This is a genomic window from Streptomyces sp. NPDC001750 (assembly GCF_042892615.1).
GTDB lineage: Bacteria > Actinomycetota > Actinomycetes > Streptomycetales > Streptomycetaceae > Streptomyces.
The window spans coordinates 56511-112729 of record NZ_JBIAUE010000024.1 but is presented as its reverse complement, the minus strand read 5'-3'; the positions used below and the strand labels follow the sequence as shown (position 1 = coordinate 112729).

The 56219-nt window shown below is 71.6% G+C and carries 35 protein-coding genes and 1 pseudogene (1 of these 36 only partly in view); 13 read left to right on the top strand and 23 right to left on the bottom strand.

Features of this window, described 5'->3' with window-relative positions; genetic code table 11:
* The 10 genes from ACFYY6_RS29950 to ACFYY6_RS29905 all read right to left on the bottom strand — a co-directional run.
* Positions 1–6264, bottom strand: a 6264-nt coding sequence (locus ACFYY6_RS29950) for an SDR family NAD(P)-dependent oxidoreductase (RefSeq protein ID WP_389196546.1), incomplete at its 3' end; no start/stop codon positions are given.
* A gap of 390 nt (positions 6265–6654) precedes the next feature.
* Complete coding sequence (locus tag ACFYY6_RS29945; protein ID WP_389196544.1) at positions 6655–17871, bottom strand: type I polyketide synthase; 11217 nt, start codon at positions 17869–17871, stop codon at positions 6655–6657.
* Positions 17872–17959: 88 nt separating this feature from the next.
* Entirely contained in the window at positions 17960–19276 is a 1317-nt protein-coding gene (locus tag ACFYY6_RS29940; RefSeq protein ID WP_351634719.1) for a methylaspartate mutase, read from the bottom strand.
* Entirely contained in the window at positions 19273–19722 is a 450-nt protein-coding gene (locus ACFYY6_RS29935; RefSeq protein WP_351634721.1) for a cobalamin-dependent protein, read from the bottom strand. The genes ACFYY6_RS29940 and ACFYY6_RS29935 overlap by 4 nt, the downstream gene beginning before the upstream one ends.
* Complete coding sequence (locus ACFYY6_RS29930; RefSeq protein WP_351634724.1) at positions 19722–21041, bottom strand: type III PLP-dependent enzyme; 1320 nt, start codon at positions 21039–21041, stop codon at positions 19722–19724. Before ACFYY6_RS29930 ends, ACFYY6_RS29935 begins: the two co-directional genes overlap by 1 nt.
* Positions 21038–22576, bottom strand: coding sequence for an AMP-binding protein (locus tag ACFYY6_RS29925; RefSeq protein WP_351634726.1), 1539 nt, complete (start codon positions 22574–22576; stop codon positions 21038–21040). The genes ACFYY6_RS29930 and ACFYY6_RS29925 overlap by 4 nt, the downstream gene beginning before the upstream one ends.
* Positions 22577–22704: 128 nt before the next feature.
* Entirely contained in the window at positions 22705–24312 is a 1608-nt protein-coding gene (locus ACFYY6_RS29920; protein ID WP_351522958.1) for an AMP-binding protein, read from the bottom strand.
* Positions 24313–24346: 34 nt separating this feature from the next.
* Positions 24347–24598: a phosphopantetheine-binding protein gene (locus tag ACFYY6_RS29915; protein ID WP_351522947.1), complete on the bottom strand. Its 252-nt coding sequence runs from the start codon at positions 24596–24598 to the stop codon at positions 24347–24349.
* Between the two features lie 95 nt (positions 24599–24693).
* Complete coding sequence (locus ACFYY6_RS29910) at positions 24694–25629, bottom strand: ACP S-malonyltransferase (protein ID WP_389196542.1); 936 nt, start codon at positions 25627–25629, stop codon at positions 24694–24696.
* 151 nt (positions 25630–25780) lie between these two features.
* Positions 25781–26698 (bottom strand): proline iminopeptidase-family hydrolase, encoded by a 918-nt coding sequence (locus ACFYY6_RS29905; RefSeq protein WP_351522950.1) that lies wholly within the window; start codon positions 26696–26698, stop codon positions 25781–25783.
* Positions 26699–27174: 476 nt separating this feature from the next.
* On the opposite strand from ACFYY6_RS29905, the gene ACFYY6_RS29900 reads away from it, so the two are divergent.
* The 3 genes from ACFYY6_RS29900 (at position 27175) to ACFYY6_RS29890 (ending at position 30051) form a co-directional block, all read left to right on the top strand.
* Complete coding sequence (locus ACFYY6_RS29900) at positions 27175–28407, top strand: cytochrome P450 (RefSeq protein ID WP_351522952.1); 1233 nt, start codon at positions 27175–27177, stop codon at positions 28405–28407.
* 190 nt (positions 28408–28597) lie between these two features.
* Positions 28598–29833, top strand: coding sequence for a cytochrome P450 (locus tag ACFYY6_RS29895; RefSeq protein WP_389196539.1), 1236 nt, complete (start codon positions 28598–28600; stop codon positions 29831–29833).
* A 26-nt stretch (positions 29834–29859) separates the two neighbouring features.
* Positions 29860–30051: a ferredoxin gene (locus ACFYY6_RS29890; protein ID WP_351634736.1), complete on the top strand. Its 192-nt coding sequence runs from the start codon at positions 29860–29862 to the stop codon at positions 30049–30051.
* Positions 30052–30238: 187 nt separating this feature from the next.
* Here the strand turns inward: ACFYY6_RS29890 and ACFYY6_RS29885 are convergent, their stop codons facing one another.
* Positions 30239–31120: an SDR family oxidoreductase gene (locus tag ACFYY6_RS29885; protein WP_351634738.1), complete on the bottom strand. Its 882-nt coding sequence runs from the start codon at positions 31118–31120 to the stop codon at positions 30239–30241.
* A 209-nt stretch (positions 31121–31329) separates the two neighbouring features.
* On the bottom strand, positions 31330–32490 hold the full coding sequence (locus ACFYY6_RS29880; protein ID WP_389196537.1) for a pyridoxal phosphate-dependent aminotransferase: 1161 nt from the start codon (positions 32488–32490) through the stop codon (positions 31330–31332).
* A 242-nt stretch (positions 32491–32732) separates the two neighbouring features.
* Here ACFYY6_RS29880 and ACFYY6_RS29875 point away from each other — a divergent pair, with 242 nt between their 5' ends.
* From ACFYY6_RS29875 to ACFYY6_RS29865, 3 genes and pseudogenes are all read left to right on the top strand, one after another.
* Positions 32733–33302 carry a helix-turn-helix domain-containing protein gene (locus ACFYY6_RS29875; RefSeq protein WP_388651986.1) on the top strand — a complete coding sequence of 190 codons (570 nt, stop codon included), beginning with the start codon at positions 32733–32735 and terminating at the stop codon, positions 33300–33302.
* A 217-nt stretch (positions 33303–33519) separates the two neighbouring features.
* Positions 33520–34239: an MBL fold metallo-hydrolase gene (locus ACFYY6_RS29870; protein ID WP_388968718.1), complete on the top strand. Its 720-nt coding sequence runs from the start codon at positions 33520–33522 to the stop codon at positions 34237–34239.
* A gap of 247 nt (positions 34240–34486) precedes the next feature.
* Positions 34487–34999 (top strand): annotated as a pseudogene (locus ACFYY6_RS29865) (restriction endonuclease); the annotation flags it as partial.
* Positions 35000–35155: 156 nt separating this feature from the next.
* Here ACFYY6_RS29865 and ACFYY6_RS29860 read toward each other — a convergent pair.
* Positions 35156–35614 carry a hypothetical protein gene (locus tag ACFYY6_RS29860; RefSeq protein WP_073788057.1) on the bottom strand — a complete coding sequence of 153 codons (459 nt, stop codon included), beginning with the start codon at positions 35612–35614 and terminating at the stop codon, positions 35156–35158.
* Between the two features lie 340 nt (positions 35615–35954).
* Here ACFYY6_RS29860 and ACFYY6_RS29855 point away from each other — a divergent pair, with 340 nt between their 5' ends.
* Entirely contained in the window at positions 35955–36380 is a 426-nt protein-coding gene (locus tag ACFYY6_RS29855; RefSeq protein ID WP_351525916.1) for a Rid family hydrolase, read from the top strand.
* 186 nt (positions 36381–36566) lie between these two features.
* Here ACFYY6_RS29855 and ACFYY6_RS29850 read toward each other — a convergent pair whose 3' ends face one another.
* Positions 36567–37034: a hypothetical protein gene (locus ACFYY6_RS29850; protein WP_351631615.1), complete on the bottom strand. Its 468-nt coding sequence runs from the start codon at positions 37032–37034 to the stop codon at positions 36567–36569.
* Positions 37035–37292: 258 nt separating this feature from the next.
* On the opposite strand from ACFYY6_RS29850, the gene ACFYY6_RS29845 reads away from it, so the two are divergent.
* The gene (locus tag ACFYY6_RS29845; protein WP_389196534.1) at positions 37293–37604 is read left to right on the top strand and encodes a hypothetical protein; all 312 of its coding nucleotides are present in this window, start codon (positions 37293–37295) and stop codon (positions 37602–37604) included.
* Between the two features lie 23 nt (positions 37605–37627).
* Here the strand turns inward: ACFYY6_RS29845 and ACFYY6_RS29840 are convergent, their stop codons facing one another.
* Together ACFYY6_RS29840 and ACFYY6_RS29835 are read right to left on the bottom strand one after the other, a co-directional pair.
* Positions 37628–38173: a TetR/AcrR family transcriptional regulator gene (locus ACFYY6_RS29840; protein ID WP_351631611.1), complete on the bottom strand. Its 546-nt coding sequence runs from the start codon at positions 38171–38173 to the stop codon at positions 37628–37630.
* A 177-nt stretch (positions 38174–38350) separates the two neighbouring features.
* A complete protein-coding gene (locus tag ACFYY6_RS29835) occupies positions 38351–39574 on the bottom strand; it encodes an MFS transporter (protein WP_389196532.1) in 1224 nt (407 codons plus the stop codon).
* A gap of 417 nt (positions 39575–39991) precedes the next feature.
* On the opposite strand from ACFYY6_RS29835, the gene ACFYY6_RS29830 reads away from it, so the two are divergent.
* Complete coding sequence (locus ACFYY6_RS29830; RefSeq protein ID WP_389196530.1) at positions 39992–41167, top strand: macrolide family glycosyltransferase; 1176 nt, start codon at positions 39992–39994, stop codon at positions 41165–41167.
* A gap of 84 nt (positions 41168–41251) precedes the next feature.
* Here ACFYY6_RS29830 and ACFYY6_RS29825 read toward each other — a convergent pair whose 3' ends face one another.
* From ACFYY6_RS29825 to ACFYY6_RS29805, 5 genes are all read right to left on the bottom strand, one after another.
* Complete coding sequence (locus ACFYY6_RS29825; protein ID WP_351520723.1) at positions 41252–41638, bottom strand: DUF6009 family protein; 387 nt, start codon at positions 41636–41638, stop codon at positions 41252–41254.
* 208 nt (positions 41639–41846) lie between these two features.
* Positions 41847–43406, bottom strand: coding sequence for a phage/plasmid primase, P4 family (locus tag ACFYY6_RS29820; protein ID WP_351520725.1), 1560 nt, complete (start codon positions 43404–43406; stop codon positions 41847–41849).
* Positions 43403–44455, bottom strand: coding sequence for a bifunctional DNA primase/polymerase (locus ACFYY6_RS29815; protein WP_389196528.1), 1053 nt, complete (start codon positions 44453–44455; stop codon positions 43403–43405). The genes ACFYY6_RS29820 and ACFYY6_RS29815 overlap by 4 nt, the downstream gene beginning before the upstream one ends.
* Positions 44456–45316: 861 nt before the next feature.
* Positions 45317–45733: a VOC family protein gene (locus ACFYY6_RS29810; RefSeq protein ID WP_389196526.1), complete on the bottom strand. Its 417-nt coding sequence runs from the start codon at positions 45731–45733 to the stop codon at positions 45317–45319.
* 10 nt (positions 45734–45743) lie between these two features.
* On the bottom strand, positions 45744–46136 hold the full coding sequence (locus ACFYY6_RS29805) for a helix-turn-helix transcriptional regulator (RefSeq protein ID WP_389196548.1): 393 nt from the start codon (positions 46134–46136) through the stop codon (positions 45744–45746).
* 149 nt (positions 46137–46285) lie between these two features.
* Here ACFYY6_RS29805 and ACFYY6_RS29800 point away from each other — a divergent pair, with 149 nt between their 5' ends.
* Positions 46286–46696, top strand: a complete 411-nt coding sequence (locus tag ACFYY6_RS29800) for a VOC family protein (RefSeq protein WP_388651996.1) — start codon at positions 46286–46288, stop codon at positions 46694–46696.
* 162 nt (positions 46697–46858) lie between these two features.
* Entirely contained in the window at positions 46859–49276 is a 2418-nt protein-coding gene (locus ACFYY6_RS29795) for an excinuclease ABC subunit UvrA (protein WP_351520730.1), read from the top strand.
* A 188-nt stretch (positions 49277–49464) separates the two neighbouring features.
* On the opposite strand, the gene ACFYY6_RS29790 is transcribed toward ACFYY6_RS29795, so the two are convergent.
* Positions 49465–49965, bottom strand: coding sequence for an SDR family oxidoreductase (locus ACFYY6_RS29790; RefSeq protein ID WP_389196524.1), 501 nt, complete (start codon positions 49963–49965; stop codon positions 49465–49467).
* Positions 49966–53532: 3567 nt separating this feature from the next.
* On the opposite strand from ACFYY6_RS29790, the gene ACFYY6_RS29785 reads away from it, so the two are divergent.
* Both ACFYY6_RS29785 and ACFYY6_RS29780 read left to right on the top strand, forming a co-directional pair.
* Positions 53533–54459: a ParA family protein gene (locus ACFYY6_RS29785; RefSeq protein ID WP_351520731.1), complete on the top strand. Its 927-nt coding sequence runs from the start codon at positions 53533–53535 to the stop codon at positions 54457–54459.
* Positions 54456–55079, top strand: coding sequence for a hypothetical protein (locus tag ACFYY6_RS29780; RefSeq protein ID WP_351631594.1), 624 nt, complete (start codon positions 54456–54458; stop codon positions 55077–55079). Before ACFYY6_RS29785 ends, ACFYY6_RS29780 begins: the two co-directional genes overlap by 4 nt.
* 338 nt (positions 55080–55417) lie before the next feature.
* On the opposite strand, the gene ACFYY6_RS29775 is transcribed toward ACFYY6_RS29780, so the two are convergent.
* Positions 55418–56219, bottom strand: partial view of an MFS transporter gene (locus ACFYY6_RS29775; protein WP_351631591.1) — the 3' portion only. It continues 545 nt past the right edge of the window; only the last 802 of its 1347 coding nucleotides appear in the window; the start codon falls outside the window, past its right edge — the gene reads right to left on this strand; the stop codon is at positions 55418–55420.

The following is a 56219-nucleotide window of genomic DNA, read 5'->3' as shown; positions in this document are numbered from 1 at the left end:
ATTCGACGCACCATCCTGATTCACCGCCGAACCCCGCACCACCCCCCACACCCGACGCCCCGACCGCCGCGCATCCGACAACCGCTCCAACACCAACACACCGACGCCCTCGGACAGCGCCGTGCCGTCCGCCGCCTCGGCGAAGGACTTGGCGCGGCCGTCGGCGGCGAGGTTGCGCTGCCTGCTGAAGTCCACGAACGTGTCGACGGTCGACATCACGGACACGCCACCGGCCAGGGCCAGGCCGCACTCCCCCCGCCGCAGTGCCTGCGCCGCCAGGTGCAGCGCCACCAGCGACGAGGAGCAGGCCGTGTCCACGGTGAGCGCCGGGCCCTCCAGACCCAGGGTGTAGGCGATACGGCCGGAGGCGATACTGCCGAGGCTTCCGTTGCCGAGGTAGTCGCGCACGGCCTCGGGGACGTCGCGCAGCCTGCTGCCGTAGTCGTGGTACATGACCCCGGCGAACACGCCGGTGCGGCTGCCGCGCACGGAGTGCGGATCGATGCCGGCCCGTTCCAGCGCCTCCCAGGAGGTCTCCAGCAGCAACCGCTGCTGCGGGTCCATGGCGAGGGCCTCGCGGGGGCCGATGCCGAAGAAGTCGTGGTCGAAGTCGGCGGCGTCGTAGAGGAATCCGCCCGCGCGGGTGGAGCAGTGGCCGGGCTTGCCGGGCTCCGGGTCGTACAGGGTGTCGAGGTTCCAGCCCCGGTCGTCGGGGAACGCGCCGATGCCGTCCACGCCGTCCGCGACGAGCCGCCACAGCTCCTCGGGCGTGGTGACGCCGCCGGGGTAGCGGCACGCCATCCCGACGATCGCCACCGGCTCGTCCGGTTCGTACCCCGCTCCGGGGACGACGGCCCCGATCCCGGTGGAGGCCTCGGCGTCCTCGGGGTCCGCGCCGAAGAGTTCCGTCTTCAGGTACCTGACCAGGGCCTCGGCGTCGGGGTGGTCGAAGACGAGGGTGGCGGGCAGCCGGAGGCCGACGGCGTTGCCGAGGCGGTTGCGCAGCTCGACCGCGGTCAGCGAGTCGAAACCGGCCTCGCGGAAGGAGCGGCGCGGGTCGAGCACCATGTCCGCGCCGTGCCCGAGAACGGCCGCGACATGGGTGCGGACCAGCTCCGTGAGCGCCGCCTCGCGTTCGGCGGCGCCGAGGGCGGCCAGCCGTTCGGCGGCGGAGACGGCGGTGGCGCGGGAGGCCGCCGTACGACGGACGGGCGCGGGCGCCAGAGCGCGCAGCACGGCCGGGACGTCGTCGGCACCGCGCAGGGCGCGCGGGTCCAGGCCGACGGGCAGCAGCAGCGGTACGTCGGCGGCGAGCGCCGCGTCCAGCAGCCTCAGCCCCTCCTCGGTGGGCAGGGGCCGGACCCCGGCACGTGCCATGCGCTCCACGTCGGCTTCGGTGAGGTGGGCGGTCATCCCGGTGCGCTGCTCCCAGAAGCCCCAGGCGAGGGAGAGCGCGGGCAGGCCCTGGGCGGCGCGGTGGGCGGCCAGGCCGTCGAGGAAGGCGTTGGCGGCGGCGTACCCGGACTGGCCCGCGCCGTCGATCGTGCCCGCGGCCGAGGAGAAGAGGACGAACGCCGACAGGTCCAGGTCACGGGTCAGCTCGTGCAGGTTCCAGGCGGCGTCCGCCTTGGGCCGCAGGACGGCGTCCAGTCGCCCGGGGGTCTGATCGGTCACCAGTCCGTCGTCCAGGACCCCGGCGAGGTGGATCACCGCGGTCAGCGGGCGCTCCGCGGGCATGTCGGCCAGCAGCGCGGCCAGTTGGTCGCGTTCGGCGGCGTCGCAGCGGGCGACGACGACCTCGGTGCCGCGTTCGGCGAGATCGCCGAAGTCGTCGGAGGCGGTGCCGCTGCGGCCGGCCAGGACGAGGCGGCGCACGCCGTGCTCGGTGGCCAGGTGCCGGGCGACCACGGCACCGAGCACTCCCGTGCCGCCGGTGATGAGCACGGTGCCGTGAGGATCCGGCCCGGGGCCGTCAAAAGCGGATACGGCGGCCGTTCCCGTTACGGCGGCACGGGCCAGCCGGGGTACCCGTACGGTGCCCTCGCGCAGGGCCAGCTGCGGTTCGCCGCTCGCCGCGGCGGCGCGCACGGCCTCGGTGACCCGGTCGGTGGCAAAGACACCCGGGCCGGAGGCACTTTCGCCGCCGCCGTCGTGGGCGACGGAGTCCACCAGGACGAAGCGGTCGGGGTGTTCGCCCTGGGCCGCCCGGACCAGGCCCCATACGGCGGCACCCGCCAGGTCGGTGACGTCCTCCGTGCCGGTGGCGACCGCGCCGCCGGTCAGGACCACCAGCCGGGCCCCGGTCGTACGCTCGTCCGCCAGCCAGTCGCGCACGGCGGCGAGGACCCGCCCGGTCGCCGCGCGCACCCCGCCCACCGGGTCGCCGCCGTCACCGCTCACCGGCAGGACCACCCAGTCCGGCAGGGCGTCCGCCGCGGCCGTGCCCCGCTCGTCCAGAACGGCGTACGCGGGCGCGTCCGCCACGGGTACGGGCAGCGCCTGCCAGTCCAGCCGGTACAGGTCGTCGTCCCGGACCGGGGAGGTCAGCGCCGCCGGGTCGACCGGCCTGGAGACCAGGGCCTCCACGGCGGCGACCGGTGCGCCGGTCGGGTCGGCCAGGTCCAGGGAGAGCGTGTCGCCGCCCCGGATGCGGACCCGCAGGGCGGTGGCCCCGGACGCGTACAACGACACGCCGGTCCAGACGAAGGGCAGCCGCGCCGCCCCCTGCCCCCGCGCCTGGGGGCCGTCGGTGCCGGGCGGGGCCGTGCGCAGGCCGTCGGCGTGCAGGGCCGCGTCGAACAGGGCCGGGTGCAGGCCGAACGCACCTGCCTCACCGGGGAGTTCGACCTCGGCGAAGGTCTCGTCGCCACGCCGCCAGACCGCGCGCAGGCCCCGGAAGGCGGGCCCGTAGTCGTAGCCGAGCGCGGCCAGCGTGTCGTAGGCGTCGTCCACCAGCACCGGTTCCGCGCCCCGGGGCGGCCACTGCGCGAGGTCGAAGCCGGGCGGGGCGGTCCGCGGGGCGAGCAGCCCGGTGGCGTGCGCGGTCCACTCGGTGTCGTCGGCGCCCTCGGGGCGGGAGTGGACGGTCAGCGCGCGGTGGCCGTCCTCGTCGGCGGCGGCCACGTGCACCTGGAACTGGACCGCCGCCCGGCCGGGCAGCACCAGCGGCGCCTGGAGGGTGAGTTCGGCGACGTGCCCGTACCCGAGTTCGTGGCCCGCGCTCAGCGCCAGCTCCACCAGCGCGGTGCCGGGCAGCAGGGGGGTGCCCGAGACCGCGTGGTCGGCCAGCCAGGGCGTGGTGGACACGGAGAGCCGGCCGGTGAACAGGGTGCCGCCCCCGGCGACCTGGACGGCCGCGCCCAGCAGCGGATGGGCGGTGGCCCGCAGCCCGGCGGCGGTGACGTCGCCGGAGGCCGCGGACCGGCCCAGCCAGTAGCGCTCGCGCTGGAAGGGATACGTGGGCAGATCGGCGGCGCGCACCGGCATGCCCGTGAACACCGCCGACCAGTCGACCGGGACACCCGCCACGAACGCCTCGCCGAGCGAGGTGAGCAGGCGCTCGGCCCCGCCGTCGTCGCGCCGCAGCGAGCCCAGCCCGGTGACGGTCGCGCCCACGGCGTCGGCGGTCTCCTCGATGCTGTTCAGCAGCACCGGGTGCGGGCTGCACTCGACGAAGATCCCGTATCCGGAATCGAGCAGGGCCCGGGTGGTCGGCTCGAACAACACGCTCCGGCGCAGGTTCGTGTACCAGTAGTCGGCGGTCAGCGCGGTGGTGTCCAGCACTGCACCGGTGACGGTGGAGTAGAACGGTACGTCGGCCCCCCGGGCCCGTACGCCCGCGAGGTCGGTGAGCAGCCGTTCGCGGATCGACTCGACATGGGCGCAGTGCGAGGCGTAGTCCACCGGCAGCCGCTTGGCCCGGCCGCCGTCCGCGACGATCCTCTCGCGCAGCGCGTCGAGCACCTCGGCGTCCCCGGAGAGCACCACCGACGAGGCGCCGTTGACCGCGGCCACTGCGACCCGCCCGTCGTGGGCTGCGACGAGTTCGCGCGCCCGGGACTCGGGCAGCGCCACCGACATCATCCCGCCGCGGCCACAGGCGCCACGCGCCGAACCGGTGGGCCCGGAGGCACCTTTCCCGGGAACGGTCCCGGAACCGGTGGGCCCGGAGGCACCTTTCCCGGGAACGGTCCCGGAATCGGCGGGTCCGGAGAGCACTTCCGCGATGGCCCGGCTGCGCAGGGCCACCACGCGGGCCCCGTCGGACAGGCTCAACGCGCCCGCCACGCACGCGGCGGCGATCTCGCCCTGGGAGTGCCCGATGACGGCGGCGGGCCGCACCCCGTGCGCGCGCCACACCTCGGCCAGCGAGACCATGATCGCCCACAGCGCGGGCTGGACCACGTCCACCCGCTCCATGGGGCGGCGCTCCCGGACGGTGTCGACGAGGTCCCAGTCGGTGAAGGGGGCGAGCGCCTCGGCGCAGTCGGCCATGGCCGCCGCGAACACCGGTGAGCCGTCGAGCAGTTCGGCGGCCATGCCGGCCCACTGGGAGCCCTGCCCGGGGAAGACGAACGCGATGCGGGACTCCCCCGCCGGTGCGCCGCGCACCACGTCGGACGCCGGATCGTCCTCGGCCAGGGCGGCGAGCCGCGCGGTGATCGTGGCCGGGTCGGCGCCGATGACGACGGCCCGCCGGTCCAGGGCGGCGCGGGTGGTGGCCAGGGCGCAGGCGATGTCGGGGACGAGGTCGGCGCCGGACTCCAGGTGGTCGAGGAGGCGGCGTGCCTGGGCGGCCAGGGCCGGTTCGTCCCGGGCGGAGAGCACCAGCGGCAGCGGCCTGTCCCAGACGGGTTCCCCGGTGCGCGGCTCGGGGTCGGGGGCCGCCTCGACGATGACGTGGGCGTTGGTGCCGGAGATGCCGAAGGAGGACACGGCGGCGCGGCGGGGCTCCCCCGCGTCCGGCCAGTCGCGGGCCTCGCCGAGCAGTTCGACGGCGCCGGACTCCCAGTCGACCCGGGTGGTGGGGTGTTCGGCGTGCAGCGTCCTCGGCAGCCTGCCGTGGCGCATGGCCATCACCATCTTGATGACGCCCGCGACCCCGGCGGCGGCCTGGGTGTGCCCGATGTTGGACTTGACCGAGCCCAGCCACAGCGGTTCGCCGGCCGGCCGGTCCTGCCCGTAGGTGGCGAGCAGGGCCTGGGCCTCGATGGGGTCGCCGAGCGGGGTGCCGGTGCCGTGCGCCTCCACGGCGTGCACCTGGTGGGGTTCCAGGCGGGCGTCGGCGAGCGCGGCGCGGATGACACGTTGCTGGGAGGGGCCGTTGGGCGCGGTCAGCCCGTTCGAGGCGCCGTCCTGGTTGACGGCGGTGCCGCGGATGACGGCGAGGACGCGGTGGCCGTTGCGGCGGGCGTCGGAGAGCCGTTCCAGCAGGAGCATGCCGACGCCCTCGCCCCAGCCGGTGCCGTCGGCGCCCTCCGCGAAGGACTTGCAGCGGCCGTCCAGGGCGAGCCCGCGCTGGCGGGAGAAGTCGATGAAGGTGTCCGGGGTGGACATCACGGTCACGCCCCCGGCCAGGGCGAGGGCGCACTCGCCGGTGCGCAGGGCCTGCACGGCCAGGTGGAGGGCGACCAGCGAGGAGGAGCAGGCGGTGTCGACGGTGACGGCGGGGCCCTCCAGGCCGAGCGTGTAGGAGACGCGGCCGGAGGCGACGCTGCCGAGGTTGCCGTTGCCGAGGTAGCCCTCGACGCCCTCCGGTACGTCGGTGAGCCAGCTGCCGTAGTCGTGGTACATGACCCCGGCGTAGATGCCGGTGCGGCTGCCGCGCAGGGAGTGCGGGTCGATGCCGCCGCGTTCGAACGCCTCCCAGGCGGTCTCCAGCAGCAGCCGCTGCTGCGGGTCCATGGCGAGGGCCTCGCGCGGGCTGATACCGAAGAAGCCCGGGTCGAACCGCGGTGCGTCGTGGAGGAATCCGCCCTCGCGCACATGGGTCCTGCCGGGGGCGTCGGGGTCGGGATCGTAGATGGCGTCGACGTCCCAGTCCCGGTCGTCCGGGAAGTCGCCCACGGCGTCCACTCCGGCGTCGACCAGTTGCCACAGCTGTTCGGGCGTGCCGACGCCGCCGGGGTAGCGGCAGCTCATGGCGACGACGGCGACGGGCTCGTGCGCCGCTTCGGCGATCCGGTCGTTCTGCCGGCGCAGCCGCTCGTTCTCGAGCATGGCCTCGCGCAGCGCCTCGACGATCTGCTCGACGGATGTGTCCACGGTCGGTATCGCTCCCTAGTGCTGTGGCCGGAAGGGTTTGCCGGGAAGCTCGCGGCGTCCGGTGCGGTGCGTCGTAAGGCGGAGGATCGCCCTCGTACGGGACGTACTCGGGTGATGCGACAACGCGGCGAGGTGCCGTGCCGGGCGTCGCGAGCCGGTGAACCTTTCCCGTCGCAGCACTGGCTGACTCGGCGGCGCTGGTGACGCGGTGCGGATGTGCGGGGGACGCGCTGGAGGTGCTGCGGAGGTACGGCTGAGGTGCTCCGGCCGTATGGGCGGTCGTACGGGCCGACCATGTGCGGCCGGTCGTACCGGCCGGATGTGCGGGCCGGATGTGCGGCCGGTTCCGGACGCGGCGCGTGGTCCGCGCGGTCCGGCACCGGGGCGGTCTCACTCGGGGCTGGTGCGGTTCAGCGCGGCTCGCACCAGATCGGCCACCCCCATGGACCTGATGTCCATGACCCGTTCGGCGGCGGGCGGTACGGGCGGGGCCGGTTCGGACAGTCTCAGCAGCCCGTCGAGCAGTCCGGCGTCGCGGATGCGCGCGATCGGGATGCGGCCGATGAGGGCCCGCACCTCGTCGTCGCCCCTCGGGTCGGCGGATGCCGGACCAGTGCCGGTGTCGTCGTCCGGTACGAGCCGTTCGAGCAGATGGCCCGCCAGCGCCGCGGGAGTCGCGTAGTCGAAGACGAGCGTCGACGGCAGGCGCAGTCCGCTGATCGCGTTGAGCCGGTTGCGCAGTTCGACCGCGGCCAGCGAGTCGAATCCCAGCTCGGTGAAGGCGCGCCGAGGTCCGACGGCGGCGGGTCCGTCGTGGCCGAGGACGGCGGCGACCTCGGTACGGACGGCCTCCAGCACGGTGTGCTCGTGGTCGGCGGCGGGCAGGGCGGCCAGGCGCTCGCCGAGGCCGCGGGTCCGGTCCTCCCGTGCGGCGGGGGCGGTGACACCGGCCAGGGTGCGCAGCACCGGCGGTACGTCGTCGCCCCGGCGGCGCAGCACGGTGGTGTCCAGCCGGACCGGCACCAGGGCGGGGCGGCCGGACGCCACGGCGGCGTCGAAGAGTTCGAGACCCTCGTCCGGGTCGAGGGCGCCGATGCCGGACCGTTCGATGCGCCGGGCGCCGCTCTCGTCGAGGCCGGCTCCCATGCCGCCACCGGACCACAGGCCCCAGGCGAGGGAGAGCGCCGGCAGGTCCCGGGCGGCACGGTGGACTGCCAGGGCGTCGAGGAAGACGTTGGCGGCGGCGTAGTTGCCCTGGCCGGAGGCGTCGATGGTGCCCGCTGCCGAGGAGAACAGCACGAAGTGGGACAGCGGCCGGTCGAGGGTCAGTTCGTGCAGGTGCCAGGCGGCGTCCGCCTTGGGGCGCAGGACCGTGTCCAGGCGTTCGGGGCCGAGCGAGGTGACCAGTCCGTCGTCCAGGACGCCCGCGGTGTGCACGACGCTGTCGACGGGGTGGGCGGCCAGCAGCGCGGCGAGCGCCGTGCGGTCGGCGACGTCGCAGGCGACGACATCGGCCTGGGCGCCCAGGCCGGCCAGGTCCGCGCGCAGTTCGTCGGCGCCCGGGGCGGCGGGTCCGCGACGGCCCGCCAGGACCAGGCGGGTGACGCCGTGCCGGGTCACCAGGTGCCGGGCCACCAGGGCGCCGAGCCCGCCGGTGCCGCCGGTGATCAGGACGGTGCCCCAGGGGCGCCCGGTGCGCGGCGCGTCCGGCTCCCCGGCGCGCGCCAGGCGCGGGGCGTGGGCCCGGCCGTCCCGCCACCGCACCTCCGGTTCACCGGAGTCGAGGACGGCGGCCAGCGCTGCGCGGTCCGGGACGGGGCTGCCGGGCCCGGCCCGGCCGACGAGGACGATCCGGCCCGGGTGTTCGGCCTGCGCGGCCCGCACCAGTCCGTGCACGGCGGCGTCGGCGAGGCTTCCCTCGGTGAGCACCAGCAACGTGGAACCGGCCCGGCGTTCGTCGTCCAGCCAGGCCCGGAGGGTCGTGAGCGTCGTGTTCAGCGCGGTACGCACGGCCCCCGGCACCCGTTCGCCGTCGGCGTCCGCGGCGACGTCCGGGATGTGCACCGGAAGGACGACGACGTCGGGTGCGGGGCCGTCGATCGCGGCCGGTTCGGGGTGGTGCGGGACGCCGAGTCCGAGGTCGTCCGGGCCCAGCACGGCCCAGGTGCGGCGCTCGGGGCGCCCGGCGGACTCGGGGAGCGGCGCGTCCTCGACGACGTACAGGGAACGCTGCCGCCCGGTGAGCCGGTCGGCGGTGACGGGGCGGGTGACGTAGGACGCGACAGTGGCCAGCGGCCCGCCCTCGGTGTCCGTCAGATCGAGCCGGATGCCCTCCTCGCCCCGGGTGACGCGGACCCGGGCTGCGGTGTGGTCCGGGGCGGCTGCGCGGGAGGGGACGGCCGTGCGGGACGGGGTGGTACGTGACGACGGCCGTCCGTGCACGGTGACACCGGTCCAGGCGAAGGGCAGGGCGATCGTGCCGTCCGGTACCGCGTCGCGGGCGTCCGCGTCGGCGAGGGCGGTGGTGTGCAGGGCGGAGTCCAGCAGCGCGGGGTGCAGGACGTGCCGGGCGGCGTCCTGCCGGGCCTCGGCGGGCAGTTCGAGTTCGGCGAGGACCGTGTCGCCGTGCCGCCAGGCGGCCCGTACGCCCTGGAAGACGGGGCCGTAGTCGTAACCCTCGCCGCGCAGCCGCTCGTAGAGGCCGTCGGTGTCGAGCGGCACGGCACCCGGCGGCGGCCAGGCGGCGGACGGAACGGACGACGCGGGAAGTCCGGAGGCGGGGTCGGTGACGGTGAGGGTGCCGGTGGCGTGCCGGGTCCAGCTCCCGTCCTCGGGCGCGTCGGCGGGCCGGGAGTGGATCTCCACACCGCCGTCGGGCCGGAGCGCGACCTGGATCCGTACGGCACCGTTCCCGGGCAGGGCCAGCGGGGCCTGGAGGGTGAGTTCCTCCAGCACCGGGCGTCCCGTCAACCCACCTGCGTACAGGGCGAGATCGACGAGGGCGGCGCCGGGCACCAGCACCGATCCGAGCACGGCGTGCTGGGCGAGCACCGGGTGGGTGGCGGTGGAGATCCGGCCGGTGAGCAGGGTTCCGCCGTCGCCCGGCAGGTCGAGGCGGGCGCTGACGAAGGGGTGGTCGACGGCCGCGAGACCGTGACCGGCGGCGTCGCCCCTGGCGGTGGCGGTGGACGTGGGAAGCCAGTAGCGGCGGTGCTGGAAGGCGTAGGTAGGCAGCTCGACACAACGCCCCGGTTCGACGCGGCGCCCCGGTTGGTCACGGCGCCCCGGTTGGTCGCGGTGCCCGGGTTCGTCGCGGCGCCCGGGTCGGTCGCGGTGCCCGGGGAGGCCGTCGTAGAGGACCGCCCAGTCGACGTCCGAACCGCGGGTGTGCACGGCGGCCAGGGCGGCCAGCAGACCGGGCACCTCGGCGGTGCCCTTGCGGGCGGTGGGGACGAACGCGGCCTCCTCGGCGTCCGCGTCCGGGAGGCAGTCCGGGCCGAGGGCCGTCAGGACGGGAGCGGCGCCGAGTTCGAGGAAGGTGTCGGCGCCCTGCGCGGCCAGCGTCCCCACGGCGTCGGCGAAGCGGACGGTCTCCCGTACGTGCCGTACCCAGTAGTCGGCGGAGCCGAGTTCGGCGGCGGTGGCCCGGGCGCCGGTGAGGGTGGAGACGATCGGCAAGGCCGGTTCCCCGGCCGGCAGGGCGGCCATGATCCGGCGGAACTCGTCCAGCACGGGTTCCATGCGCGGCGAGTGGAAGGCGTGCGAGACGCGCAGTCGCCGGGTGGTGGCGAAGTGCGCGGCGACGGCGGCGACGGCGTCCTCGTCCCCGGAGACGACCACGGCGCGCGGGCCGTTGACCGCGGCGATGTCGCACCGTTCGTCCAGCAGCGGCCGCACCTCCTCCTCGGCGGCCTGTACGGCGGTCATCGCACCGCCCTCGGGAAGCGCCTGCATGAGCCTGCCGCGCGCCGCGACGGCGGTGACGGCGTCCTGGAGCGACCACACACCGGCGACGTGCGCGGCGGCGAACTCGCCGACGGAGTGGCCGGCCAGCCAGTCGGGCCGCAGCCCGAAGGACTCCAGCAGCCGGTAGAGGGCGACCTGGGTGGTGAAAAGGGCGGCCTGGGTGTAGGCGGTCCGTTCCAGTACGTCGGGGTGGTCGCCCAGGACCACTGCGGCGAGCGGCCGTTCCAGGTGCTTGGCGAAGAGTTCGGCCGTGCGGTCGAAGTGCTCCGCGTAGACCGGGAAGGTGTCGTACCAGTCCCGGCCCATGCCGGGCCGCTGGGCGCCCTGCCCGGAGAACAGACAGGCCAGGGTGCCGTCGGTGATGGAACCGCTGACGAGCAGGCCGGGTGCCTCGTGCCCGTGGGCGAGGGCGTCCAGGGCCTCGTCGGCCCGCTCCTCACCGGGGGCGAGGACGACGGCGCGGTACGGGTGGGTGGTGCGGGTGGTGGACAGGGCGAGGCCGAGTTCGGCGGCCGAGGTGCCGGTCAGTTCCCGCAGGCGGGCCGCCTGGCCGCGCAGGGCCTCGGGCGAGCGGGCGGAGACCGGAAGGGCGAGTACGGGCGGCGTGGCGGGAGGGTGCGCTGCCGCACCGTCGTGCCCGTCGGCGTCCGGACCGGCGGTCCGCGGCCCCGTCCCGACCGGCTCCCCCGCGAACTCCTCGAACTCCTCGAACTCCTCGAACTCCTCGAACTCCTCAAGAATCACATGGGCGTTGGTGCCGCTGATCCCGAACGAGGACACCCCCGCCCGGCGCGGACGGTCCGCCGCTCCCGGCCAGGGCCGCTCCTCCGTGAGCAGGCGGACCGCGCCCGTCGTCCAGTCGACCTGGTGGGAGGGCGTGTCGACGTGCAGGGTGCGGGGCAGGGTGCCGTGCCGCATCGCCATGACCATCTTGATGATTCCGGCCACCCCGGCGGCGGCCTGGGTGTGGCCCATGTTGGACTTGACGGAGCCGAGCCAGAGGGGTTCGTCGCCCGGCCGGTCCTGGCCGTACGTGGCCAGCAGCGCCTGCGCCTCGATCGGGTCGCCGAGCGTGGTGCCGGTGCCGTGCGCCTCGACCGCGTCGACATCGGCCGGGGCGAGGCGGGCGGCGGCGAGCGCGGCGCGGATGACGCGTTGCTGGGAGGGCCCGTTGGGGGCGGTCAGCCCGTTGGACGCGCCGTCGGAGTTGACGGCGGAACCGCGGACCGCGGCCAGGACCCGGTGGCCGTTGCGACGGGCGTCGGAGAGCCGTTCGACGACGAGCATGCCGACGCCCTCGCCCCAGCCGGTGCCGTCGGCCGCCGCGGCGAACGACTTGCAGCGGCCGTCGGCGGCCAGACCGCGTTGCCGGGAGAAGTCGACGAAGGTGTCCGGGGTGGACATGACGGTGACACCGCCGACCAGCGCCAGGTCGCACTCGCCCTGCCGGAGCGCCTGCGCGGCCAGGTGCAGGGTGACCAGCGAGGAGGAGCAGGCGGTGTCGACGGTGACGGCCGGGCCCTCCAGCCCCAGGGCGTACGCGACCCGGCCGGAGACGACGCTGCCCAGGCTGCCGTTGCCGAGGTAGGGGGCGAGGTCGTCCGGCACCTCGGTCAGCCAGGTGCCGTAGTCGTGGTACATCACGCCCGCGAACACGCCGGTGCGTGAGCCGCGCAGCGCCGCCGGATCGATGGCGGAACGCTCCAGCGCCTCCCAGGACACCTCCAGCAGCAGCCGCTGCTGCGGGTCCATGGCGACCGCCTCGCGCGGGCTGATGCCGAAGAAGTCGGCGTCGAAGTCGGCCGCGTCGTACAGGAAGGCGCCTTCCCGGGTGTAGGTGCGGCCGGGGGTGCCGGGCTCCGGGTCGTACAGCGCCTCGGTGTCCCAGCCGCGGTCGGCCGGGAAGGGACCGACCGTGTCGACACCGTCGGCGACGAGCCGCCACAGGTCCTCCGGGGAGCGCACTCCGCCGGGGTACCGGCAGCTCATGCCGACGATCACGATCGGGTCGTCGCCGTCGCCGTCGCCGTCGCCGTCGGCGGGGCGCCGCCCGGTGGCGGCGGGCGCGGGCTCCGCCGACGACCGCCCGGCGGCGCCGAAGAGGGTGTCGTGCATGTGTTCGGCGAGGGCGCGCGAGGTGGGGTGGTCGAAGACGAGGGTGGCGGGCAGGCGCAGCCCGGTCACGGTGTTGAGCCGGTTGCGCAGTTCGACGGCGGCCAGCGAGTCGAAGCCGAGTTCGGTGAAGGCCCGTCCGGGGTCGATGGCGGAGGGGGCGTCGTACCGCAGCACCGCCGCGACCTCGGTGCGTACCAGGTCCAGCAGGGCGCGTTCGCGGTCGGCGGCGGGCAGTGCCTCCAGTCCTTCCTTCTCCCGGTGGGACTCGGAGGCGGCGGCCCGGCGGGTGACGGGCCGGACGAGGGCACTGAGCAGCGGCGGTACGCCGTCGGGGCGGCGACGCACGACGGGGGCGTCGATCCGTACGGGGACGAGGTGGGGCCGGTCGGAGCGTACGGCCGCGTCGAAGAGACGCAATGATTCCTCGGCGGACAGTCCCGGTACGCCGGTGGCGGCCACGCGCTCCAGGGCGGCGGTGTCCAGGGCTGCGCCCATACCGGTGCCGGTGTCCCACAGGCCCCAGGCGAGGGCCGTGGCCGGCAGCCCCCGGGCCGCGCGGTGGGCGGCGAGCGCGTCCACGTAGGCGTTGGCGGCCGCGTAGTTGCCCTGGCCCGGCCCGTCGAGGACGGCGGCGAGCGAGGAGAACAGCACGAAGTGGGAGAGTTCTCGGCCGAGGGTGAGTTCGTGCAGGTGCCAGGCGCCCGCCGCCTTGGCGTGGAAGACCTCGTCGACCATGGCGCCGGTGAGGCTCTCCACGATGCCGTCGCGCACGGTGCCGGCGGCGTGGATCACGGAGTCGACGGGGTGGCGGTCCAGCAGGGCGCGCAGTGCCTCCCGGTCGCCGACGTCGCAGGCCACGACGGTCGCCTCGGCGCCGAGCCCGGCCAGTTCGGCGCGCAGTGCGGACGCATGGCCGCGACGGCCGACGAGCACCAGTCGGCGCACGCCGTGGGCACGCACCAGGTGCCGTGCGAGCAGGGCGCCGAGTCCGCCGGTGCCACCGGTGATGAGGACCGTGCCCCAGTCGGCGTCGTGCCGGGGCCGGGCGGCCGGTTCCGCGGCCAGCCGGGGCACGGCGAACCGCCCGTCGGCGAGGGAGAGTTCGGGTTCGCCGGTGGCGAGCACCCGGCGGAGTTCGGGCTCGGAGGGCAGGGAGTCGTGCTCGACGAGGACGTAACGGCCGGGGTTCTCCGCCTGGGCGGATCGGACCAGTCCGCGCACCGCGGCGTGGGCGGGGCTGTCCGGCGGAGTGACGACCACGAGACGGGTGCCGGCCAGCCGTTCGTCGGACTGCCAGACGCGCAGCAGGCGCAGCGCCCGCAGGACGTGGGCGCGCGCGTCGTCGGCGTCGGCTTCCGGCGGACCGGCCGGGCGGTGCACCACGGCGTCCGGTACGGGGCCGTCGAGCAGCGCGTCCAGGGCGCGGGAGAGGGTGTCCGCGACGGCGTCCTCGCGCGGTGCGCCGTCCGCGCCGGGGGCATCGGCCGTGCCGCGGCCCTCGCCGTCGCGCGGCACGTCGCTCGTGGCCGGGGCGGCGCCGAGAACGGCGATGCGCAGGGGAGCGGCGGTCGTCGGCCGTGGGTACGGGGACCACCGCACGGCGTGGAGGACGTCGTCGTCCGGTACCGGCAGGGAGGTCATGCCGTCGATGTCGGCCACCGGGGCGCCGGTGGCGTCGGCGAGGCGCAGGGCGAGGGTGTCGTTGCCGGTGCGGGCGATTTGCACCCGCAGCGCGGTGGCGCCGGTGGCGTGCAGGCGGACGCCGGTCCAGGCGAACGGCAGCAGCACCTCGGCGCGCGGCGGGGTGCCGAGGTCGGCGGCGTGCAGCGCGGCGTCCAGCAGCGCGGGGTGGATCCCGAAGTGCGCGGCGTCGGCGGCGGCGTCCCCGGACAGGGCGACCTCGGCGTAGACGTGCTCGCCGTGCCGCCATGCGGCGCGCAGGGCCTGGAACGCAGGTCCATAGGCGTAACCCTGCTCGGCCAGGTCGGCGTAGGCCCCGGTGACGTCGAGGGTTTCGGCCCCGGGCGGCGGCCATTGCGCCGACGCGCCGCTGTCCGATCCGTCACCGTCCGATCCGCCGCCGTGCGACGCGGCACCCGGTACGGCGGTGTCGGTGAGCGTGCCCGCCGCGTGCCGGGTCCAGGGGGCGCCGTCGGTGGCGCGCGAGTGGACGGTGACGGTACGCCGCCCGGTGTCGTCGGGTTCGCCGACGGCCACCTGGACGGCGACGTCCTCGTCGGGGGCCAGGACCAGCGGTGCGCCGAGGGTGAGTTCCTCCAGGACGGTGGCGCCGACGTGGTCGCCGGCCCGCAGGGCGAGTTCGACGAAGGCGGTGCCGGGCATCAGCACGCGCCCGGCGATGACGTGGTCCGCGAGCCAGGGATGAGTACGGGTGGCGAGCCGCCCGGTCAGCACGACGCCCTCCGCCCCGACCGCCACCGCCGCCGCCAGCAGCGGGTGGCCGGCGGCGACCTGGCCGAGTCCGGCCGCGTCGACGCGAGCACCCGGCTCCAGCCAGAAGCGGCGCCGCTGGAAGGGGTAGCCGGGCAGTTCGACGCGGCGGGCGGGCGCCCCCGCGAAGTGCCGCGCCCAGTCGACGGGGACACCACGGGCGTGCGCGGCGGCGAGCGCGGAGACGGCCTCGCGCGCCTCGGGCCGCTCGCGCCGCAGCACCGGGAGGAAGGCGGTGCCGGGCGCCTCGGCCGCGTCGAGGCAGTCCGGACCCATCGCGGACAGCACCGCGTCCGGCCCGACCTCCAGGAATGTCCGTACCCCGGCGTCGGCGAGCCACCGCACGGCGTCGTGGAAGCGGACCCGGGCCCGGACGTGCTCCACCCAGTACTCCGGGTCGCGCAGTTCGCCGCCGACGGGGCCGCCGGTCACGGTGGACACCACCGGCACGGTGGGTTCGGCGTAGTCCAGCACCCGTACGACCCGGCGGAACTCGTCCAGCATCGGTTCCATCAGCGGCGAGTGGAAGGCGCGGCCGACGCGCAGGCGCTTGGTGTCGTGCCCGCGCGCGGCGAGTTTGCCCGCGATGCGCTCCACGTCGTCCGCGTCGCCGGAGACGACGACGGATGCGGGCCCGTTCACGGCGGCGATGCCGGTGCGCGGAGTGAGGAGCGGCGCGACCTCGTCCTCGGCGGCGCGTACGGCGACCATGGCGCCGCCCTCGGGCAGTGCCTGCATGAGGCGGCCCCGCGCGGCGACCAGAATGGTGGCGTCCTGAAGGGTGAGGACCCCGGCCGCGTGGGCTGCGGCGATCTCGCCGACGGAGTGCCCGGCGAGGTGGTCCGGGCGCAGCCCCCAGCTCTCCAGCAGCCGGTACAGGGCGACTTCGACGGCGAACAGGGCCGGTTGCGCGTACTCGGTGCGGTGCAGGAGTTCCGCCTCGGGTGTGCCCGGACCGGCGAACAGCACGTCCTTCAGGGCGTGCGGGAGCTGGAGCTCGAAGTGGGCGCAGACGTCGTCGAGGGCGTCGGCGAACTCGGGGTAGGCGGCGGCGAGTTCGCGGCCCATGCCGGGACGCTGGCTGCCCTGCCCGGTGAACAGGAGGCCGAGCTCGCCGACCACCCGTCCGACGGGCGGCACGGTGCCGGAGGCGAGGCCGGTGAGCGCCTCGCGCAGTTCGGCGCGGTCGGCGGCGACGAGGACGGCCCGGTCGGGGAGGGCGGCGCGGGTGGTGGCGAGGGCGCGCGCGAGGTCGGCGGGTTCCGCGCCGTCGACGAGCGGCAGCAGGTCGGCGGCGCGGGCGCGCAGGGCGGCCGTGCCGCGCGCGGACAGCGCAAAGGGCAGCGGAACGGCAACGGCCGGGGGCCGGGGCGGGGGTACCGCCCCCTCGGAACAGTCCTCGGGCTCGGGCTGCTCCAGGATGACGTGCGCGTTGGTTCCGCTGACGCCGAAGGAGGAGACCCCGGCCCGGCGCGGGTGGCCGGTGTCCGGCCAGGTCCGCGCCTCGGTGACGAGTTCCACGTCGCCGGAGGACCAGTCGATGTGGGGGCTGGGGGCGTCGACGTGCAGGGTCGCGGGCACCTGTCCGTGCCGCATGGCGAGGATCGCCTTGATCATTCCGGCCACGCCGGCGGCGGCCTGGGTGTGGCCCAGGTTGGACTTGACCGAGCCGAGCAGCAGGGGCGCCCCGGCCGGGCGGCCCTGCCCGTAGGTGGCGAGCAGCGCGGTCGCCTCGATGGGGTCCCCGAGCCGGGTGCCCGTACCGTGCGCCTCGACCAGGTCGATGTCGGCGGCGGTGAGCCCCGCCTCGGCCAGTGCCCGGCGGATCAGCCGTTGCTGGGAGAGGCCGTTGGGGGCGGTGAGCCCGTTGGACGCGCCGTCCTGGTTGACGGCGGAGGCCCGGACGACGGCGAGGACGTGGTGTCCGTTGCGGCGGGCGTCGGAGAGACGTTCCAGGACGAGGACGCCGACGCCCTCGCCGAAACCGGTGCCGTCCGCCGCGGCGGCGAACGCCTTGCAGCGGCCGTCGGCGGACAGGCCGCGCTGTCTGCTGAACGCGGTGAAGACGCCGGGCCCACCCATCACGGCCACGCCCCCGGCCAGCGCCAGCGAGGATTCGCCCTGCCGCAGCGAGCGGCAGGCCAGGTGGACGGCGACCAGGGACGCGGAGCACGCCGTGTCGACGGTGACCGCCGGCCCCTCGGTGCCCAGCACGTAGGCGACCCGGCCGGAGATGACGCTGGAGGCGTTGCCGGCCAGCAGATGGGCGTCGAGGCCGTCCGGGGCGTCGTGCAGGCGCGGCCCGTACTCCTGGACCTCGGCGCCGAAGAACATGCCGGCCGGGGTGCGGCGCAGCGCGGCGGGGTCGATGCCCGCGTCCTCCAGGGCGCGCCAGGACGTCTCCAGGACCAGGCGCTGCTGCGGGTCCATGGCGAGGGCCTCGCGCGGGCTGATGCCGAAGAACTCGGCGTCGAAGTCGGTGGCCGTGTCGAGGAATCCGCCGGCGCGGGCGTAGGTGCTGCCGGGCACCTCGGGGTCGTCGTGGAAGAGGCGTTCCAGGTCCCAGCCCCGGTCGTGCGGGAAGTCGGACAGGACCTCGCCGCCCTCTCTCAGCAGCCGCCACAGTCCGGCCGGGGTGTCGATGCCGCCGGGGAAACGGCAGCCGATGCCGACGACGGCCACGGGTTCGTCGGCGGGACCGGCACCGCCCGGTGCCTTTGACCAGCCGCCCGGGAGGCCGTCCGCGACGCCCTGAGCCCCCGCGCCCCCGGCACCGGCGAGCAGTCGGTCGGCCAGGTCGGGCAGGGTGGGGCAGTCGTAGGCGAGGCCGACCGGCAGGTCGAGACCGGTCCGTTCGGTCAGCCGCCGGTGCAGGTCGATCGCCGCGAGCGAGTCGAGTCCCTGTTCCGCCAGCGGGACGGACGCGTCCAGGGGGTGCGGGGTGCCCGGCCGGGCCGCCTGGATCGCCTCCGCCACGGCGGTGCGTACCAGCTCCGTGACCAGGGTGCGGTGGCGCGACGGTACGGACGTGGCGAGCAGTCGTGCCAGGGCTGATTCGGAACCGGGCCCGTTCATCCACGCGTCTCCACTTCCGGCCGTCAACGTCGTCACCGTTCTCCGCCTTTTTCCTCACCGTAATGACGCCCCCGGAGGGGCCGTACCCTTAAGCACCCCTAGGGGGTGGAGTCGTTCGACCTGCTTTCAAGGGGACTTGGAGGTCGAATGAACGCCTCACGTAGGACAGGGAGTCGAGGAGTTCCGCGGCGGTGACGGCGTGTGCCGGACGCACGTCGGCGACACCGGTCAGCGGCATCCTCCCGACATCCGCCCAGCGCAGCCGGCCGTCCGCCGCGATGTAGCTCCTGCTGCGTCCGGCGTTGTCCGGGTGCAGGCAGTAGGGGACGTCCAACCGGCCTTCGGCGAACGCCTTCAGAAGTGCGGCGCCGGGGTCGTCGTCCAGGTTGAGCACCGCGTCGACCAGCGCGTACGCCTCGGCGTACGTCTCCGTCGCGGTGCCGTCCAGCGGGGCGCGGGCGGTGCGCGCGGCGGCGTCGGCCGCGTGTTCCAGGGCGGCGACGTTCTCCGCCACCGTCGGGATGCGCCGGGATTCCGCGACGGTCTTCACGATGAGGCGTTCCGAGCCGCTCGCGACGGCCAGTGCGGCGGCTTCGGCGAGCAGTCGGCGGGCCCCGTGCTCCGTCTGCGGGAACAGTCCCATGTAGGCGTAGACGACGACGTGCCATTCGGTGTCCGGGAGGAACCGCGCGCACAGGCTGCGCAGCGCGGCCACCGCCTCGGCGTCCTGACGCGGATGCGTCTGCTGGGCGTAGCTCACGGAAATGCTCCGGATTCCGTGTCGTCGGAAGAACAGCGCCTCCAGCACGCTGATCGCCACGAGGAGCCCGGACGGGCAGAGCTGGCCCAGCATGCAGCCGCCGAAGGTCTCCAGATGCGGTTCCGCGCCGCTCGCCGCGCGCAGGGTGGCGAGCAGTTCGCAGGACTCGGACCAGTGGGCGACGGACTCGCGCAACGGGACCCTGCCGTACGGCAGGCAGTAGGAGACCGGCCCGCCCTCCGACGCGTCGAGTCCCACGGCCATCAGTGCCCGGAAGATGTGCTGGGGTGCCGCCGAGCCGTGCCGTACCTGCACCGGAAAGGCGGGGCCGTGGATCCCGTCGAGGACCCGGCGGGTGGTGGTGGTCTCGTGGCTGGCCAGCGGATAGCCGTTGAGATCGGCCCCTTCGAGGACGGCGAGCTGCGCCGACTCCAGGTCGCCGACCCGGGTGTAGCTGTCCAGGGTGAGCGTGCCGACGGTCGTGGCGTCGGCGTCCCGGGTGGCGAGCAGCCCGGCCCGCATCCGGTCCGGGTCGCTCATGCCCATCCGGGGCTGTACCACCAGCCGTCCGGCGTCGTGGGCCCGGCGCACGAACGCGCCGAACCCGGCGCCGGGCGCATCGGGGCCCGCCGAGGCAGCGGTCACACCAGGGCCCGCTGGGGCAGCGCGTCGAGCATTTCCCGGAAGTCGGTGACGCCTTCGGCGCTGTCGTCGAAGACCGCGTCGTAGCCGGCGGCGCGCAGCGCGGTCGTCTCCGCCTCGTCGCAGGGTCCGGCGATGCCGAGCTTGCCGCCGATGACGACGGGTACGGCGGCGAGCGCGGGGTGCTCGCGCAGCCGGGTGACGGTACGCATGCCGTCGTGGTAGCCGTGCCCGTTGACGCTGCTGATCACGACGAGGGCGGGGTCGTGGGCCACGGCCTCGCGGATCAGCAGGTCCTCGGGCACGCAGGGGCCGAGGTTGATCACACGGTGGCCGTGCTCCTCGATCAGGAGCTGGAGGTAGACCAGGTTCCAGGTGTGCGAGTCGGAGATGCCACCGGCCACGAGCACGGGCCGGTCGCCGGGGGCGGGGGTGGGGACGTCACTCATCACAGGGCCTGTCCGTGTTCATAGGTTCGGATGTGCTGGATACGGGAGACGGAGACGAGGTCGTCGCCACGGACGACGATCTCGGCGGGAGCGGGCCTGCCGAGGAACATCAGCAGGCTGGCGGTGGGTCCGTAGGAACCGGCGTTGGGGACGGTCAGCAGGTCCCCGGGGGCCGGGTCGGGCAGCGGCACGGCCCGGCCGAGCAGATCGCCGGGGGTGCACAGCGGTCCGGCGAGGTGGGCCGGGGTGCCGTCGGTGCCGACGGACTCGTGCGGTTCGACGGAGACCGGCAGGATGCGGCCGAGGCCGGACATCCCGCCGAAGGTGTTGATGCCTGCGTCGAGGACGGCGTAGCGGGTACCCCGGCTGTCCTTGACGTTGACGACGGTGGTGAGCAGGGTGCCGCTGTCGGCGACCAGGTAGCGGCCCGACTCGCAGGCGATGCGCGGGGCGCCGTCGCGCCAGCCGGGGAAGTGCTCGTCGAGCGAGGCGGTCAGGGCGTCGCGCAGTCCGCCGTAGGCGGGGCGGTGTCCCTGGACCGCGTACGGGGCGGCGAAGCCGCCGCCGATGTCGACGAAGCGGAACGGCACCCCGAGGGCGTCCCGGAGGGCGGCGGCGGTGGCGATGGTGTGCCGGAACTCGGCGACGAGGCTCGCCTCGTCCTTGGCGTTGCTGAGCGGGAAGAAGTGGAGTCCGGCCAGGGTGGTGCCGGGCACCTCGCGCAGCTCGGCGGCGAGCCCGGGCAGGGTCTCGCTGTCGAAGCCGAACTGCGAGGGCACACCGGTCATGCGGATGCTGGTGGCCGCCGCCCCGGTCGCGTTGTTGACCCGGATCAGGCAGTCGGCGGTGACGCCGAGCCGTACGGCCGTCTCGCCGACGCGCCGCAGATCGCCGAGGGATTCGACGGAGAACATCCGCACGCCCCGGGTCATCGCCTCGGCCAGTTCCCCGGTGGTCTTGCCCGGACCGGTGTACAGCACCTCGCCGCCGTCGTACCCGGCCCGCAGCACGGCGTCGAGTTCGCCGACGGAGCTGATCTCCGCGCGACAGGCGCGGGTGCCGTGGGTGTCCCGAGAGCTTTGGGTATCCCGAGAGCTGTGGGTATCCCGAGTGCTGTGGGACCCGTCGGTCCCGCGGGCGGTGCCGGTGCGCAGTTCGCGCAGGATCTCCGGGTGCGGGTTGGCCTTGGCCGCGTAGAACACGGCGACCTCGTCGGGCAGCGCGGCGAACAGGTCGTCGCGCGCCGCCGCGACCCGGTCCAGGTCGTAGACGTAGGCGGGGGTGCCGAAGCGCCGGGCGAGTTCGGTGGGGCCGGTCACGGCGTGGACGTTCCTTCCGGGTTCTCCAGGATGTGGACGAGCCGCTTGCGGTCGTGCTTGCCGTGCGGGGTCAGCGGCAGTTCGTCGACGACACGGCTGACCCCGGGCACCTTGGCGGGCTCCAGTCGCAGGGAGAGCTCCCTGAGCAGGACGTGCGGGTCGATGTCGCCCTCGGCGAAGACCGCGAGGTCCCGGCCGGGGGCGGGCGGCAGGACGGCGGCGGCGCGAACGCCGGGTATGTCCGTGGCGGCGGCCTCGATCTCGGTGGTGCTCATGCGGACGCCCTTGTGCTTGAACATGTCGTCCCGGCGGCCCTCGTAGAACAGGAATCCGTCCTCGTCGACGTGCCCGAAGTCGCCGGTGTGCAGGCGTGGTCCGCCGTCGGGAGCACGCCGGAAGGCACGCGCGGTCTGCTCCGGCGCGCGCCAGTAGCCCGGCATGACGTGCGGTCCCTCGACGACGATCTCCCCGGTCCGCCAGGGCGGCAGCGGAGTGCCTTCGTCGTCGACGACGAAGGCACGGGTGCCGGGGAGCGGGCGGCCGACCGATTCGGGCTTGGCGTCCTGGTGTTCGGGGGGCAGCACGGAGACGCGTTTGCACTCCGTCTGCCCGAACTGGGTGATCACCTCGGCGCCGGGGAACGCCGTACGCAGCCCGTCGGCGGTGGTCTTCGGCAGCGCGGCACCGGTGTTGGTGAACATGCGGACGGTGGATTCCCGGCGCGGTTCGCGTTCGGCGAGCGCGCAGATCATGGTGGCCAGGGACGGCACGATGGGGACGACCGTGGCCCCGGTCTCCCGGATGCGGCGCAGCAGCGCCAGATCGGACTCGCCGTCGGCGAGCACGAGGCTGCTGCGTCCGGCGGCGGTCAGCAGCACCTTGTAGAGGCCGTAGTCCCAGGAGATGGGGAAGCGGCAGAAGACCACGTCGTCGGGCCGGTAGCCGAGTTCGAGGTTGATGGCCTCGGTCGCGAAGACCATCCGGCCGTGCGGGCAGACGACGGCCTTGGGGGCCGCGGTGGACCCCGAGGTGTAGACGAGGACAGCGATGTCCTCGTGGCCGACGGGACCGCCGTCCCCGCGCGCCTCCGTCTCGCGCAGTTCGGTGATCTCCCGCCAGGTCGTGTCCAGGCCGCGTACGGAGATGCCGTCCGCGAGCGCGGCGACGCGGTCGACGGCGGGGTCGGTGACGATCAACAGCGAGGGTTCCGCGTTCTCGACGACCGCGCGCAGGTGGTAGTCCTTCATGCCGGTGTTGACGGGGACGAGGACGGCGCCCCGGCGCGCGGTGCCGTACAGCAGGGCGACGAGTTCGCGGGTGCTGGGCAGCTGCACCAGAACCCGGTCGCCGTGCCTCACGCCCTGTGCCCCCAGCCAGGCATCGACGGCGTGGCTCCGGGCGGTGAGCTCCCGGTAGGTCCACTGCCCGGCGCTGTCAGCGACCGCCGTCGCGTCGGGGTGTTCGGCGGTGGCCTCGTCGAGCAGGTCGTGCACCAGGGCGTCGGTGCGAGCCCGCGTTGTCGTTCGACCGTTCACGGCGGTTCCTGCCGTCCTTCCTGTCGCCTCCATCGCTTCTGTCGCTCCCGTTGCTCCCGTCGCTCCTGTGGCTGTGGCTTCTTCCGTCGCTTCTTCCGTCGCTTCTTTCGCCGCTTCTTTCGTTCCTGTCACTGCGCCTCCTGCCGTCCTTCGCCTCTGTTCGCAGGCCCGGCGGGCCGCCGCCGCAGGGCTTCGGCTCGAAAGGTGAGCTCCCTTCGGTCCGTCTTGCGGTTGGTGTTGAGCGGGAGAGCGTCCAGATGGTGGTAGGCCCGGGGGACGACCGCGGCGGGCAACAGCTCCCGCAGGTGACGGGCGAGCCGGGCGGGCGGTACGGGGGCACCGGTGTGGAAGACGGCGAGTTCGGCCGTACCGTCCACGGGGACCGCGACGGTCACCGCGTCCTCGACGCCCGGACAGGCGCGCACGGCGGCGTCGACCTCGGCCAGTTCCACCCGTACACCGTGCACCTGCGCCTGGGCGTCCTGGCGGCCCAGGTAGAGCCAGCCGTCGTGCTCGGTGCGGCGGACCCGGTCGCCGGTGCGGTAGAAGCGCTGCCCGTCCCGTTCCAGGAAGCGCCCGGCGTCGTCGGCCGGATCGAGGTATCCAGGCGTCAACTGCGGTCCGGAGATGCACAGTTCGCCCTCGTCGCCGATGCTCGGCGAGCGCTCGTCGGTACTCGGCGAATCACCGCCGCCCGGCGAACCGTCGTCGGCCAGCAGCAGCACACGGTGCCCCCGGTGCACATCACCGATCGGGACCATGTCGTACGGGTGCTCCCGGCCGGGCCGCCACCGGTGCGCGCTGACGGTGATGGTGAGTTCGGTCGGCCCGTAGAGGTTCTCCAGCACGGTGCCGGGGGCGGCGGCCATCCAGTCCTCGGCATCGCGGCGGCTGAGCGCCTCCCCCGCGAAGAAGCTCCGGCGCAGCGACGGCAGGGCACCGGGCGCGAGCCCGCCGGTGCGCCGCACCAGCGTGATCGCGCTGGGCGTGGAGAACCACACGGTCAGCCCCTGCTCGGCCACGAACTCCGGCAGGTGCGCGTAGGCGCGGGCGGGGACGGGGACGACGGTGGCCCCGGCACCCCAGGCGCAGAACAGGTCGAACATCGCGCAGTCGAAGTTGAGGTCGAAGGTCTGCGAGAAGACGTCCCGCGGACCGAAGTCGTAGCGCTCGTCGAGCAACGCGAAGTAGTGCGCGGTGTTGGCGTGGGTGACCGGTACGCCCTTGGGCCGGCCGGTGGATCCCGAGGTGAACAGCACATAGGCGACGTCCGCCGGGCGGGCGGGCATCGGCGCCTTGAGCGTGCTGTCGGGGTCGACGGGGATCACCGGCATCGGCTGTCCGCCCGGGGCGAAAAGGGTGGGCAGCCGGACGCCGTCCTCGTGCAGCGCGGTCAGCGCGGGCAGGGCGTCGTCGTCAGCGATCAGAGCTCCCACCCCGGCCGCCTCGATCATCTGCCGGGTGCGGGCGACCGGGAAGGCCGGTTGCAGGGGTACGACGACGGCACCGCTGTGGAGACCGGCCAGGAAAGCCGCGTACGCCGTCGGCCCCTTGCCCGCCAGCACGCCGACGGCGGGCGGCCGGCCGGGGAAGCCGGCGAGCAGCGATCCGGCGAGCAGCAGGGCCCGTTCGTGCAGTTCGCGATAGGCGACAGCGGTGCCGTCGATCCGCAGCGCGGGCCGCTCGGGCGCCAGGGCCAGACCGCGCAGGAACCGTCCGGACAGCGTCCCGTCCATGGTGGGATCGGTGGGATCCACGGTGGCCGCCCTGTCAGCTCGTGGTGCGCTGGAGCATGCCTTCGACGGTCTCCCACAGCACGCCCGCGGTGCGGAAGGTGTCCATGGTCAGCGCGCTGTCGAGGAAGCGCACCTGGTACGTCTCCTCCAGGGTGCCCAGCAACTGGACCGTGCCGAGGGAGTCCAGGCCGAGGTCCTTGAGTTCGGTGTCGGCGGCCAGCGGTTCCTGCGGGGGCAGGAACGGCAGGAAGGTGCGGAGTATCTCTTCGAACCGGTCGTCCCACATGGGGGTGTACCTCCTGCTGATCGTTCGGTCGGGTACGGGCCGTGCCCGGACGGGTTCGTCCAGGTGCGTTCAAGTTCGTTCGGGCCCGGGCGGGTTCAGGCAGCGCGCGGGCGGCGCCGGGGCGTCATCGCGAGGCGGGGATGCGCCGAGACGACGTCGAAGGTGCGGGTGGTGAGGGGAACCCGGCCGAAGAGGCTGTCGGGCCCGGCGACGCACAGTCGTCGCACGCCCGCGTCCCGCAGTGTCGTGACGACGCTCGGCCAGTCCATCGGGTGGTCGAAGCCGTCGAGCAGCATGGTGCGCAGCTCCCCACCGGTGTGCAGCAGCCTGCCGTCCTGGTCGGCGACGACCGGCAGCGCCGGGTCGGCGAAGGTGTGACGGGAGACCACCTCGCGCTCCGCCCTGGCGCGCAGCGGGGCGAACGCGGAGGCGTGCATGGGGGGCCGCATGGTGTACAGGGGGAGGCTGCCGATGGCGCGGAGCTGTTCCCGCATCCACTCCACGCGCCGCTCGGCCAGGGAGACCATCCAGAAGTCTTCGTCGACGCGGCAGGAGATCTCGTGCCACTCCCCCGCGTCGTCGAGTTCGGCGAGGATCGCGTCCAGTCCCTCGCGCGGGGCGCGGGCGAAGGAAAGGGTGACGACGTCCTGGTGGTGGTCGGCGAAGTAGTCGTCGAGGCAGCGCGCGATCCCGGCGGTCAGCCGGACGGCGTCGGACAGCTCCAGGGCCCCGGTGTGGGCGAGGGCGGCCTTCTCGCCGAAGCTGGGGCCGGCGACGATGTCCGGTTCGACGCCCAGGTGGTCGCGGGCCCAGTGGGCACAGGCCAGGCTGTTCACGAAGAAGGCGACCTGGGCCGCCTCCGAGTAGTCGCCGTCGGCGCACCGGAAGGCGTCCACGAGCGAGTAGCCGAGCGCCTCGTCGGCGACGGCGACGAGTTCCCGGGCATAGGGGCTGGCGACCATGAACCGGCCCACCTCGGAGAACGGGACGGGTCCCATGCCGGGGAAGACCAGAGCGGTGTCGTACGCCATGGCGGTGTCCCCGCCCCCTTTCGCAGGTGCCGGCAGCGTGTGGCGGCCGGTCTCGTGAAGTGCCCGTTGCTCCGACGTGATGTCACAAACCGTCTGTCCCAAGCTGCTGTCACCGGCCGAGCTGTCACAGGCCGCTGTCACAGGCCAGCTGTCACAGGCCGTTGAGGAACCCGGTCACCACCTCGAAGAACCGTTCCGGTTCCTCCAGGTGCGGCAGGTGGCTGGACTCCTCGAAGATCTCCCAGCGGGCTCCGGGCACGCGCTCGTGGTAAGGCCGGACGACGTCCGGGGTGGCCTCGTCGTGACGGCCGCTGATGAGCAGTGTGGGCGTGCGGATGGTGTGCAGGTCCTCGACGATCGACCAGTCCTTCAGGGAGCCGATGACGTGGAACTCGTTGGGGCCGTTCATCGCGTAGTAGACGGTCGGGTCGTTGTAGATCTCCATGAAGGAGGAGAGGAAGTCGCGGGGCCACGGGGTGAGCCGGCACACGTGGCGCTCGTAGAAGACCCGCATGGCCGCCAGGTACTCCTCGCTGTCGTACGTGCCGTCCGCCTCGTGCCGCAGCAGCGCCCGCTGCACGTCCGGCGGCAGATCGGCGCGCAGCCGGGCCATCTCCTTCAGCCAGACGGGGTACGAGGCGGGCGCGTTGGCGACGACCAGCCCGCGCAGTCCCGGCGGCCGTCCCATGGCGTGCCGGGCGCACAGTGGACCGCCCCAGGACTGCCCGAACAGCACGTAGTCGTCGGCGACACCCAACTCCCGTACGAGGTTGGCGAGTTCGTCGAGGAAAAGGTCGGGGGTCCAGAACTCGGCCCCCTTGCCGGGCAGATGGGTCGATCCGCCGTTGCCCAGCTGGTCGTAGTGGACGACCGGCCAGCCGTCCTCGGCGAGGCGGGCCAGCGGCAGCAGGTAGTCGTGTGTGCTGCCGGGCCCGCCGTGCACGACGACGACCGCCGGACGCCCCGCGCCGATGTCGCCGGTCACCCGGTACCAGGTCCGGTACTCCCCGAAGGGAATGGTGCCCTTGGCGCTGGGGACGAGCCCCTTCGCGCTGGGTTCCGGGGACACGCTGATCACCTCTGCTCGGCTACGGGGCACGGCGGCCGTCCGCTCACGGGGGTCGGGCCGGACCGCGGAGCGCGGAGCGCCAGGCGCGGGCGCCGGACGACCGTGCTTCCGCCGTGGTCCGCTGCCGACGCTAGCCGCAGCCCCGGCGTCCGACGGACCCCTAACCGCCCCTAGTGCTGCGACCGGAAGGGTTCACCGGCTCGCGACGCCCGGCACGGCACCTCGCCGCGTTGTCGGGACCGTCCACGTACGCTCCGTACGAGGACGCCCCTCCGCCTCGCGATGCACCGCGCCGGACGCCGTTCGCCGATACGCCACGGATTTCGGACCGCCCTTAGGGGCGCCTAGGGGTGGGCCACCCCCGGCCACGCTGCCTAGCGTGCGGGGGACGGCCGACCGCGCCGCACCGGCGCCGAGCCCGGAGCCCTTCCCGCGGTGTCGGCGTGCCGCACTCCCTCCCGCGTGAAGAGGACATCATGACTGCACCTGCCGAAGCGGCCGACGAGGACGCCACCCCGGAGTTTCCGATGCGGCGGGGCTGCCCCTTCAGCCCTCCCCCCGCCTACGCCGAGCTGCGCGAGAAAGAGCCGGTCTCCCGGGCGCGGCTGAAGGTCGACGGCAAGCGGACCTGGCTGGTCACCCGGCACGACCTGTACAAGAGCCTGCTCGGCGACTCGCGGGTGAGCGCCAACCTGAAACTGCCGGGCTATCCCCTCCAGGTGCCGGTGCCGGAGGAGACGCTCCAGTCGGTCCCGCTCACCTTCCTCTCCATGGACCCTCCCGATCACACGGTCCAACGCCGCATGCTGGCACCGGAGTTCAGCGTCCGTCGAATGCGCGAGCTGCGCGCCCGGGTGCAGCAGATCGTGGACCAGCAGATCGACGAGATGCTCGCCAAGGGAACCGGCGGCCCGGTGGACCTCGTCACCGCCCTCGCGCTGCCGGTTCCGTCCCTGGTGATCTGCGAACTGCTCGGCGTGCCGTACGAGGACCACGCCCGGTTCGAGAAGTGGGCCTGGGCCATCATGAACCACGAGGTCAGCGACGAGGACCGGGGCCTCGCCCACTACGAGCTGGACCATTACGTCGACGGTCTGGTCACCGCGAAGGAGAGCGAGCCGGGCGACGACATGATCAGCCGGCTGATCGCGTTCAACCGGCAGACCCCGGCGGTGGAGCACTCCGACATCGTCAGCATGTCCAAGCTGATGCTGGTGACCGGTCACGAGACCACCGCCAACATGATCGCGCTGGGCGTCCTGGCCCTCCTGGAGCACCCGGAACAGCTCGCCGCCGTGCGCGAGGATCCGGAGCTGATGCCGCGTGCCGTGGAGGAGCTGCTGCGCTTCTTCTCCATCTCCGACGCGGGCACGGCGCGCGTGGCCATGGAGGACATCGAACTGGGCGGAGTCACCATCCGCACAGGCGACGGCATCCTGCCGCTGAACAACGCCGCCAACCACGACGAGCGGGTCTTCCCCGACCCGGACCGACTGAACGTCCGCCGCGAGGCGCGCAGCCATGTGGCCTTCGGTTACGGCGTCCACCAGTGCGTCGGCCAGAACCTGGCCCGGATGGAACTCGACGTCGTCTACTCCACGCTGCTGCGACGGATACCGACACTACGACTGGCCGCGCCGGCCGAGAAGCTGCGGTTCAAGGACGACGCCATGGTCTACGGCCTGTACGAGCTGCCCGTCACCTGGTGACGGCGGCGGACCGCACCGCCACACGCACCTCTCCCCACCGCTGAACCATCCGCCCGCTTCCTCCCCTACCAACCGACCGTCGTCCGTCAGCCCCTCGACCGTCGGCCCGTCGGCCCCTCGGCCCGCCAGCCCGTGCGCCCGTAGTCCGACCGCCCAGCAGTCCGTCAGCCCGCCCGTCCGAGAGGCAGCCATGACCCAGTCCGCCGACCCGGCGCCCGAGACCGCGTCGTCGTATCCCCGTTTCCCGATGCGGCGCACCTGTCCGTTCAGCGAGCCGCCCGAGTACGCCGGACTGCGCGCGGACGAGCCGGTGTCGCGCGCCGAGCTGAAGGTGAACGGCAAGCCGACCTGGCTGGTCACCCGACATGAACACGTCCGTCAGGTACTCGGGGACCCGCGGGTGAGTTCCAACTTGAAACGGCCCGGCTACCCGCACCAGTTCCACATCTCCGAGGAGATGCTGGCGCACGTCCGGCTGATGCTGTTGTCCATGGACCCGCCGGACCACACCGCGCAACGACGCATGCTGATACCGGAGTTCACCGCGCGCCGAGTGAAGGAGATGCGCCCGCGCATCCAGGAGATCGTCGACGAACGCATCGACGCCATGCTGGCCTCCGACGGCCCGGTGGACCTGGTCACGGCCCTGGCCCTGCCGGTTCCGTCCCTGACCATCTGCGAACTGCTGGGCGTCCCCTACGAGGACCATGCCCAGTTCGAGGCGTGGTCCGCGGCAATGATGAACCACGATCTCAGCCCGGAGGAGTACGGGGCCTCCGTGCAGGCCCTGGACGCGTACCTCGACAAGCTCGTCACCCTCAAGGAGACCGAGCCCGGCGACGACCTGATCAGCCGGTTCCTGGACAAGAACCGCACCGAGCAGGTCGCCGATCACGTCGATGTGGTGACCATGGCGCGCATGATGCTGGTGGGCGGTCACGAGACGACGGCCAACATGATCGCCCTCGGTGTGCTGGCGCTGCTGGAGCACCCGGACCGCCTGGCCGAGCTGCGGTCGGACCCCGCACTGCTGCCCAACGCGGTCGAGGAGCTGCTGCGGGTGTTCTCCATCTCCGACTCCGGCACCGCGCGGGTCGCAGTCGAGGACATCGAGGTGGGCGGGGTCACCATCCGCGCCGGTGAAGGCATCCTCGCGCTGAACAACGCCGCCGACCACGACGAGGCCGTCTTCCCCGACCCCGGCACCCTCGACCTCCGCCGCCAGGAGGCGCGCAGCCACCTCGCCTTCGGATACGGGATCCACCAGTGCATGGGGGCGAACCTGGCCCGCGCGGAGCTGGAGATCGTGTACGGCACCCTGCTGCGCCGTGTCCCCGGTCTCCGGCTGGCCGTGGCTCCGGAGGAACTGCGCTTCAAGGACGACGCCATGGTCTACGGCGTCTACGAGCTGCCCGTCACCTGGTGACGGCCGATCCGATCGGATTCCCTGCCATGCGTGTGACCACCGACTACGACCGGTGCGTTGGCTCCGGCCAGTGCGCGTTGCTCAGCCCCGAGGTCTTCGACCAGGACGACGACGGCCTCGTCCTCGTCCTCCAGGAGAAGCCGGTGGCAGCGCTGCACGGCAGCGTCCGCCGCGCGGCGGACCTGTGCCCGTCGCGCTCCATCCAGATCCACGACTGACCGAGCCGCGGCCGGGGCCGGCCCTCGGATGCGGACCGTTTCGTGGCCCGGTGCGACGAGGCCGTACGTACCGGGCGCTTCACCTACGCCGTGTCCTTCTTCCTGACCGCCGGCACGCTTCCGCGAGAGGACCGCGGCCCCGCGGACGGATCCCGCCGTCATCCGCCTGCCCGAAGCCGACGGCCGGTCACCCGCCTGGCTGGTCTCGCTCGGCAGGGCGCGGTCCGGCGAGGGACTCGGCCTGTTCGAGGAAGAGCGGCAGCCACTGTTCGTACGTGGTGTTCGCCAGGTACCGCAGGGCCGTCTCCGCGTCCTTGCCAACAGGGGTGTGCAGCGGTGTGTCGGGGTCGTCGACGGCCGCGAGGATCGCCTCGGCCACCTCGCCGCAGTCCCCGGCGCCTTCCTGAACACCGGTGAGGAACCGCGCGATCCATGCCTGGTCCGCGGCGTACGGGCCGGCCTCGTACGGCTCCGGCAGGGCGGCCCGGCCCACGGTGTCGCGATGGATGCGGGAGGCGAAGCTGCCGGGTTCGAGGCACACCACGCGGATGCCGAAGGGGCGTACCTCCGCCGACAGGGCCTCGCTGAGGGCGCCGAGGGCGGCCTTGCCGGCGGCGTAGAACCCGCCGTGCGGCACGGCGAACGTCCGACCCGCGAGGGAGGAGACGTTGACGACGACGCCGCTGCGGCGGGCACGCATGGCGGGCAGCACCGCGCGCACGGTGCGCAGCGGGCCCCAGAGGTTGGTCTCCATCAGCGTGCGTGCCTCGTCGAGCGGCATGGTCTCGACGGGGCCGGTGCGGTCGACGCCCGCGTTGTTGACGAGCACGTCGACAGGACCGTGCCGTTCCTGCACCTCGGTGACCGCGGCGATGACGGAGGCGTCGTCGGTGACGTCCAGCCGGGGCACGTCGAGGACGAGGTCTTCGGCCCGGGCGCGCCGGAACAGTTCGTCGGCGGTCGCCGGATCGCGTACGCAGGCGTGGACGCGGTCTCCCCTGCGGGCGAACGCCAGCGCGGTCTCCAGGCCGATGCCGCTGCTGCAACCAGTGATGAGGACGGATGTCATGTCCGTACCGACCGCTTTCCGGGGTGTAGGGGATCCGGTTGTCCCCGCGCGAGTAAGGGGAGGAAGGCGGTGGGAAGCCTACGGACGCGCCCTGGCACCTTCAGCCCCTACGGCCCCCTACCCCTGCCCGTTCCCCCGCTCGTTCCCCTGCCCACGGCCTCCCCAGTCCCCCGCCCACGGTCCCGCACGGTGCCCGGCCGGGCGCGCGCTCAGCCGAAGGCGGCGCGGAAGCGGTCGCGCAGGTCGGTGAGGCGTTCGACGGGTTCGTTGGCGAAGACCAGCCGCAGGTGGTTCGCGCCCTGCGGGCCCCATCCGGTCATCGGGGTCGCGGCGACCTTCCCGAGTCGGAAGAGGCGGTCGGACGCCTGTGCCGGGGTCAGGCCGAGGGCGGCGGTGTCGACAAGGAGGGACCAGCCGCCGTCGGGGCGGACGCACGAGTAGTCGGCCAGTTGCCGAAGGACGAGATCGCCGCGCTGCTGCCAGGTCCGGGTGGCCGCGGCGACATCGGCGTCCGCGTCCGGGGAGTTCAGGGCCGCGGCGACCGCCTGCTGGGCGATGCCGACCTGGCAGACGACGTTCGTCATTCCGACCAGGTTGACGTCCGCCATGATGCGCGGCGGACCGACGACCCAGCCGACTCGCCAGCCGATGAGGCGCAGTTCCTTCGACGCCGAGCCCACGGTGATCGTGCGATCGGTCAGACCGGGATGGCTCGCCGGGTGCTCGGGAGCCCGCCCGTCGAACCGGATGCGTTCCATCGCGGCGTCGTGGATGATCCAGCAGTCGTACTCGGCGGTCGCGGTAGCGAGCGCGTCCCAGTGGGCGCGGTCGAGCACGGCGCCGGTGGGCATGGCGGGGGACATGACGAGGACCGCGGCGGTGTTCGGCCCGACGGCCGCGGCGAGCTCGTCGGGGTCGGTGGTCCATCCGTTCGGGCCGGGCGTGCAGCGCACGTGCCGGGGGACGCCGCCGACGAGGCGGATCCGGTTGATCAGTCCGGCGTAGATGGGGTCGCAGACGACGACCTCCTGTCCGGGTTCGACAACGGCCAGCAGCACGTTGAGCACCCCGTTGAGGCCCCCCGCGACACTCACGCAGTCCGTCGCCGGATCGTAGGTGTGACCGGCGATCCGGCCGACGTGCGCGGCGGCCGCGTCCCGCAGCGCGGTGTGGCCCTGGAACGGCAGATAGCTGTTCGCGGCGTCGTCGTCGATCGCGGAGCGCGTGACGTCGAGGGCGACCCGGGGCGGCCTGATGTCCGTGTCGAGGTTCTCCAGGCGCAGCAGCTCGGGATCGTGCGCGGCGTCAGCGGCGTCGCCGATCTCGTTGACTCCGATGCCGGGGATGTGCCGCAGGCGCGACACGCTCATGGGGACCACCTCACAGAACTCTTCGAGCGGGAAAAGAAGGGTGAAAGAAAGGACGAAGGACGAGGAAGAAGAAGGAAGGGCGAGGAGGAGGGCGGGGCGCGAGGCCGAAAGACGCGGCCACCACGGCCGACCGCAACACCATCGCGTTCCATAAACAGAACGTTCTGTTCATGGAACAATAGCTCCTGCGGGAGGCACGCGTCAAAGGGGCCTCGATCGGACAGCGGGAGCGGGGAGGGGCCATGGACCTGGCCGGACAGGTGGGCCGCCGGTTGAAGGAACTGCGCGTCGAGCGGCGGGTGTCGCTCTCCGAACTGGCGCGACGGTCCAAGGTCGGCAAGGGGACGCTCTCGGAGCTGGAGAACGGGCGGCGCAATCCCACGCTGGAGACCCTGTACGCGCTGACGACCGCGCTCGACGCTCCCCTCAGCGCGATCCTGCCCCCCTCCTCCACCCCGCCCTCCACCGCGGAGCGGGCCGAGATCTCGGGCCGCGCCGTGAGCGCCGTGCTCATCGAACGGTTCGAGGACGCCGCCGCGGTCACGGAGGTGTACCGGGCGAGGATCCGCGCCGGAGCGGTTCAGACTTCGGCCGCACACGCACCCGGCACCAGAGAACACCTCACCGTCCTGCATGGCACCGCACGCGTCGGCGAGGTCTCCGGTCCGCTCGTTGCGGGCCCGGGGGATCACGTCGAGTGGGCCGCCGACGTAGCCCATCTTTACTGCGCTCCTTCCGGAGACGTCGAGGCGATCCTGATCGTTCGTCACCCGGCACACGCCGCCGACGGGAAGCACGGGTCCGTGGAGTGAGACCGTCGTTCGGCGGTCGGTCCAACGGCCGTCCGGCGGCGGGCCCGCTCCCACGCCCTCAGTCGTCGGAACGGCGACGGGACGCCTCGGTGTGCCCGAGGTACCGGCGGGCCACCCTTTTCCAGGGTTTTTCAAGTCCGGGCCGTTCACGCTGCGCAGAATTCACCCGCAGCGCAAAACGACAGAACGTTCCTCCGTCACGGATTAGCGTGACGGCATGGAACTCATCCAGATCACTCCCTCTATTTGGCAATTGCCACTTCCCGTTGGGCATGTTCACTTCGTGCGTCTGCTGGACGGATACGCCCTGATCGATACCGGCGTGCCGGGGTCCGCCCCGGCGGTGCTCGCCGCCCTCGATCAGCTCGGTGGACGCCCCCAGGACGTCCGGCAGATCGTTCTGACCCACTCGCACGTGGACCACATGGGCTCGGCCGCGGACCTCGTCGCCGCCACGGGTGCCCGTGTACTGGCCGGAGCGCTGGACGCCCCGTTCATCCGCGGCACCGCCCCCGAGCCCGAGGCCGTGCACACCGCCTCGGAACACGCGCTCCACGAACAGATCATGGCGGGATTCGCCGACGCGGAAGTACCGCCTCTGAAGCATGTGCCGGTGGACGTCGAACTGCGGGACGGCGACACACTCGACGGCTGGCCGGAGCCCGTTCGCGTTCTGCACGTGCCGGGCCACACTTCGGGAAGCATCGCGCTCCATTTCACGGAAAGCAGCGTGCTGTTCTCGGGTGACACCATCGCCACCCAGGACGGACGGGCGATCCTCGGTCCGTTCAACCTGGACCGGCAGCAGGCCATCGCCTCGTTCCGGCGGATGGCCGCGCTGGACGTGGAGAAGGTGTGCGTACCCCATGGCCTGCCGTTGCTGGAGAACGCCGGCGCGGTACTTCGGGCGGCCACTCCGGAGAACGACTGGGTGTGAGACGCATCCACCGGTGATTGCGGAACCTCCGGGCGTCGGCACCCCCGAGGTTCCGCAACCCAGAGGTTCCCCGACCCGTAGGTCCCCGATCCGCGCCCGGAATCCGGATCGCCCCCGGCCGCCACTTCCCGGAGAGTGCCCCACCGTCAACCCGGCGCGCGGGAAAAGCATGCAACAAACCATGATTGACCTTTTGTCACTGGGTGACCACTTCATGGCCTTGCGGTGAAATGCGAAGTTCGCCGCGGGGGCCGTCCTGTGGTGTCACCGACGGAACCAACGCATCGGACAACGCCTGGCGGAGGCCCGCGCCCTGCGCCACTCGATGGCGCACATCGACCAACTGCACCACCGCGGCTTCGAGTTCGCGATACGCGATCTGATGTACCGCGACGGCTGCACCGACGCGGTACAGGTGGGTGGCGCCGGGGACAACGGCGCCGACGTCAAGGCCACCGACCCCTACGGGCGGCGCTGGGTCATCCAGTGCAAGCACCGCCGCGCCGGACTGGCCGGGGCCGCCGTCGGAACACCTGATCTGCAGGTTCTCAACGGCACGGGCCGGCCCGTGCACAAGGGCGATGTCATCGTCCTGGTCACCAACGGCCGCTTCTCCGGACCGGCCCTGGACTTCGCCAGATCTCAGCGCCTGCACCTGGTGGACCGAGCGACGCTGGCCACATGGGCCGACGGACACCGCCCCCTGTGGGAACTGCTGCACGCCGTGCCCTCTCCCCGAGCCCCCAGGCCGTCGTCCTGACGCAGGCGGAGGCACCGCTCCGGGGTGGCCGGCCCGGCCCCGTCATGGGGGAGCGGCCGGATGGCATCCGCTGCCGTCCCGTTTCCGGACCGGCGACGCCACCCGGCCGCGTACGTGTTCCCGACCGTCGCTCCGTTCAGCCGCTGCCCGAGCGGGTCAGAACACGAACGGTCCGGGCGACTGGGTGGACGACGCGTTGCAGGTCGCGGTGATACCCATGACCACGACCTTGAGGGACTTGGCCTCCAGGCTGTCCCCCGAGGCGACGGTTCCGCTGAGCGGGCCCGTGGAAACGGGACTGCCCGCGGGGATGGCGGGGTTGGAGTTTCCGGTGAACGTCACCGTGCTCGTGCCCTTGTTGGTGAGCGTGAGAGTCGATTTCACCGAGTTCGCCCCGACGTCGATGGGGGCGGTGATGGCGGAGGTCGAGAGGTTGATGGTCGCTGCCGTGCCGCTCTGGGTGGCGGTCAGGGTCGCGGTGCCCGAACCGTAGATGCCGCAGTTGAAGGAGATCGTGGCGGTGGTGGGGGTGACCGCACCGGCCGTGGAAGTCAGCGCGAGCATGCCCGCGGCGAGGGCGGAACAGACAGCTGTCCGCCGTATGCCATGCCTCATGATGGTTTGGCCCTTCGTGTGGGGGGATCACCGGCGCGAGTTCGCGGTACCACGCCGGAACGTCGCACTCACCTGACAACCCGTCAGGGAGATGACTCCCCCATTGAGGCACGGCCCCCTTGAGACAACAAGGCACATCGCCATGATTTTTGACATGCTCCGACCAAATCGGGCGAAGGGCCCGGCCGGCCCGGAATGGACGAGTCGACGTGGGGTGTTGAGGGATGGTGACGGAAGCGATGGGGAAACGGTGCCGTCTCTCCCGTGCGATTCCAACCGCTTGTCATCCACCGGCCCGCCGCCCGCGCGGCGGCCGTACGCCACGGAAGGAACACCGTCCATGACACACGACCAGCGCACGATCACCAACCCGCCCGCGTTGCACGACCCGACGCCGTACGGTTACAGCCACGCCGTCTCGGCCCCCGGCGAACTCGTCTTCATCGCCGGCCAGTACGCGTCCGACGCCGACGGCTCCCCCGTGCCGGACGGCTTCGCGGACCAGGTGGATCTGGCCCTCGACCGGCTGCGGTCGGCCCTGGAAGGGGTGGGGCTCGGCTTCGAACACGTCGTCCGGCTCGGTTCGTACATCGTGGACCACGAGCCCGCCAGGCTGGAGATCCTCGGCAAGGCGCTGCACGCGCGGTTCGGAGACCGACTGCCGGCCCAGACGTTGAGCGGCGTCGCCTCTCTGGCGATGCCGGGAATGCTGTTCGAGATCGACGCGGTGGCCGTCCGACCGGCGCCCCGGCCGGACACCGACTGAGCGGCCGCGGTCCGGGCCGCCCTCGCCGTCGACGGAAACCGGACCGCGCGGCGAAATCGAGCGACGGCGAAATCGAGCGGCAACAAAAAGACATCGGACCCGAGGTGTGGAGGCGACAGATCCGATGCCTTGATGGGGGTACAGGAGTTACCGGAAGGAATCCCGGACGGATATCACCGAGAGGATTCAGTCCCCGGTGTTGGTGGCCCAGACCGGACGCCTGTCCTTGTTGTAGACAACGACGTTGCCGTCGTCCTGGACGGCGAGGTACGCGCCCTTGCGCCAGGTGTCGGAGGCCCACAGCGGGCGGCCACCGCGGTCGTACAGGACGAAGTTGCCGTCCTCCTGCATGACGGCGTGGTCACCGTTGGGGTACGCGCCGGGCGCCTGCCACGCCGGGCGATTGTCCTTGTAGAGAACGAGGTTCCCGTCCTGCTGCAACCGCAGGATGGCCCGGCCGTTGCCGGAGGTCCAGGCCTGGTTCTTCCGCAGCGTCGCCCTCGGATGGATCAGGGTGTCGGATGCGGGGCGCGCCTCGGCGGAGCGTGCCGCGTCCGGCGCGGACACGGAAGCCTGGGCGGCACCCGCCGCCGTGCCGCCGACCGCGAGGACCGCGGTCGCGACGGCGAGGAACGAAAAAGTACGGAGTTTCATCGTCTTCCCTTCACAGATCAGAAGCCCTGTTTTCCTGGGCCACGCCATGAAACTCCGCCATGTCTCGGGAAGGAAAGCGGCTCACGGAAATCACCAATAATTCGGGATGACCGAAATCCATATCAGCACGATAAATTCCACACGCCCGCCGGGGACCGGTTCACGAACCCGGTGCGACGTCCCGTCGCGCCCGGCCCTGTCGTCGCGCGCGTCCATAGGCTGTCCCGAACGAACCTTGAGCAGATTGCGAGCCGCGCAGTGATACGAGACCTCTACAACGTCCGGCTGCTGCCTGCGGAGGACGACACCACACCGCTCACCGACGAGGAGGAGCAGCGTTTCCGGGCTGTGCTGTTCGGCGAACTCGGCAACAAGATCGCCGACCAGGGCTGGGTACGTTTCCCGGCGTACACGCCGGAAGACCGCCGTCGGCTGGTCGCTGTCGCGCAGCGCCTCACCGCCTACTGGGAACAACAGGTGTTCGTCGAAGCCGAAGACCTGTGCCGCGTCAGGCTCTGCCTCGCGGGACACGAAACGCTGCCGGAGCCGTCGGAGGCGCGCCCCCGCTGATGCGGGCGCGGCCTCGGACAGCCTCAGTGCGTCGAATCTCTCGCCAGCGTCACCACGAGCCGGGCCGTGGTGTCCACGAGCTCCTCGTCGATCGGCTTGCCGAGCACCAGAACCCGGTAGTAGAGGGGGCCGAGCAGCAGATCCACGAGGCGGTCGACGGTCCGGTCGTCGACGCTCAGGTCGTGGCTGCGCGCGAGGAATGCGCGCAGCCCGGCGATGTCCCTTTCGCGTTGTTCGCGGAGGAAACCGTCGCGCAACGAGGCGGCGGTGTCCTTGTCCAGTTGGGCATGGCCGAGAAGGGCCTGCATCACCTGACCGGCCGGCTCCTCGAAGAAGTCGGCCACGCGCTGGAGATGGCTCTTGAGATCGCCTTGCGGGTCGTCCTCCCCCGCACGCCATTCCAGTGCCTCGCGGGCGTCGTCGCTGAGGGTGTCCAGCAGGATCTCGACCTTCGATTTCCACCAGCGGTAGATCGTCTGCTTGGCCACGCCCGCACGCTGGGCGATGCCTTCCATGGTCAAGGCGGCGAACCCGCGCTCGACCAGGAGGTCGTCCGCGGCCCGGAGCACCGCGAGCCGGACGCTCTCACTGCGTCGGGGACCGGTTCGGCTGACGACAGGACTCTGCTGACGGGCCGGCTGGGCTTTCCGCGTGGCGCTGATGGTTCCTTCAACCTCTCAAGTCGTACGTTTCCGTGATTCTGGCACAGCCGGATCCGCCGGGGCGTGGATGGTGTGGACGACGGGTCAGGCGGTCTTCCTGGTGCCGCGGATCAAGCTGATCAGTACGCAGAGCGCGAGTGCGGCCACCACCGCGCTGAACGTCTCTCCTGCCGGGCGCAGGCTGGTCTGCCGGATCAGGACGCCTACGCCGATGGCGGGCACGGCGAGCATGGAATACAGGATGGCGAAGAAGGTGGAGACCGACGCGCCGCGGTGCTGCGGGGCACTGCGCGTGGTGATGCCGCCGATTCCGTGACCGACGGCGATTCCCGTCGCGAGTCCGTTCACCGCGGCGCCGATGAGCAGAGGCGCGAGGGTACTGGTGGCCATGGCCACCGCGATCAGGGCGGCGGCTGCGATCAGTCCGACGCATGCCACGGGCAACGCCGTGCCGGGCCGGAGGAGGCGGACCAGAAGCTGACCGAAGGCGGTGCACGCGAAGGCGATGAAGACCACGAGGCCGGTCGGCGTATGGCTGGACTGGTTCAGCACGGTCCCCAGGAACAGGCCCGTCACGGCGGTGAGGACGCCGAGAACGGCGAAACCGGCGCCTGCCGCCATGGCCGAACGCAGGAAGTCCGACCGGATCTCGCTCGGAATCCGCAGGGGCTGGAACCGGAGGGAGAAGCCGGTCCGGTGGTCGGAGCTCTCGCCGCCCATCACGACCCCGAGCATGCCGATGGCGGCGAGGACGAGCATCACCACCCAGGGCGTACGGAGCGGAGACGGTGCGACGTCTGCCAGGACACCCGCCAGCAGCGTGCCGCACGCGAGGCCGCCCATGTTCGCGAACAGAGCGAGGGTGGCCGGCTTGACGCGGCTGTGTTGTCCGAGCCGTTCGGTGAGCGAGGCGGTGGCGGCGCCGGTGACGAGGGCTGCGGAGAAGCCGGAGACGACCCGTGCGACGAGCATCGCCGCGACGTTCTGGGCGAGTACGAACACGAGGGCGGCGCACACGGACAGCAAGGTCGAGGCGATCAGGACGGGGCGGCGCCCCACCTGGTCGGAGAGCCGCCCGAGGGCCAGCAGCCCGACCACGACACCGATGGCGTAGACGGCGAAGACCACTGTGACGGTGAACGGTGTGAAGCCGAAGGCGTCTCCGTACAGCGGATAGAGAGGCGTGGGCGCCGTCGTGCCCGCCATGGTGATCCAGAAGGCGAAGGCCACGCCGAACACGGCCGGGCCACTGCCGCGGGCCCTTGTCGTCGCGCCGGCCCGATCGGCGGGGTTGGTCGATTTTTCCACTGGAGTGACCTCTCGGAAGTGCGGTTGTGGCTGGATCGGCAGAGCAAGAAGAGTAGACATACCGTTGCGTCTAGCTCGAAGACTAGACGAGGCGTTGCGTCAACTCAACGGGGTGCAGTGTGCGTGATCCGCCGTCCGCTCGCCCCGTCAGGGAGGCGCCCGACGAGCTGGCGATCCATCAGAACAGGGCGGCCGTCACCGAAGTCGCCGAAAAACGTGGTGCCCGACGACCCGGCGGCGGGCTAGGGTGCCGAGCATGAACTTGTTCCAGATCTACGGCTGACGCGGACGGGGCGGACCCCGTTCTCATATCGCACCCCCATGTACCGCTCCCGCGACGGGTTTTCTTCTCGCGGCAGTGAGTGCACGGGTTCGTGTTGCCCTTTTTCGCCATAGACCTGAAATGAGTGATCTTCCATGACCCGTCGCCGTGCCCACATCGCGATGGTCGGCATTCCCGCTGTCAGTCACGTCCTGCCCAGTCTCGAGGTCATCCGCGAGCTGGTGGCCCGGGGTCATCGGGTGACCTACGCCAACGACTCGGCGGTGGCCGACCGGATCACGGCCGCCGGCGCCGAACTGGTCCCGTGCACCTCCACGTTGCCGGTCGCCGACAACAACTGGCCCGACGACCCCGTCGCCGTGATGGACCTCTTCCTCGGCAACGCCGTTCAGGCACTCCCCCAGCTGCGCGCCGCCTACGACCACGACCCGGCGGATCTCTACCTGTACGACATCGGCGCCTACGCCGCACGCGCCCTCGCCGAGGCACAGGGCCGACCGCTCATGCAGCTGTCCCCGACCTACGTGGCCTGGGACGGCTACGACCAGGACGTCGCGGCACACCTGTGGCGGCTGCCGGGCGCCGACGCGTACCGGACGAGGTTCGCGCGGTGGCTCGCCGAGTGCGGGGCCTCCACCACCGACGTGGACGCCTTCTCCGGCCGCCCCGCGCGGACCCTCGCGCTGATCACCCGGGCGATGCAGCCGCACGCCGACCGGGTCGACACCGGCACGGTGACCTTCGTCGGGCCCTGCTTCGACGCCCGTGAGAGCGAGGGAAGCTGGACCCGCCCGGCCGATGCGGAGAACGTGCTGCTCGTCTCCCTGGGATCGGCGTTCACCCGCCGGCCGGAGTTCTACCGCCAGTGCCTGGCGGCCTTCGGTGACCGGCCCGGCTGGCACGTCGTCCTCCAGATCGGGAAGTACACCGATCCACGAGAACTCGGCACCATCCCGTCCAACGTCGAGGTGCACTCCTGGGTCCCCCAACGGGCGATCCTGGAGCGGGCGGACGCCTTCGTCACCCATGCCGGTATGGGCGGCTGCGGTGAAGGGCTGATGGCCGGTGTTCCGATGATCGCCGTCCCCCAGGCCGCCGATCAGTTCACCAACGCCGACCGCCTCGTGGAACTGGGCGTGGCCCGCCGCATCGACACCGAGGACGTCGCCGCCGAGACCCTGCGGAACGCCCTGTACGAGCTCGTCGCCGACGCGGAGGTCGCCCGCCGCTCGGCGCAGCTGCGCGCCGACGCGCGGGCCGAGGGCGGCACCATGCGCGCCGCCGATCTCATCGAGAACCTGTTGGACTGATCCCTGCGCCGGGGGAACGCACCGGGCCGGGTGCGGGCCGGGGGTGGTGGAGCGGGTTCCGCTCCACCACCCCCGGTCCGTCGGCTACGGCGACGGCTGGGGCGTCGCCGTCGCGGTGCCCCGCTGCGAACGCGGGGTCTTCTCGCCCGCCTTGTTGGGATGGATGGTCCTCGGGTCGACGGCCTCGCCCGGCGCGCCCTGGCGGTAGACACCGTCGGGGTCGGAGTCGCGGTCGTGGGGCAGGAGGAAGAACACACGACGCCGGTAGAGGCCGCTGTCCGGGTCGGCTTCGGCAGTGGCGTCGAGTTCGACGTAGCCGATCATCCGCCCGTCGCGGGCATAGCGGGGTCTGCTGCGCCTGCGGGGGGTTTTGTCCAGGGCCTGGCGGACGTAGTCGAGGTGCTCGGTGTCTTCCAGCCACACCACGTGGGCTTCGTGGGTGAGGTCGCCGTCGGTCAGTAGCGAGCTCATGGCCACGACCTCTCCTTCGTCCGCGTGCACCGGTCCGGGTGGTGCCTGAATTGTGTTCCGCTGTTCCGCTGAGGTGTCCGGGATGTCGTCCCCGGTCGGGGGACGTGCGCCCGATGGGCCGCGCCTCCATGGTAGAGGGGGGCGCGGGGCGAGTGCAGGGGTCGGCGTCGCGACCGATGGGCAGGATGGTGGTGCGTACGGATGTCGTTCACTGTTCGGCTGCCAGGGCGAGGTTTGGGTAGAACTTGCGGCCGTTGGATTTGATCATGTCGGCGGGTGAGGCGAGACCGACCTCCTGACGGACCCGGGTGGCGAAGGTTCGGGTGGTCGCGGGGCGGATGCCTTCGCTCGTGGTGCACCAGGTGCTGTAGGAGGCGTAGAGCAGACCCTGCTCCACGCGGAGTTCCGGCCGTTCGGGGTCGTGGATGCAGCACTCGGTGAGGAAGCGGCCGATGTGGTCTTCGGTGTTGGCGTAGGCGGTGGTGGCGATGCGGACCCTGTCGGGGCCGGCGAGGGTGTCGCGGGTGGCGAGGTAACGGCGGGCGCCTTCGGTGAGCCAGTGCAGGATGCCGGGGCCCTCGTCGACGACGAGTTCGACGGCCAGGTTGTCGATCTTCCGTTCGTCCGGGACGATCCGCTCGAAGGGCAGCAGACGGATGCGGCGCCAGAAGGCGAAGCCGCCGGTGGACACCTCGGGCCTGTGGTTGCCGAGCAGCCACAGGTGGTGGGTGGGGGTGAACGAGAAGTAGTCCTGCCGCATGCGGCGGGCCTTGATCTTGTCGCCGCCGGTGAGGAGGCGTACGCGGGCCTCGTCGAAGCGGTCGTTCGGCTTGAGCTCGCTGCAGACGATCAGGCGGCGCCCGTGGAGCTCGGTGAGCTCGGTGGAGTGCTCGGAGAACGCGCCTCGGTCCATCAGGAAGCCGGGCGGGGCGGCGTCGGCGTAGTCGCCCAGGATCTGGATCATCACGTCGAGAAGGACGGACTTGCCGTTCTTGCCCTGTCCGTGGAGGAAGGGAAGGACCTGCGCGCCGACGTCACCGGTGATGGAGTAGCCGAGCAGCAGATGCAGGAAGTCGATCATCTCCTGGCCCTCGGCGTCGTCGCCGAAGGTGTCCGCCAGGAACCGGTGCCACCGGGGGGTGGGCATGTCCCGGGGGCCGACGCTGGTGGCCCGCGAGTGGAAGTCCCGGGTGGGGTCGGGTTTGCGGAGGCGGCCGGTCTTGAGGTCGACGATGCCGTCGGGCGTGCACAGGGCGTAGGGGTCGCCGTCGAGGGTGTCGGGGTCGACGGAGAGGTCCGGGGACGCCTTGGCCTGGGTCAGCAGGGCCTTCATCCCGGTGGTCGACAGGGTGCGCTTCTTGTGGAGACGCAGTTCCCGGTCACCGAAGATGCCCCGGGGGTCCGAGTCCGGCATGTCCTCGGCCATCTCCCCCGCCGCCCACAGGGCCGCCTTCTCGCCGCCCGAACGCTTCCAGCGGTAGCCGTCCCAGGAGTACCAGCCCAGGCCCTCCACGTGCCGGAACTGGTCGCGGTAGAGACGCGCGAACAGCTTCGCGTTGCCCCGGTCCGTCAGCGTGCCGGGCAACTGCCCCGGCGGCGGCCAGGCTGCCGGGGACGCGATTGCTCCGGGAACGGCCTGGGCAGGCAGAGCGGCCGCGGTATGCGAGGGCATCGCGGCGGCCGACGCGGGCTCTTCCCGGGCTTCGAGGTCGAGCATCTGCTGAGCGGCGGCAGTGGCGTCGAAGCGCGTGCTCTCGGCACTGCTCATGAACGTCCTTCGGGGTGGAGCGGTCGGACGGCCCCGGCTGCGAGACCGTCGTGGATGATCTTCTCGTTTCGTGAACCCTGCCAGGGGCGGGCCCGGTGGGCGGCGGCCGTGAGCAGTTCCCGGACCTCGTCCTCCTGGAGGTGGCCCGCGGCGACCAGCCCTCCGGCGGTGAACGCGGCCCGGTTGAGTTTCTCGGTGAAGCCCGCTCCCTCCCTCGTCGCCTCGCACCGGGCGACCTCGTCGACGAGCGGGGCCAGGATCCTGTGCGCGGCTCTCGGGCGCCGGGCCCGCCGCGCGCCGGGGACGACGGGCCTCACGAGGGGCGCAGAGGGGCGCAGGGGCGTCCGGGACGGCTCGGGCGGTACGACGTGGCCGGTGCGGGCCAGTTCGGCCGCGAGCCAGGACGGCAGGGGCGCGGGCATCCGGGCGGTGCCCAGGGCCTCGTAGACGCCCTGGGCGGTCCGGGTCGTCGGAGCGACGATGTACCCGCCCTCGGCCCGTACGTCGACCTGCCAGGCCAGCGCGACCTTGGGGCTGGAGCCGGCCGAGGAGCGGTACCGGATCCCCGGGTCGGGGTTCCGGTACCAGATGTGGAGCCCGCCGGAGGGGGTCCGTACGCGCAGAGTGCTCTCGTCCTCGGCCGGGGCGGGCTGTCCCCGGAAAGCGGCGAGCAACGCAAGCGTGTCGAATCCGGAGGCCAGGCCGGTGAGGTTGACGGACTCGTGGATCGGGATTCCCGGGAGCAGGCGGCTCCGGTCGGGGACCGGGGCGGAGTGGGCGTCGACGTCGATGACGATCAGGTCGGCGGGGCCGCACGCCACCCCCACTCCGGAGCGGGGGCTGTCGGTCCACCACTTCTCGATGCGCCGAAGGTCGGTGGTCCCTGCGTGGAAGCCGTGGCAGGGACGTCCTGCGGGGAGGCAGGGGCAGGTGCGGGGGTCGTGGTGCCGGTCCCTGCAGTCCGCGCAGTTCCCGGCCGGGGTCTTCCGGCCGGGGGCCAGCGGGTGGACGGGCCAGCCGTGACCGGCGCACCAGCGGGCGACGGACATCGACGACACCCGCCGGGCAGGGGAAGCTCCGGGGCTCGTCTCACCGTGGCGCCGCACGCAGTCGTCCTTGTCCGTCCGGTCGTAAAGGCTTCAGTCCCTGCCTCTGACGCCGCTGGTCACATGGCCTCTCGGCCCGCCGACAGGGACTGAAGGGACTGTCATTCGGAATGAGTGTAGGCATGTCCCCCTTGCCCGTCCTGTCATCTCCCCCGCGTGCCGTTATCTGATTCTCAGTCCCTTGAGTCCCTTCGGGGACCCCCCGGCACGCCGGAACGACCGTCAAAGTCACGTTATATACCGTTTTCCTGAGCGGGAGGATGCCCCGTCAGGCGGGGGCGCATCCAGGTTCTCGCGCGCCCTGGCACGCCAATTCTTGGCAAGTAGGAAAACCGGTTGGCGGCTCGGGGACTGAACTGAGGGACCAGGGACCGGGCGGGCGGCGTTGGTCCCTGGCTTCAGTCCCTGCACATCTCCGCAGGTCAGATGGGGTATGACCCCCCGATCAGGGACTGAAGGGACTCAAATCTCTAATTATGAGCCAGATACGTATTGAGTCATATGAGATACACGCGGGCGCGCATACACGCATACGTAGTGAGCTTATAACTAGGGATTTGAGTCCCTTCAGTCCCTGTTTCAGGGGTGCATACCGCTCTGACCTGGGCTTTTATCAGGGACTGAAGCCCAGGGACCGAACAGGGACCAGTCACTGGGGTCGGTCCCTGGCCCCTCCGTCCCTGTTGGTCCCTGCGCGGGCCGGCGGACTGCTCGCAGGGACTGACCTACCGTCGGCCGCCCGCCGGGCCGGTTCGGTCCCTGCCGGTGGCCGGCCCGCGCAGGGACCGAACCGCCCCGACGGGCTCAGCCGCGGAGGGGCTGGTTGAAGCGCAGCAGGTTCCCCGCGGGGTCGCGGAAGGCGCAGTCCCGGACGCCGTACGGCTGGTCCATGGGCTCCTGCAACACTTCGCCGCCCGCCGCGCTGATGCGCTCGAAGGTGGCGTCGCAGTCGTCCGTCGCGAAGATGACGCCCCTCAGCAGGCCCTTGGCCATCAGCTCCGCCATGGCCCGCTGGTCGTCGGGCGAGGCGTTCGGATCGGCGAGGGGCGGTTCCAGGACGATGCTCACGTCCGGCTGGGAGGGTGCCCCGACGGTCACCCAGCGCATCCCCTCGAACCCGACGTCGTTGCGGACCTCGAGGCCGAGCACGTCGCGGTAGAAGGAGATCGCCTTGTCGTGGTCGTCGACGGCGATGAAACATTGCGAAAGTCTGATATCCATGCCGCTCACGCTACGGCCGTGCGGCAGGGCCCGCTTCTCCGTCGCGGACCGCTCCCCCGTTCCGTACCGGCCGCGTGTGGAGCTTGGCCATGCAGGCCGGAATCGCGGCGCCGTGCTCGTGACTCCGGGCCCGGTAGGCGCTCGGGCTCTCGCCGACCAACTCGGTGAAGCGAGAGCTGAACGACCCCAGCGACATACAGCCGACCGCGAAGCAGACCTCGGTCACCGTGAGATCGCCGCGCCGCAGGAGTGCCTTGGCCCGCTCGATACGACGGGTCATCAGGTAGCTGTACGGCGTCTCGCCGAAAGCGGCACGGAAGCTGCGGGAGAAGTGGCCCGGCGACATCAGGGCGCCCCTCGCCAGCGTCGGGACGTCGAGCGGCTCGGCGTAGTCGCGGTCCATCCGGTCGCGGGCCCGCCGCAGCCGGACGAGATCGCCGAGGTCCTGCCGTTTCACCCGAGCAGTTTCGCACAGCACTCACTCATGGCTGATCGGATACCGATCAGGAATGGAGAAGCGTCGGTCGAGGGGCCCTCCCTAGCCTGATCTCCATGAACATCACCCTTCACTGGACCTTCCTTCCGCACACGGACCCGGACGCCTCCCTGGCGTTCTACCGCGACCTTCTCGGCTTCGAGGTCCGCAAGGACGTCGGAGCCGGCGCGATGCGCTGGATCACGGTGGGCTCCGCCGACCAGCCCGGCACGTCCATCGTTCTGGAGCCGCCGGCCACCACACCGGGCATCACCGACGACGAACGCCGCACCATCGCGGAGATGATGGCCAAGGGCAGTTACGCCCGCATCACCCTGGCCACCGGCGACCTCGACGGGACCTTCGAGCGCGTGCGGGCCGGAGGCGCCGAGATCGTCCAGGAGCCCACCGAGCAGCCGTACGGCGTCCGGGACTGCGCCTTCCGCGACCCCGCGGGCAACCTGGTCCGCATCAACGAGCTGGGCTGAGCCGCGCAGCGGCCGCGTACGGGCCCGCCGCCCGGCATACCGCACAAGTCCGCCGGGCGGCGATCCGCCCGGCGGAGAAGCCAGCCATACTGCTCGACGCCGGTCCAGGCGACACCGACGGAGACCGTGGAAACGCGGTCCCGCCCGACAGACGGAGAAACGATGAGTATGGCCAAGAGGACGGACACGCAGTCGCCTGCGCCGCACATCGCCGACAGCCACGACCTGATCCGCGTGCACGGCGCACGGGAGAACAACCTCAAGGACATCAGCATCGAGATCCCGAAGCGCCGCCTGACGGTGTTCACCGGTGTCTCCGGCTCGGGCAAGAGCTCGCTGGTGTTCGACACGATCGCCGCCGAGTCGCAGCGGCTGATCAACGAGACCTACAGCGCCTTCGTACAGGGCTTCATGCCGACGTCGGCGCGCCCCGAGGTCGACGTGCTGGAGGGATTGACGACCGCGATCGTCGTCGACCAGCAGCGTATGGGCGCCGACCCCCGCTCCACGGTCGGCACGGCCACCGACGCCAACGCGATGCTGCGCATCCTCTTCAGCAGGCTCGGGCAGCCGCACATCGGCTCTCCCAACGCGTTCTCCTTCAACGTCCCCTCGGTCCGGGCGAGCGGCGCGATCACCGTCGAACGCGGCAACAAGAAGACCGAGAAGGTCACTTTCACGCGCACCGGCGGCATGTGCCCCGGCTGCGAGGGACGTGGTGCGGTCACCACTCTCGACCCCGCCCAGCTCTACGACGACGCCAAGTCGCTCGGCGAGGGGGCGCTCACCATCCCCGGCTACAAGGCGGGTGGCTGGAACTACCGGCTCTACACCGAGTCGGGCCTGTTCGACCCCGACAAGCCGATCCGCGAGTACACCGCGAAGGAGCTGTACGACCTCCTCCACCACGAGCCGACCCGGATGAAGATCGCGGGCATCAACATGACCTACGAGGGTCTGATCCCGCGCGTCCAGAAATCAATGCTGTCCAAGGACCGGGAGGCGATGCAGCCGCACATCCGGGAGTTCGTCGACCGGGCGGTCACCTTCACCACCTGCCCCGAGTGCGACGGCACCCGGCTCAGCGAGGCGGCCCGGTCGTCGAAGATCGAGGGGATCAGCATCGCCGACGCGTGCGCGATGCAGATCAGCGACCTGGCCGAATGGGTCCGCGCCCTCGACGAGCCCTCCCCCGGCTCTCCGAACACGCGATACTCCATGGTGGCCCCGCTCCTCACCGCGCTGGGACGGACGCTCGACTCGTTCGTGGAGATCGGACTGGGGTACCTCTCGCTCGACCGGCCCTCGGGCACGCTGTCCGGCGGCGAGGCGCAGCGCGTCAAGATGATCCGCCACCTCGGCTCCTCGCTCACCGACACCACGTACGTCTTCGACGAACCCACCACCGGCCTGCACCCGCACGACATCAGCCGGATGAACGACCTCCTGCTCCGGCTGCGGGACAAGGGCAACACGGTGCTCGTCGTCGAGCACAAGCCGCAGACCATCGCCATCGCCGACCACGTCGTCGACCTCGGCCCCGGCGCCGGTACGGCGGGCGGCACCGTCTGCTTCGAGGGCACCGTCGAGGGGCTGCGGGCCGCCGACACCGTCACCGGACGCCATCTCGACGACCGGGCCTGCCTCAAGAAGTCCGTGCGCGAGCCCACCGGCGCCCTGGAGATCCGCGGCGCGACGGCGCACAACCTGCGCGGCGTCGACGTCGACATCCCGCTCGGGGTGCTCGTCGTCGTCACCGGCGTCGCCGGTTCCGGCAAGAGCTCGCTCCTGCACGGGTCGATCCCCGCCGACGCGGGCGTGGTGTCGGTGGGGCAGGACCAGATCCGGGGTTCCAGGCGGAGCAACCCGGCGACGTACACCGGGCTCCTCGACCCGATCCGTAAGGCGTTCGCGAAGGCCAACGGGGTGAAGCCCGCGCTGTTCAGCGCCAACTCCGAGGGGGCTTGCCCGAATTGCAAGGGCGCCGGTGTCGTCTACACCGACCTGGCGATGATGGCGGGCGTCGCCTCCACCTGCGAGGAGTGCGAGGGCAAGCGGTTCGAGGCGTCGGTTCTGGACCACCACCTCGGGGGCCGTGACATCAGCGAGGTGCTTGCCATGTCGGTGACCGAGGCCGAGGAGTTCTTCGGTACGGGCGAGGCGCGCACACCGGCAGCGCACCGCGTCCTCGGCCGACTCGCCGACGTCGGCCTCGGATATCTCAGCCTCGGACAGCCGCTCACCACGCTGTCCGGCGGGGAACGGCAACGGCTCAAGCTGGCCACCCACATGGCCGAGAAGGGCGGTGTCTACGTCCTCGACGAGCCGACCACCGGCCTGCACCTCGCCGACGTGGAGCAGTTGCTCGGCCTGCTCGACCGGCTCGTCGACTCCGGGAAGTCGGTGGTCGTCATCGAGCACCACCCGGCGGTCATGGCACACGCCGACTGGATCATCGACCTCGGCCCCGGCGCGGGCCACGACGGCGGCCGGATCGTCTTCGAGGGCGCCCCCGCCGACCTCGTCGCCGCCCGTTCCACCCTCACCGGCGAGCACCTCGCGGACTACGTGGGCGCCTGACGGGCTCCCTGACGCCCGTCAGACGCCCGCCAGGGCCGTTCCGGCCCGTCGGCCCCTGTCCGGGGCCCGTTCGCCCGGACAGGGGCCCTGAGGCGGGAGGAGCGTCCGGCGGGCCGACGGGAGGCCGACTCCGGAGGCGCGCCCGCTCCGAGAACGTGCCCGGCCCCGGACCGGCCGACGGCGTCCGGTTACAGCGCCACCACCCAGCCGCCGTCGACCGTCAGGGTGTGACCGGTCACGTACGCGGACGCCTCCGAGGCCAGGAAGACCACGGCACCTCCGAGATCACCGGGTTCACCGATGCGCCCGAGCGGGATGTGAGTGTCCACGAGCCGGTCCTCCTCGGCCCGGTCGGGCAGGAGGTCCCTGGTCATGGCGGTACGCATGTAGCCGGGCGCGATGGCATTGACCCTGATGCCGTACCGCCCCCATTCGTACGCCATGTTCTTGGTGACCTGGACGACAGCGGCCTTGGACGCGTCGTACACGGAGGAACGCTCACCGTCGACCACGAGGCCGCCGATGGAGGCGAGGTTGATGATCCGTCCGCGCCCGCGCTCCCGCATGGCCCGCGCCGCGCGTTGCGCGGTGAAGTAGGTGCCGCGCAGGTTGACGGAGAGCGTGGTGTCGAACTCCTCGGGTGTGGCCTCCAGGGCGCCGTTGCGCAGCGAGACGCCCGCGTTGTTCACCAGGACGTCCGGACCTGTCCCCGGACGCCTCCGGCCGCGTCATGGCCCGGCTCGCGGCCTTCGCCGCCTGGGTGGAGGATGCGACCGCAATGCCGGATCACGTTGCCGCCTCGGCGTCGAGAGGCCGACGTGCTGCTCTGGAGCATGCCGGGGACTGCTGTCCGGCCGTCGCGGCGCAGGGGCGAGATCTTGGAACCCTGAAACGAGGCCCTGGCGGCCCGTACGTGATCGAGGCGCTCGCCCGCATCGACCGACCCGGCTCACAGTCCACAGCCGCCCCGAGGGGCACCGATACGGGCCCCGCCCGGCAACCCGACGTCGTGCGCGCGTCCGGGCCCGCTCCCCCGCCGATCTGCTCCGGGGATGGCGACCCTCCAAGTCTGGTAGTTGAAATATGAATAACTTCGCTGAGAGGGCTTGAGAGCGCGGCGCCCGGCTGCGGACTTCCCGCCCGGAACCCGTATTCGCGACCGTGCAGGCGGCGCCGAGCCCTCTGCGCTTCGTCCGCCACGAGGATGTTCCGGTCCGGGACCGGACGCGTTTCACCCCCTGAGCCACCCCCGAGCGCCAACGACCGAACCTGTTGCCGGAGCGCTGTCCTGTCCCACTCCCCAGCGGCTGGAGCGGTGCTTCCCGAGAGGCAATCCGCCAGGCGGCTTCGACCGATGTGCTCAAGAAGTACGGCGATGGAACCGGGACCAGGCGGTACTGGCGGTACGCCACCGGGGCGATGCCCCGGCCCCGCATCAGGAGCCGGCGCTCCGGCGGGCACGCCCCGCTGCTCGCCGACCGGGGCCTGGCGCGGCTCAGCCACTTCGTCGAAGGTGCGACCGGCCGGACAGGCATCGCTGTCAGCAACGTCTTCCTTGTCGCGGTGGAGGCCCTTCGGCGAGATGAGTGCTCAGGCCGTGCGCTCATGCAGCGTTGTCGAGCACGCCCGGTGCCCCGCGTACGGAGCCCCCCGCCGGTGTGGTTGCTGGAGGGCATCGATGGAATCGATCTTGTGCAGAGAGGTCCGACGGTATGGGCTGCGGCCTCGGGGGCGGCATCGGTCGGTGGGTGGTGAGGAGTGACTGTCGGCGTGGAGCATGGTTCGTCACGTCCTCATGAGACACGAAGCATTGCCCACGACGAGAAGACCGTGAGCACGAATGGCCTCCCGGGAGCCTCGATTCCGGTCGGTGCGGGAGTGGTGGGGTGACTGATGGCCCGGCGCATCCGGTGCGCTTTGGTTCTGCTGGGTGACGTCGATCGAGAAACCGGCCGATGCCGGTGGAGGCTTCCGGTCATGAGGCGGAGGGATGGATGGCTCACGTACTCATAGGTGTCCGATCCATGGCTCGCGTGAACAGGAAGAGATCTGCGTCCGATGGTGTCCCTTTCTGTCCTACGAGTCCCTCTCAGCCCATCAGTGGATCAATTGGTGCGGTTCGGCGGGACGCAAGTCAGCGGATCACATGATGGGAGAAGGGGAAGGAAGCTCCCACTGATCCGGGTCCCTGAAGGCTGGTCTGATGCTCGCCTCTCTCATGGACCTCAAGCACGCTGGTCCGGATCTCGAAGTGTTCGTTGATCGCACACCATGCGCTTGGGCCGTGCCCACCAAGTTCCTCGTGCGTGCTTCATCCGGTTCGTATCGCGAGGACACACTGTGGCGCTGAAGCGTCGTGAAGGTACCAGGGCTCGGCAGAGCCGATTGCTTCTCAGCTGCGCTGATCGTCGACCGCACATGGACCAAGGGAAGAGCCGGTCTGCTGGTCAGGCTTTACAGCTTCTGCTGATCGAGCGGGCAACAGGTTGAGCGGAGACGATGAGTGACACCTGATGGGTGGTGAAGCCGGTTTGGTACCTCTGTCCACGTGAGTGTTTCGCTGACAGCGCTAGGAGGGTGTGATGGTGAACAAGAAGGGTGCTCGGGTTCGATTGAACCTGGTGAGCACATCGCCAGGAGGCACTCTGACTTCCCCTTGAAGATGATGCGTGGATCCGGTTCGAGTGCGTAGAATGATGACGTCTTGTTCGGGGTAAAAACAGGCTCTGACCTGCGGAAACAAACATCGGCGCAAACATGGACGCAAGCTTGTACGCACACCTGGAGGCTCGCTTGATCACGAGCGGTGTCAAAGGTGCTTCAGCTTGCTCGAAAGTTCATGTGAATGTCGGCGGTCCCTCTCGTGTGATGAGGAACCTTGAATCTCGCGGCGATACAGGTGTTTCAACTCGCCTTTGTCGAGGTCGGGGTGACCGTGTGATACTGAGCTGGTTTGCGAGTCGGTTTGCGAGCCGGACGACAGGTGGCAGTGCGTGCCTGCTTATGTGCCACGTCGTCGATGGAAGTGCAGGCTCCCGGGCCTGCTGGCTGCACGGCAGCCAGCAGGGTTCACCCATGTGCGAGGTCACCCACGGAGTGCCGTGCAAGGAGGCGCGCGTGACGGTGAGTCTGATGAAAGGCATCGTCGGATGCGTACGTGCTGATGACCGCGCCAGCGGGCAGCCGGGCCAGGACGCGAGCCGATCCGCATGTTCGAGTGTCGGTTACCCGAAGTGCGGGCCGGTCGGCCAGATTACGCATGGGCCCAGGTGTCGGCGCGTGAGCCCGTCAGCTGGCCCGCTCGCGGGCTTCGGTGTTGGTGCCTCACCTCGTAAGCAGACGGGCTTGAGTGCCGGTCGGCTCTCGCGCTGCTTTGAGAATTCGACGGTGAATCGATGTGATGACTCGCTGCCGAGCAAGTGCATGGGTTCGGTGCCGGGCATGGGTGCCAGGGGGCATGTCGAGTGAGGTGGGGATTCGTCAGGCAGTCCGACGGGAAGTGCAAGGGGAGGTGGCCCAGCAGGTCGGGTGACGGGTTGCTCGGTCGGTACGATGCTGGGTGTGATGGGAGGTGGGGCGGCGGGTCGGTGAACCGTCCCGCTCGCAAAGTTGCTGGTCGGCCCGGTGAATGATGGGTCGCCAGGTGTGTCGATGGGATCGCCGACGGGTTGGCCGGTCAAGGGGGGAGGGCATGGACCCGCGGGGGAGCGAGCCGCCCCGGAGGGTGATGTGCCTGAGGGCTTGGTGAGACGCGGGCGTGGTGGCCCAGGAGGAAGCAAGAGGGGCTGCTCGATACCTGGTCGATCGTTCGGTCCGCCCGAATCCCTGAGGTGTAGTGAGTCAACCGGTGTGTTGGTCGATGGGCCCTGAGGGTTTCCTGATAGCGTGTGCTGCGCTTTGTTCCACAACTGGGCTGGAGGTGACTGTTCTTGTGGTTGTGCCAGGAGTGGTCATCACCCGTCGCTCCATCCCCAGGAACGCAGTGTGTCGGACGGGTTGAGAGGCAGATGGATCAACCTGAGGGAAAGCGGTGCGGCTTATGCGGGATACAACTCTCAAAGGGCCGCTGACCTGGCGGGACGGGGCCGTCGGGGGGCTTTTCGCGGATGGATCCCTGCTCTCGGGCCCTACCTCGCACCATGATGGAGCGGTTCGGAGCGCAGGATCGTTCTGAGCGAAGTTTCGACCATGCATAACAGTTCAAATCGGGCATACAGCGCCCTCTTCCCGGGCCTGAATCCAGAGTGAGAGGACCCATGTCCAGTCCCTTCGCAGCACCTGACCTCCGCGCCCAGCTGCCGGCGATCCCCTGGGGCTCGCTGTCGCACATCTTCATGTTCGGCAACGGCAAGGGCGGCGTCGGCAAGTCCTCCGTCTCCGCCAACGCCGCCGGCAAGGCCGCGCGCAGCGGACTGCGGACGCTCATCATCGACTGCAACGCCCAGGGCAACATCGCGCGTGAACTCGGCTACAAGAAGGCCGAGTGGAACGACGGGGGAGCGGGGCTGCTCGAATCCCTTCGGACGGGTACGCCGCTGAACCCGCGTGAGAACGTGCGCGAGAACCTTGACGTGGTCATGGGCGGACCGGCGCTCGGCGACGAGTTCGGCATCTTCTTCCACACGCTTCTCGCCAAAGAGGGTCCGCACGCGTATCTGCGGCTGCTGATGTGCCTGCTGCCCATCGCGCACAGGTACCAGATCATCGTTCTCGACACGCCTCCCGAGAACCCCTCCCTGCAGCGGCTCGCCCTGTCGGCCGCGCGATGGCTCGTCATCCCGGTCAAGAGCGACGGCGGTGCCGAGGACGGGCTTGCCCAGATCGGCCTCGAATTCTCGTACGTCAAGTTCGTCAGTCAGATCAACCCGCACATCGCGCTTCTCGGCGTACTGCTGTTCGACACGGGACGTACGTACACAGGGATCCACGCCGACGTACGGCGGCAGGTCCAGAAGGTGCTCGGGCAGGAAGCCCATATGTTCAAGCACCTCATCGGTCACACCGAGTCGGTGGCACGGCTCGTGCGCAAGCGCGGCATGCTCGTGTGGGAGCTGGCCGAACGGCGGGCGGGCGGCGACCGGAGCATTCCGGAGACCGTCGCGGGCCTGGCCGCCGACTATGAAGGCTTCACCGAAGAAATGTTTGCTCGGGCTCTTGAGCTGAGGAAGGAAACTGCGGCATGACACCGCCGAAGGGCAAGAAGCGCGTGGACGAGGACGATGAGCAGAACATGTCCGACGAAGGCGTCGGCAATCTGTTCAGCGGGGGAGGGGCGCCCTCCAGCGCGCTGGCGGGCTGGGCGAGCGCACCGGCGGTGCAGCCGACCGTCGCCCCTGTCCAGCCCACACCGATCGTGGAGCCGCCGCGTCCGGTGTCGGTGATTCCGCAGCCCTCGCGAGAGGTTGTCGAGGAGCCCGCCGAGGTCGATGACGCGGACACGGCCAAGCCGGTCGGCTTCTACGTCTCCACGAACGTTGCGAACCGGTTCCGCAAGCACCGCAAGCAGACCGACCTCACCCACACGCAGATCGTTCTCCTCGCCGTCGAGGCGGCCGTGGAGAAGGGGGTCGCGCAGGTGGTCGAGGACGCGCGCCGGGCGCCCAAGTTCCAGTCGAAGCTGTTCGCGGTGAAGCCCGATGACGCGGATCTGCGTGGCCTCGGTCCCGTTCAGTTGCAGTACAAGCCGACCAAGGCACAGCGAGGCATCATCAACGGGCTCGTCGGGGAGTCAGGTCTCCCGGACCACACGAAGTTCCTCGCTATCGTCCTCGACCAGTACCTGCCGGGACGCCGGGACGTGTGAGGCTCGGCGAGAGCCGGGCGCGATTGACGTTCGGCGGAGGCCGGGGCGTGTGGGGTTCGGTGAAGAAGGGGGATGAGGGGGCGCAGGGGCGGCGCTCGCAGGCTCGGCGCGGTGAGCGGGACCGAGCCGATGACGAGTGACGCTCCCGGGCGCGAACCGGCCTTCACGGGGGGAGCGCCGAGCCGATCGCACGCCCCCAGCCTTCCCCAGGACCCCTACGGCGACCTTCTTCGTGGCGCCATCCAAGAGGTCGCCGAGGCCATCCCGGGCGGGATCGGACCCGGCGAGCATCCGCGCCCGGCTTTCTCGGGTGATGGACGGGAACGAGTCATGGCTTCCTACGACGAGGCTTTCGCGCCGGGCCGCCGTCGCGGCAGTTCGGCCTGCCGTACCGCGGCGGAGGACAGGGCGACGGCCACGCCCAGGCAGGCGAAGGCGCCGCAGCCGACGAACACCGGCCCGGGGCCCCAGGTACCGATGGCGGCGCCGACCACCGGATAGCTGAGAGGCGCGAGCCCGACCATGGTGAGCATGAAGACGGAGGTGACCCGGCCGAGGTAGACCGGGTCCGCGGCGGTCTGCATGAGGGTGCTGCCCAGACTCCCGAAGACACCCGCGTTCAACCCGCTCAGTACGGCCAGCACCACCGCGACCCAAAGGGCGGGCACGAGCGCGATGCCGGCCGATCCCACGCAGCCGACGAACAGCGTTCCGGCGAGCATGAGACCCGCACGAGGCAGCCAGCCGACGATGGCGAACAGCGCGGCGCTTGCCGCCGCCCCCGCACCGAATCCGCTGACGATCCAGCCGTAGCCGGAAGGACCCCAGCCACGCTCGGCGTTGAGGAGGAGCAGGCCGACGTTGAGTGTGCCGGTGAGGCCGAGTTCGTAGATGGCGCCGGCCGCGACGAGCGGGCCGATGAGGCGGTGGCGGCGAATGTAGCGCAGGCCGTCGAGCAGGTCCTCGCGTGCGGTGGTGGGTTTCGGCCGGGCCGCAACGCGTGCGGCGGTGGGTTCGGACGCGTTCGTATCGCGCGCGGTGGTCGGTTCCGGCTGTTCCGGATCGGGTGCGTTGCGAAGTGGCCGTATACGCATCGTCAACAGGAGCGGCAGGGAGAGGGCGAAGAGCAGACCGGCGACG

Excerpts from the sequence above, each read along its gene's own strand:
- ACFYY6_RS29945 (WP_389196544.1), bottom strand. The coding sequence starts at position 17,871 with ATGAACGGGCCCGGTTCCGAATCAGCCCTGGCACGACTGCTCGCCACG.
- ACFYY6_RS29935 (WP_351634721.1), bottom strand. The coding sequence starts at position 19,722 with ATGAGTGACGTCCCCACCCCCGCCCCCGGCGACCGGCCCGTGCTCGTG.
- ACFYY6_RS29920 (WP_351522958.1), bottom strand. The coding sequence starts at position 24,312 with ATGGACGGGACGCTGTCCGGACGGTTCCTGCGCGGTCTGGCCCTGGCG.
- ACFYY6_RS29915 (WP_351522947.1), bottom strand. The coding sequence starts at position 24,598 with ATGTGGGACGACCGGTTCGAAGAGATACTCCGCACCTTCCTGCCGTTC.
- ACFYY6_RS29910 (WP_389196542.1), bottom strand. The coding sequence starts at position 25,629 with ATGGCGTACGACACCGCTCTGGTCTTCCCCGGCATGGGACCCGTCCCG.
- ACFYY6_RS29900 (WP_351522952.1), top strand. The coding sequence starts at position 27,175 with ATGACTGCACCTGCCGAAGCGGCCGACGAGGACGCCACCCCGGAGTTT.
- ACFYY6_RS29895 (WP_389196539.1), top strand. The coding sequence starts at position 28,598 with ATGACCCAGTCCGCCGACCCGGCGCCCGAGACCGCGTCGTCGTATCCC.
- ACFYY6_RS29890 (WP_351634736.1), top strand. The coding sequence starts at position 29,860 with ATGCGTGTGACCACCGACTACGACCGGTGCGTTGGCTCCGGCCAGTGC.
- ACFYY6_RS29885 (WP_351634738.1), bottom strand. The coding sequence starts at position 31,120 with ATGACATCCGTCCTCATCACTGGTTGCAGCAGCGGCATCGGCCTGGAG.
- ACFYY6_RS29880 (WP_389196537.1), bottom strand. The coding sequence starts at position 32,490 with ATGAGCGTGTCGCGCCTGCGGCACATCCCCGGCATCGGAGTCAACGAG.
- ACFYY6_RS29875 (WP_388651986.1), top strand. The coding sequence starts at position 32,733 with ATGGACCTGGCCGGACAGGTGGGCCGCCGGTTGAAGGAACTGCGCGTC.
- ACFYY6_RS29870 (WP_388968718.1), top strand. The coding sequence starts at position 33,520 with ATGGAACTCATCCAGATCACTCCCTCTATTTGGCAATTGCCACTTCCC.
- ACFYY6_RS29860 (WP_073788057.1), bottom strand. The coding sequence starts at position 35,614 with ATGAGGCATGGCATACGGCGGACAGCTGTCTGTTCCGCCCTCGCCGCG.
- ACFYY6_RS29855 (WP_351525916.1), top strand. The coding sequence starts at position 35,955 with ATGACACACGACCAGCGCACGATCACCAACCCGCCCGCGTTGCACGAC.
- ACFYY6_RS29850 (WP_351631615.1), bottom strand. The coding sequence starts at position 37,034 with ATGAAACTCCGTACTTTTTCGTTCCTCGCCGTCGCGACCGCGGTCCTC.
- ACFYY6_RS29830 (WP_389196530.1), top strand. The coding sequence starts at position 39,992 with ATGACCCGTCGCCGTGCCCACATCGCGATGGTCGGCATTCCCGCTGTC.
- ACFYY6_RS29825 (WP_351520723.1), bottom strand. The coding sequence starts at position 41,638 with ATGAGCTCGCTACTGACCGACGGCGACCTCACCCACGAAGCCCACGTG.
- ACFYY6_RS29820 (WP_351520725.1), bottom strand. The coding sequence starts at position 43,406 with ATGAGCAGTGCCGAGAGCACGCGCTTCGACGCCACTGCCGCCGCTCAG.
- ACFYY6_RS29815 (WP_389196528.1), bottom strand. The coding sequence starts at position 44,455 with ATGTCCGTCGCCCGCTGGTGCGCCGGTCACGGCTGGCCCGTCCACCCG.
- ACFYY6_RS29810 (WP_389196526.1), bottom strand. The coding sequence starts at position 45,733 with ATGGATATCAGACTTTCGCAATGTTTCATCGCCGTCGACGACCACGAC.
- ACFYY6_RS29805 (WP_389196548.1), bottom strand. The coding sequence starts at position 46,136 with ATGGACCGCGACTACGCCGAGCCGCTCGACGTCCCGACGCTGGCGAGG.
- ACFYY6_RS29800 (WP_388651996.1), top strand. The coding sequence starts at position 46,286 with ATGAACATCACCCTTCACTGGACCTTCCTTCCGCACACGGACCCGGAC.
- ACFYY6_RS29795 (WP_351520730.1), top strand. The coding sequence starts at position 46,859 with ATGAGTATGGCCAAGAGGACGGACACGCAGTCGCCTGCGCCGCACATC.
- ACFYY6_RS29785 (WP_351520731.1), top strand. The coding sequence starts at position 53,533 with ATGTCCAGTCCCTTCGCAGCACCTGACCTCCGCGCCCAGCTGCCGGCG.
- ACFYY6_RS29780 (WP_351631594.1), top strand. The coding sequence starts at position 54,456 with ATGACACCGCCGAAGGGCAAGAAGCGCGTGGACGAGGACGATGAGCAG.